Genomic DNA, 57,475 nt, shown 5'->3' with positions numbered 1-57,475 from the left:
CGAGCAAGCATTCGATGGCGCTTCAGCGTTTCCCGCTAGACTCTTGGCCGGAGCACGTCCGCACGGTTTTTTCCGAACTAGGGAAGGCCATCACGTCGGATCGGCTCTATCCAGAGACTCTGTTGCGCATGTCAAAAGCCGACGGCGCCGTTCTTCCCAATCACCGCGTCGAGGTCACTCATATCTCAGGCTCTCAACTTGGGAGGCGCAAGGGGCGATACATTATCCAAATTCAAGGCCCGCAATATGCTGGCAATTGGTCGTTCGCTTCCGGCGCGTTGGAAGAATTAGCGCTTCGATCGCGCGCGCGAGCTGAGCCCGCAGGTTCTGCCTAGGATCGAAACCGGCCCTCGCAATTGCCGGCTCCGACAGCCCGCCCCGCCCAAGACAGAGGAACTTTAGCGGCGCTGACCGGTTCACAATGCACAAGGCATCACTGGGCGGATCGACAATGAAAATGCGAATAAGATGTGCCGGAGCGCTGGCGGCGATGGTGGTCGCTGCGGGCTTGGCTGCTGGGGACCTGGCTCATGCGCAGGCTCAACGCCCGGCGGGGGAAGACACGCGGGTGTCCGTCGTCCTCGGCGAAAAGCCAGAGATCGATCTGCTTCTCGCCAGGCCTCTCGACCAGGCCTCACCGCAAGCCGTCGAAACGAAAACCGTGATCGCCCCTGTCCGTAAGATACGTGTGATCGTTCCGTCACCCTACGCGCCATGACCGACTCTCGCCGCACCGGCATGATCCGAGCAGGAGACGCATCGATGGCTGCGGAGAGCGCGCACGCCATGGCGCCCGATCGCCATGCCGGGCAGCTGCCTTCGCGCCGCACGGCCCTGGCCATGCTCGCATCGACAGGCCTGTTCGCCACAGCCCAGCCCGGCGCGGCGGCGACGCCGGCCTCGCCGCGCGGCAGTCCGTTCAGCTATGACGACGTCGTCGAACAGGCGCGGGCGCTGGGCGAGCGCGCCTTCGATGCCGAGGGGCTGACGATACCGCCGGAGCTGTCGAAGCTGACCTATGACAGCTACCGGGAAATCCGCTTCCGCAGGGAAAAGGCGTTCTGGCGGGACAGCGGCTCCGACTTCCGGCTCCATCCCTTCCATCTCGGGTTTCTTCACGACAAGCCGGTGCAATTGCACGTCATCAAGGATGGCAGCGCCATCCCGCTCGCCTTCACCACGAGCCTGTTCGAATACGGCAAGGTTCCCGTTCCCAAGCAGCTCTCACCTGCGCTGGGCTTCGCCGGCTTTGCCGTGACGACGACGCTGAACGCCCTGAACGTGCAGGACGAGCTGATCGCCTTTCTCGGCGCGAGCTATTTTCGACTGATCGGGCGCGGCCATCGCTATGGTTTGTCGGCGCGTGCCCTGGCGCTGGATGTCGGTGGCGAGCAGCCGGAAGAGTTTCCGTTCTTCAGGGCGCTCTGGCTGGAGGAGCCGACGCGCGACAGCACCGACCTCGTGATCTACGCCCTGCTGGACTCGCCCTCCGTCGCCGGCGCGTATCGGTTCGTCGTCACGCCGGGACAGCAGACCAGCGTTGCCGTGACGGCGACGATCATCCCGCGCGTAAAGCTCCCCCGCATCGGCATCGCCCCCCTCACCTCGATGTTCCTCGCCGGCGAGGGCGACCTCGGCCAGCGCACCGATTTCCGGCCTGAAATCCATGATTCCGACGGGCTGATGCTTAAAACCGGTGGCGGCGAATGGGTCTGGCGGCCGATCCGGAACCCGAAATCGCTGCGGATCTCGAGCTTCGGCGACACCAATCCGCGCGGCTTCGGCCTGATGCAGCGCGACCGTGAGTTCGGCCATTACCAGGATCTCGAAGCGCAGTACCATGCGCGACCGGGATACTGGGTCGAGCCCGCCGGCGACTGGGGCGAAGGGCGCGTCGACCTGATCGAGATTCCGACGACCGGCGAAGCCTTCGACAACATCGTCGCCTGCTGGACGCCGAGCACCCCGCTCGAACCCAGGAAAGTCAGCCAGTTCAGCTATCGCATCTCGGCTCTCTCGACGACGAAGGCTCTGCACCCTTACGGGCAGGTCCGGAACAGCTTCGACGGCTCGAACACCGAGGATAGCGGAGCCAAGGACGTCGGCAAGAAGCGGTTCATCGTCGATTTCAGCGATGGCGATCTCGAATACTACCTGTCCGACCCCAAGCGCGTCGAAATCGTCGCATCGACCACGGCCGGAGCCATCGCCGCGACGATCGTCGATGCGAACCCGGCGGCGAAGGGCTTCCGCGCCATCGTCGACGCGACATTGCCCGCCGGCGAAACCGCCGAACTGCGCCTCTTCCTGAAATCGCGATCCCGCACCCTGACGGAGACCTGGACGAGTTCCTGGTCGATGCCGAAGGTCGCGGCTCCACCTTCAAGCCCAACGGTCGTCAGCAAGGATTGATTGTGCTGGTGCCGCCGTCATTCCGGGGCGATCCGAAGGATCGAGCCTGGAACCCAGAGCCGATGCGGGATCTCCATGAGGCGCTCGCATGGCGAGCCTCAAATGTCGGGCGCATCGGTTCTGGGTTCCGGGCTCAGGCCTGCGGCCTGCCCCGGAATGACGGTGTGGTTCCAGTGCGTCCTTACCAGCCCCAGCTCGCCCACCGGTCCCGCTGCCTCACTCCGCCAATTCGCGCATGACCTTGATCAGGTCGGACTTGCCCTCGAAGCCGATGCCCGGAAGCTCCGGCATCACGATATGGCCGTTCTCGACGCGAACGCTGTCGGGAAACCCGCCATAGGGCTGGAACAGGTCGGGATAGCTCTCATTGCCGCCGAGCCCGAGGCCGGCCGCGATGTTGAGCGACATCTGGTGGCCGCCATGCGGGATGCAGCGCGACGGCGACCAGCCGAACTGCGCGAGCACATCGAGCGTCCGCAGGTACTCGACCAGGCCATAGGACAGGGCGCAGTCGAATTGCAGCCAGTCCCGGTCGGGCCGCATCCCGCCATAGCGCAGGAGATTGCGCGCATCCTGATGCGAGAACAGGTTCTCGCCCGTCGCCATCGGGCCGGGATAGAACTCCGAGAGGGCCGCCTGCAGGGCATAGTCGAGGGGATCGCCGACCTCCTCGTACCAGAACAGCGGATAGTGGCGCAGCATCTTGGCATAGGCGATCCCGGTCTCCAGGTCGAAGCGCCCATTCGCATCGACGGCAAGCTGAGCCTGCGAGCCGATCTCGGCCAGCACCGCCTCGATGCGGCGCTGATCCTCACCGAGGCCGGCGCCGCCGATCTTCATCTTCACGACGGTGTAGCCGCGGTCGAGATAGCCGCGCATCTCGGCTCGCAGGGCGCTGTCGTCCTTGCCGGGATAATAGTAGCCGCCCGCCGCGTAGACGAAGACCCGGGGATCGGCCTCTCGGCCCTTCTGTTCTGCCAGCAGGCGGAACAGCGGCTTGCCCGCGATCTTGGCGACAGCGTCCCAGACGGCCATGTCGAGCGTGCCGACCGCCACCGAACGCTCGCCATGGCCGCCCGGCTTCTCATTCGTCATCATCGTCGCCCAGATCTTGTGGGGATCGAGATTGTCGCCGCTCTCGTCGACAAGGCTCTCGGGAGCCGCTTCGAGGATGCGGCCGCGAAAACGCTCGCGGATGAGGCCGCCCTGGCCGTAGCGGCCGTTTGAGTTGAAGCCGTAGCCGACCACGCGCCGACCCTCGCGGACCACATCGGTCACCACCGCCACGAGGCTCGCCGTCATCCTGGAGAAGTCGATATAGGCATTGCGGATCGGCGAGGCGATCGGCTTGGTGATCTCGCGGACATCGACGATGCGCATGGCGGTCTCCCTCGGGGCTGGCAATGCGCCGTCCTCTAAATCTGGACCCTGCCGGTCGGCCAATGCCAAGATCGGTTCACCCCATGCGCGAGCGGCATCATGGATCTGGATTGGCTGAAGGATTTCCTGGCGCTGGCCGAGCAGAAGAGTTTTTCGCGCGCGGCCGAGATTCGAAACGTCACGCAGCCGGCCTTCAGCCGGCGCATCCGCGCGCTCGAGGACTGGATCGGCGTGCCGCTGTTCCTGCGCAGCGCCCAGGGCGCGACGCTGACCCCGGCCGGCGCCTATTTCCAGCCCCTCGCCCAGGACCTGCTGCGCAACCTGCAGCAGCTGCAGCGCGAGACCAGGGCCGTCGGCGAGCGCGAGAAGGGAGCCCTGTCGATCGCGGCAACGCATGCGCTCTCCTTCACCTTCTTCCCCGGCTGGATTCGCCGGCACATGCGCTTCGAGGCGCTCGGCACGCTCAACCTGATCTCGGACAGCCTGGAAGCCTGCGAGCAGATCATGCTGGGCGGCGAGGTGCATTTCCTGCTCTGCCACCATCATGCGCAGGCGCCGACGCGTTTCGAGGCCGAGCGCTTCCCGAGCATCCGGGTGGGGGACGACGTGCTGGTACCGCTCTGCGCGCCGAATGCAGAAGAGCGCCCCCTCTGGCCGCTCCCGGGAACGAGCGAGCGGCCGGCGCGGCTCCTCGCCTACAGCCAGGCCTCCGGGCTCGGCCGCATCCTCTCGGCCCAGATGGCGCTGGCGCAGGACACGGCCCTGGCGCGGGACGCCGCCGGGATGGCGACCGTCTTCACCTCGCACCTGGCCGCGACCTTGCTGACCATGGCGCGGGACGGGCACGGCATCGCCTGGCTGCCGCTCACCCTGGCGGAAGAGGACCTCGCCCGCGCCCGCCTGGTTCGGGCCGGGCCGGAGCGCTTCGACATCCCCATCGAGATCCGGCTCTTCCGCAGCCCCGACTGCCGCAACGGGGCTGCAGACGCATTATGGGCGAGCCTGCAGGGGGAGTGAGTGGGGGTTGCGCATAATTCGTCGGCGGCCCGTGCCTCCTTCGGTTAAGAGAAAGCGCCCTCCCCGCCCCTCAAGCAGCCTGCTTCGGCTCGGGGCCGATATAGCTCGATTTCGGGCGGATGAGCCGTCCTCCCGCGAGCTGCTCCTGCGCATGGGCGATCCAGCCGATGACGCGGCCCATGGCGAAGACGCAGGTGAAACTCTCCGGGGGAAAGGCCAGGGCCTCCAGCAGGAGCGCCGTGTAGAACTCGACATTGGTCTGCAGCGAGCGGGCGGGCTTGCGTTCGCGCAGGATCGCGAGCGCCGCGGTCTCGACCGCCTCGGCATAAGCGAGGCGGCCGGAGTTCGGATCGAGCCTGCGGATCGCCCGCTTCAGCGCATCGGCACGCGGGTCGCGCACGCGATAGATACGATGGCCGAAGCCCATCAAGCGGTCGCCGCTCTGCAACGCCGCCTCCAACCAGGCCCGGGCGTTGGCAGCCTCGCCGATCTCGTCGAGCATCTCGATGACCGGCCCCGGCGCCCCGCCATGCAGCGGCCCCTTCAGGGCGCTCACTCCCGCCAGGACGGCGGAGGTCAAACCGGCCCGCGTCGAGGCGACGACACGGGCCGCGAAGGTCGAGGCGTTGAGGCCATGATCGCACACCGTCACGAGATAGGTATCGAGCGCGGCGGCCTGCGACGGATCGACGGCCTCGCCGCGCATCATCCGCAGGATATCGGCGGCATGGGGCAGCGCCGGATCGGGTGCGACCGGCGCCAGGTGGCGCTGCATCCGGATGACAGCGGGCGTGAAGACCGCCGGCGCCGCCATCAGCCGCAGCGCGGTCGCGACATCATCGCCATCCGCCAGTCGTGCCGTCAGCGCGCGCATCGCTTCGACAGGGCTTAGCCGCACGAGCCCGGCATCGAGACCCGCCACCTCGTTGAAGACCTCCAGCCTGCTCCGGCCGAGCGCCGCAGCAAAAGCCGCGCCGCGTGGCAAATCGTCGAAGAAGCCGTCCAGCAGAAGCTCGGCGGCCTCGGCGAAGCTGGTGCGGCCGGCAAGGTCGTCGAGGAGATGGCCGCGAATGATCAGGCGGCCGGCAGCCCCATCGACATCCGACAGGATCGTCTCCGCAGCGACAACATCATCAAGTCCATCCGACATCGGATCCTCCATCAACAAGGCCTTGAGGATCGCGCTGCGATGCAGCATAATCAATCTTGAACAATATAATCAACATATCGAGATGCAATGTATCGCGATGAATGACTGGCTGACGGCGCAGGAGGTGATGACCCGTCTACGGCTCAAACCGCAGACGCTCTATGCCTATGTCAGCCGCGGCCGCATCGAGGCGAAAGCGGACCCCGAAGAGCCGCGACGCAGCCTCTATCGGGCGGCGGATGTCTCCCGGCTGGAGCATCGCAAGGCGCGCGGGAGGCGCAATGCCGCGATCGCCGAGGACACGATCGCCTGGGGCGAGCCCGTCCTGGCCTCGAGCATCACGACGATCGCCCATGGCCGCCTCTGGTATCGCGGGCGGGACGCCGAGGCCCTGGCGCAAACGGCGCGGCTCGAGGATGTCGCGCGCCTGCTCTGGGCCTGCGGCGATGCGCGTTTCCCGACGCAATGCAACGCGATCGCGCCCGGCAGCGGCAATCAGCGCATGTTCGCCGCGATCGCAGCCCGCGCCGCCACCGACCCGGTCATTGGCGGGCGAAGCTCCAGATCGCTCTATTTCGAGGCGGCGGCCGTGCTCGATGCGCTCGTCGACGCCGTCGCCGGCAGCTCGGGCAATGGCCCGATCCATGAGCGCCTCGCGGCGGCCTGGGCCTGCGACGCGACCGGCGCCGATCTCATCCGCCGCAGCCTCGTCCTGCTCGCCGACCATGAATTGAACGCCTCGACCTTCGCCGTCCGCGTCACCGCCTCGACCCATGCCTCGCTCGCCGCCTGCGCCCTGGCCGGTTTGTCGGCACTGTCGGGCCCCCTGCATGGCGGCATGGCGCCGCGTGTGCGCGCCTTGCTCGGGGAATGCCGGCGCGACGGCATCGAGCCCGCGATCCGCGCGCGCCTGAGGCTCGGCATGCCGATCCCAGGCTTCGGGCATCCGATCTATCCGGAGGGCGACCCGCGGGCGCGGGCGCTGATGGCGGCGTTCGCCCTGCCGGCCGATTATGAGGAGGTCCGCCTCGCGATCGAGGCGATCACCGGCGCGCTGCCGAACATCGACTTCGCGCTCACGGCCCTGGCCTCCGTGCTGGCGCTTCCCGAGGACGCGCCTTTCCAGATCTTCGCGACGGCGCGCTGCACCGGCTGGATCGCCCATGCGCTCGAACAATTCCAGACCGGACGCCTGATCCGCCCCCGCGCCCGCTATGTCGGCCCGGAACCGGGATGAGAGGAGTGCTCGATGATGACCACGTCATGCTCGGGTTTGACCCGAGCATCTTGGAAACCAGTGCCTTCTCGTCATGAGATTCTCGGATCTTCGCTTCGCTACATCCGAGAATGACGGAAAGCCGGCGCCCCCGTCTCAGCGCCGGCGCTGCGCCAGCTGCGCGTATTGTCGCCTTGCGCGCTTGTGGCCGAACCACGAGGCCTCGCGATCCCCGACATCGACATGCACGAGTCCGCCCGGATAGGAGCCGACACCGCCGGTGCTCTCCAGCGCCTTGGCTGCCGCGACCGCAGCCCGTGTCGAGGTCGCCAGCGGCCTGAAATCGACGGCCTTGCCGCCGTAATGCTGGGAGTGGCGGGCATGACGGCCGCCACAGGTCGAGGTGATCTGAATCGGGCCGATCTTGGCCACGAGTTCGCTGATCATCGCCAGCGTTTCGGGCTTGAGACAGCCCAGCCCCTTGACCTGCGGCTGGAAGGAAATTTTCTCGATGGGAAGGTTGGCCCAGGCGGCCACAGGTACGCAAGCTGTGAGAGACACAGCCAAGATCAAACGACGCATAATCTACCAGGTACAATTGGGGATGATAGGAAGGCTCAAGCCACCAAATTCTGGTCTGGCAGAGCATGTGATTGCGGACCTATTCTACCGATAAGGCCAAATCATGGCTGAGCCCCCAAGGCTCATCTTAACAGATCGTTCCAGTGGCCTTCCGGCGGATTGCGTCTCGCTCGGAAATAGCCATGACGGCGCTACGGGCAGCGGGATTTCGACTTCAGAATCCGGGCGGCGGGGCTATGGCAGGAGCCGGCATCCAGCTCGCGCATTCACCATGCCGCCACCTCCGCCCCCTCATGCCGCAAACGGCTTGGACGGGGCAGGCGAGCCGCGCTAGCTTGCGCGCCTGGGCCACCCGTTTCCTGCGAAGCGCCCCGCAACCCTTTCGAGGATATGATGCCGAAATCCGAACTCATCGCCGCGCTCACCCCCGAGATCAGTGCGATCCGTCGCGATTTCCACCGTCATCCCGAGCTGCAATACGACGTCCACCGCACCGCCGGCATCGTCGCCGAAAAGCTCAAGGCCTGGGGAGCCGACGAAGTCGTGACCGGCGTCGGCCAGACCGGCGTCGTCGGCGTGATCAAGGGCAAGGGCCAGAATTCGGGCAAGGTCATCGCGATGCGCGCCGACATGGACGCGCTGCCGATCCATGAGGAGACCAATCTCGAGCACCGCTCGACCGTACCGGGCAAGATGCATGCCTGCGGCCATGACGGGCACACTGCCATGCTGCTCGGCGCCGCGAAATATCTCGCCGCCACCCGCGATTTCGACGGCACCGCCGTGCTGATCTTCCAGCCGGCCGAAGAGGGCGGCGCCGGCGCCAAGGCGATGATCGACGACGGCATGATGGACCGTTTCGGCATCCAGGAAGTCTACGGCATGCACAACAAGCCGGGGCTGGCGATCGGACAATTCGAGATCCGCAAGGGGCCGACCATGGCCGCCGCCGACCGCATCCACATCAAGATCGAGGGCAAGGGCGGACACGCTGCTGCGCCGCACCGCGTCAATGATCCGATCGTGGCCGCCTGCCAGTTGGTGACCGCGCTGCAGACGATCTCCTCGCGCAATGCCGACCCGCTCGACTCCGTCGTCGTCTCGGTGACGGCGGTAAATGCCGGCGAGGCCTTCAACGTCATCCCGCAGACGGTCGAGATCAAGGGCTCGATCCGGACACTGACGCGCGAGATGCGCGAGCTGGCGCAGAAGCGGGTCACCGAGATCACCGATGGGCTGATGAAGGCCTTCGGCATGAAATACGACCTCGAATACCATCTCGGCTATCCCGTCACCGTCAACCATCCCGGCCAGACCGATTTCGTCACCAGCGTGACCAAGAACGTCTTCGGCAAGGATGCGATCGACACCGAAGTGCCGCCGACGATGGGCTCCGAGGATTTCTCCTACATGCTGGAGGCGCGCCCGGGTGCCTTCATCAATATCGGCAACGGCGATTCCGCCGGGCTGCATCACCCCGCCTATGAGTTCAACGACACGGCGATCCCGGTCGGCGTCACCTATTGGGCGAGCCTGATCGAAATCTCGATGCCGCAGCGGGCCGCCTGAGCCTGCGATGAGCGACATCGATTGCCTGGTGATCGGGGCCGGCGTCGTCGGCCTCGCCGCCGCGCGGGCGCTTGCGCTCGCCGGTCGCGAGGTCGTGATCGCGGAGGCGGCTGAGGGCATCGGCACCCAGACCTCGGCGCGCAACAGCGAGGTCATCCATGCCGGGATCTATTACCCGCCGGGCTCGCTGAAAGCGCGCGTCTGCGTCGAGGGCCGCAAGCGCCTCTACGCCTATCTCGCGGAGCGCGGCCTGCCGCACAAGGCCTGCGGCAAGCTGATCGTCGCGACCTCGGCCAGCCAGCGCCCCGCGCTCGAGACGATCCTGGCGCGGGCCAAGGCCTCGGGCGTCGAGACCGTGCGCTGGGTCGATGCGAGCGAGGCCAGGGCGCTGGAGCCGGAGGTCACCTGCGAGATCGCCCTGCTCTCGCCCGAGACCGGCGTCGTCGACAGCCACGCCCTGATGCTGTCCTTGCTCGGAGAATGCGAAGCGGCCGGCGGCTCGCTGGCGCTCAACACGCCGATTCTGGGCTGGCGGCGCGAGGCGGAAGGCTTCAGCGTCGATTTCGGCGGCGACGATCCCGCGACCTATACGGCCCGCACGATCGTCAACTCGGCCGGGCACGGCGCGCCGCGCCTGCTCGGCAAGCTCGAGGGCTTTCCCGCCGAACATGTGCCGGTCCAGCACTTCGCCAAGGGCAATTATTTCTCGCTCACGGGAAAGCAGCCCTTCTCGCATCTGGTCTATCCGGTGCCGGAGGCGGCCGGCCTCGGCATCCACGCCACGATCGACATGGCCGGGCGGGTCAAGTTCGGGCCCGATGTCGAATGGGTCGCGGATGATCAAGACCTGGTGGTCGACCCGGCGCGTGCCGAAAAATTCTATGCCGCGATCCGGACCTATTGGCCAGGCCTGGCGGACGGCGCGCTCGTCGCCGACTATGCCGGCATCCGGCCCAAACTGCATTCGGCGAGCGAACCGATGCCGGATTTCCGCATCGACGGGCCGCAGGTCCATGGCGTCGACAATCTGGTCAACCTGCTCGGTATCGAGAGCCCGGGGCTGACGAGCTCGCTGGCGATCGCGGAGATGGTGGTGGAGAGGCTGGCGGCATGAGCCAGGTCGCGTCCTCCTATGTCGGGCGGATCATCGGCGCCGGGCGAACGGCTGACGGAAACCTCACCGTCGCCTACCGCGTATCCAGCCGCTCCTTCCCGAACCGAAACGCGGAGCGTATCGGCGACACGGTCCGAATCGTGCCGCGCGCGGGCTCGGCCGATGCAACCTCGGACAGCCCCTACATCGCCTATGAATGCCTGCTCTGGAACGAGCATCATATCGTGGCGAGCAACGGCACGCAGACAAGGCCGATTTTCGAGCGTCTCAAGGCAGGCAACACGGTCAGGGATGCGCTCGCCGCTGTCCTCGCCGGCCTCGACAGGGAGTTCGACGCTCATGACACGCCACGAATCTGCGCCGTTCTGGATCGAAGCAGCGATGTGGCCTATCTCGCCAGCGTCACCGCAGACGCCCTCTCCGTCATGCCGGTCGTCCTGCGCCCGGGGACGATGGCCTATATCTCGACCTATGGCAGCCCGTTGCCGGCCTCAGACCGGACCGACCCCGCCTTCGCGGCAACGACGGCGGCACAAGCCTGCCGGCATATGATCGACGGCTCGGTCTTCTCGCGCTTCGACAACCCTGTCTGCTCGACCGCGTGCGTCGCCGGCAAAGCCGGCGTCGATATTGCCGTCCTCAACCCTTGAGCACGTAAGTCCGCGTCAGCCCCGCAGCGCCTTGACGCGCTCGCGCGCCTCTTTGGCGAGCTGCGTCACCCGCGCCCAGTCGCGATTGACGATCGCGTCCGCCGGCACGAGCCAGGAGCCGCCGACGCAGATGACCTGCTTCAGCGCCAGGTAATCGGCGAGATTGTTCAAGCCGACGCCGCCGGTCGGGCAGAATTTCATCTGCGGGAACGGCCCCGACAACGCCTTGAGCGCCGAGGTGCCGCCGGCCTGCTCGGCCGGGAAGAACTTGCAGGTCAATCGCCCGGCTGCAACCGCGCGCATGCAGTCGGAAGCCGTTGCGACGCCGGGCAGCCAGGGCAGGCCGGCCGCGCGCATGGCGTCATCCACCGCCTCGCTGAAGCCGGGGCTGACCACGGCCTGGGCGCCGGCTTCCTTGACGTCGGTGACCTGGGCCGGCGTCACCACCGTGCCGGCAACGCCCAGGATTTCGGGCACCTCGCGCGCGATCGTCTCGAGCGCGGCCAGGGCGGCTGGACGACGCAAAGTGACCTCGATCACGTCGATGCCGCCCGCCAGCAGCGCGCGCGCCAAGGGCACGGCGAGATGCGCGTCCTCGATCACCACGACCGGCACGACGCCGCAGGCGGCGAGCCGCGCGATTTCGGGTTCATTCGACATGGGTGGCACTCCGTGAAGCTCGGGCTCGCTCAGAAGCCCTCTAGGCCTTCGCCCAGTAGACGTCGAGCCCCTGCGGCCGGCCAAGCAGCAATCCGACCGGATAAGCGCCGGGCAGAGCCTGCGCCGTGGTCAGGACCTGCGCCTTCTCCGCACCGGAGACGAGAAGCGACGCCCAGGCAGCGCCTGCAAGCCGCGCCGGCGAGAGCGAGATGCGCGCCGGCAGGCCGGCGGGATGGGCCGCGACCGCATGCAGACCACGCCCGGTCATCGCGGCCGCCGGCTCGCCTGGAAAGAGCGAGGCGACATGGCCGTCCGCTCCCATGCCGCTGACCAGGATGTCGAGCGCCGGCAGGCGTGCAAGCTCCGCTGATACGGCGCCCGCCGCGGCGTCGAGGTCGCCGGCGGAGCGATGAAAGGAGAGGAAGCGCGCCCTGCCCTCGCCCAGCGGAGCGAAGGCTGCGCGGATCATGCGCTCGTTCGAGGCGGGATCGTCGGCGGAGACGAAGCGCTCATCGGTCGGCAGCAGCGTGACCTTGTCCCAGGCGAGGTCATGCGCGCCGAGCGCCGTCAGGAAACGCGCCGGCGTGGTGCCGCCCGGTACGGCGAGAAGCGCGGAACCGCGTGTGGCAATGACGGCGCGCAGCCTCACCGCAACCGCTTCCGCCAGCGCCTCGGAGGCGTCGGCCAGCGTCTCGAAGCGATGCCAGATCAACGGCCCGGAGGTGATCATCAGATCAGGTCCGGATCGGCCCAGGAGCGGCCTTCGCGCTCGATCAGGCCGATCGCCTGCGAGGGGCCCCAGGAGCCGGCGGTATAGCGATGCGGATGCAGGCTGTAATCCTGCCAGCCGGCGATGATCGGATCGACCCAGGCCCAGGCCTGCTCGACCTCGTCGCGATGCATGAACAGGGTCTGGTCGCCGCGGATGACATCGGTCAGCAGGCGCTCATAGGCATCGGGCGTGCGCTCGTCGAAGGCGGTGGAATAGCGCAGGTCGAGTTGGCGCGGTACGACCTTGAGGCGGCCCGAGCCCGGCACCTTCATCATCAGCTGAAGCTGGACGCCGTCATTGGGCTGGAGCCTGATGACGAGCCGGTTGGCATCAAGCCGGTCGCAGCTGCCGCCGCCGAAGATGGAATGCGGCACGGGCTTGAAGGTGACGGCGATCTCGGAATAGCGCTGCGCCATGCGCTTGCCCGTGCGCAGATAGATCGGCACGCCGGCCCAGCGCCAATTGTCGATCTCGCAGCGGATCGCCACGAAGGTCTCGGTGTTGCTGGCGTAGCCGAGCTCGTCGGTATAGCCGCGCACGCGCTGGCCATCCATCTGGCCCGGGCCGTATTGGCCGCGCACGGTGTAGCGCTGGACGTCGGGGCCGACGATCGGGCGCAGCGCCTTCAGCACCTTGATCTTCTCGTCGCGGACCGCTCCGGCCTCCAGCATGTTGGGCGGCTCGATGGCGAAGAGGGTGAGCAGCTGCATGAGATGGTTCTGGACCATGTCGCGCATATGCCCGGCCTTGTCGTAATAGCCGGCACGGCTTTCGAGGCCCACGGTCTCGGCCACCGTGATCTGGACGTTGTCGATGTCGCGGCTCGACCAGGAGCGCTCGAACAGCGTGTTGGCGAAGCGCAGCACCAGGAGGTTCTGCACCGTCTCCTTGCCGAGATAATGGTCGATCCGGTAGGTCCGGCTTTCCGGCAGGATCGCCGCCACGGCGTCGTTGATCTCGCGGGCCGAGGCGAGATCGTGCCCCAGCGGCTTCTCCAGGATCACGCGCGAGGTCGGGGTGAGGATATCGGCCTTGGCGAGATTCTGGCAGATCGGGATGAAGAGCTCCGGCGGCGTCGAGAGATAGAAGGAGCGCACGCGATCGGTCTCGCCGAGCGCCGTCTTCAGCGCGCCGAAGGTCTCGGGCTTGAGCGCATCGGCCTGGACCACGGTCAGACGGCGCAGGAAGGCCGCGACCTGCTCGGCCGCGAGGCCTTCCTCGTTGAGGCGGTTGGCGACCTGCTTGGGCAGTCCCTCGAGATCCTCCGGCTTGCGGACGATGGCGAGGATGCGGCTCTCTTCCGGCAACACGCCTTCCCGGTTGCGCTGCGCCAGCGCGGGAAAGAGCTTGCGCAGGGCGAGATCGCCGCCGGCTCCGAAGATCACCAGATCGAAGGGCGGCACCGGGGTGCGCTCGGGCGCAGCCTCGGGCCTCAGCGCGCGATCGGCGATGGCATCCATGGGGGTCGACTCCGTCTTGGCCTGTTAACCGGCTCCACGCTGTTTAGAGCATGCGGGCTGCGACAAGAATGAGGCGTCGGCGTCGCTTTGCCAAACGCGATCCGCGCGCCGCCGCCCCGCCAGGACCGCTAGAGCAGGATGCGAAAAGTGGGAACCGGTTTTTCGCACCGATCCAGCTCTAACTCTGTGATGAGAGCCCTCAGGCGGGGATGGTCGCGACCTGGCGCTTGAAGCCTTCGCTGGCGGTGAGGAGCTGCTGGGCATAAGCCGTCTGGGGCGCACGCGCGGCGAGCGTTGCGGCCGTCATCTCCTCGACGCCTCGGCCGAACTGCATGACGAGCAGGCGCTCGCACATATGGGCGACGACGGCGAGGTCGTGGCTGACCAGGATATAGGTAAGCTTGCGCTCCTGCCGCAGCGCCTGGAGCAGATTCAAGACCTCGGCCTGGATCGAGACATCGAGCGCCGAGGTCGGCTCGTCGAGCAGCAGGATCGTCGGCTCCAGTACGAGCGCGCGCGCGATCGCGACACGCTGGCGCTGCCCGCCGGAAAGCTGGTGCGGATAGCGGAAGCGGAAGGAGGGCGGCAGGCCGACATCGGCCATGGCGCGGCCGATCCTGGCCTCGGCGTCGCGGATGCCGTGGATGGTCAGCGGCTCGGCCAGCGCATCATCAACCGTCTTCTTGGGATGCAGCGAGCCGTAGGGATCCTGGAAGACCATCTGGACCTGGCGATGGAAGGCCTTGTCGCGGATCTTCGGCTGCGCCTTGCCGAGGATGGCGATCTCGCCGCTCCAGTCGCGGTTCAGCCCGGCGAGAACGCGCAGCACGGTCGATTTGCCGGAGCCGGATTCACCGACGATGCCGTAGCTCTCGCCGGGTTGGACCGTGAAGCTGAGATCCTTCACGACATGGGCGTCGCCGAAGGAGACATTGAGCTTGTCGAGGGCGATGGCAGGTTGTGTGGTCATCGCGATACTCCTGCCCCCACACGAGCCCTCATCCTGAGGAGGCCCAAAGGGCCGTCTCGAAGGATGCTCCAGTGGTCTCCGGCGCCTCCTGAAACATCCTTCGAGACGCGCTCCCGCGGAGCGCTCCTCAGGATGAGGGCTGAAGGGGACATGATGTCGATCAGCGCTCTCATGCCAGCCATGCCGGGTCACGAGTGAGAGTTGCGAGCTTCGCCTTGGGATGGTCAAGGTCCGGCAGGCAGCCGAGCAGGCCGAGCGTATAGGGATGGCGCTGCGACCTTGCAGCTTCGTCAGCGAGTTCGGCAGCCGGCAGCGTCTCCATCGCCTTGCCGCCATACATCACGATGACGCGGTCGCAGAAGGACTGCACCAGATGCAGATCATGGCTGATGAAGATCAGCCCCATGCCGCGCTCGGTGACGAGATCGTCGAGGATCTTGAGGATCTGGAGCTGGACGGTGACGTCGAGGGCCGAGGTCGGCTCGTCGGCGATCAGGATGTCGGGCTCGGCGATCAGCATCATCGCGATCATCACGCGCTGCCCCATGCCGCCGGAGACCTCATGCGGGTAGAGCTCGTAGACGCGCCCCGGCTCGCGGATCTGCACGGCCTCCAGCATGGCGATGCTGCGCTCCCTGGCCTCACGCGCGCTCGCCTTGTGATGGACGCGATAGGCCTCGGCGATCTGCTCGCCTACTGTCTGGACCGGGTTGAGCGAGAATTTCGGATCCTGCATCACCATCGAGATATGGCGGCCGCGCAGCTTGCGCCGCGTGCGCTTGTCCATGGTGAGCAGGTCCTGGCCGCGATAGACCAAGCGGTCGGCCAGGACCTCGCCGGGATAGGGGATGAGGTCGAGGATGGCGCGCCCGGTCATCGACTTGCCGGAGCCGGATTCGCCGACGATGCCGAGCCGCTCGCGGCCGAGCGTGAAGGAGAGGCCGCGCACGGCGCGCACGATCCCGGTCGGCGTGTGGAAATTGACCCGGAGATTGTCGAGTTCGAGCAGCGGCTGTTCGGTGGGCGTGGTCAAGGCGCGCATCATCTCACCTCTGGTCCATGACGTCGCGCAGGCCGTCGCCAAGCAGGTTGAAGCCGAGCGCGACGACGCAGATGGCAAGACCCGGGAAGGTCGCGACCCACCATTGGTCGAAGATCTGCTCGCGGCCGGCCGAGATCATCGCGCCCCATTCCGGGATCGGCGGCTGCGCGCCCAAGCCCAGGAAGCCGAGGCCGGCCGCGGTCAGAATGATGCCGGCCATGTCGAGCGTGGTGCGCACGATCAATGAGGGCAGGCAGAGCGGCACGACATGCTTCCAGACGATGCGCCATTGCGAGGCGCCCTGCAGGCGCACGGCGGCGATATAATCCTGCTGGCGGATGATCAGCGTCTCGGCGCGGGCGACGCGGGCATAGGGCGGCCAGGCGGTGATGGCGATGGCGATGACGGCATTCTCCAGGCCCGGCCCGAGCGCGGCGACGAAGGCCAGCGCCAGCACGAGGCGCGGGAAGGCCAGGAAGACGTCGGTGATGCGCATCAGCAGGCGGTCGACCCAGCCGCCGAGATAGCCCGAGGTCGCACCGATCAGGAGGCCGACCGGTCCGACCGAGATGACGACCAGCAGCACGATCACCAGCGTGACGCGCGCGCCATAGACGATGCGGCTGAAGATGTCGCGACCGAGCGAATCCGTGCCGAAAAAATTGACGGCCGAGGGCGGCAGCAGGCGCTTGTCGAGATTTTGCGCGAGCGGGTTATGCGGCGCGATCAACGGCGCGAAGGCGGCGATCAGCAGCAAGGCCACGACGATGACCAGACCGGCGATCGCGAGCGGGTTGCGCTTGAAGGCAAGCCATTGCCGGTAGAGCTGGCCAAGCCTGGCCTGGCGGCGGGAGGTCGGGGAATCGGTGGTGAGATAGTCGGTCCAGGTCGTCATGGCGCGCCCTCACCGCGTCCTGGGGTCGACCAGCCGGCCGAGGATGTCGGACAGCAGGTTGACGCCGATGAAAACCGCGCCGACCACCAAGGTGCCGCCCAGCACGGCGTTCATGTCGGCGTTCAGCAGGGAGTTGGTGATGTAGCGGCCGAGCCCCGGCCAGGCGAAGATCGTCTCGGTCAGCACCGAGCCTTCGAGCAGCTGCGCATAGGAGAGCGCGATCACGGTAATAAGCGGCACGAAGGCGTTGCGCAGCGCGTGGCGCCAGATCACGCGGAACTCCGACATGCCCTTCACCCGGGCGGCGATGACATATTGCTGCTGCAGCTCGGTGATCATGAAGCTGCGCGCCATGCGGCTGATATAGGCAACGCTGAGCAGGCCGAGCACGGCCGCGGGCAGGATGAGATGGGACCAGGCATCGCGGAACGCCTCCCATTCCCCCTGCAGGGCAGCGTCGATGACGAGGACGCCGGTGATCGGGTCGACGAAGTCCTGATAGGCGACGCTGATGCGGCCAGGCCCGGCGACCCAGCCGAGCTTGGCGTAGAACAGGAGCAGGCCCATCAGACCGAACCAGAACACCGGGACGGAATAGCCGAACAGGCCGATCAGGCGCGCAAGCTGGTCGGGCCAGCGGCCCTGATAGACCGCTGCGAGCACGCCAAGGGGCACACCGAGCGAGACGCCGATCAGCGTGCCGAGCGTCGCCAGTTCCAGGGTCGCGGGGAAGACGCGCTTGATGTCGTCGGTGACGAGATTCGAGGTCAGCACCGACTTGCCGAGATCGCCGGTGAAAACCTTGCCGACATAGGTGGCAAATTGCTGCCAGAGGGGTTTGTCGAGGCCGAGCGCGGCGCGGGCTGCGTCATAGACGTCGGCTTTTGCGTTGTCTCCGACGACCGCCAGCACCGGGTCGATCGGGATCACGCGGGCAATCAGGAACGTGACGAGCAGCAGGCCGAAAAAGGTGATCGCCACCGTGCTGAGCTCGCGCCCGGCGATGCGACCCCAGACTGCGCTCCGTCCACCCCAACCTATGTTTGAAATCGCCATTCACCCGACCAATTCTACGAAACCGCGGCAACGCGGGCGCGTCGTCGAGCAGAATGCGAAAAAGTGGGAACCGGCTTTTCGCATTGATCCTGCTCTCACTCTGAGATGAGCGACGGATTCAGATGTCAGATCGGATCACTCTGTGACCGCATCCGACATCATCCGGCTCTCGTGCCACGCCGTGGAAGGAAGCCCGCAGGACAATCCCACCCACTGGAAGACCAAGTCCAAGCAAGAACCCCGCCGCGGCTTTGAAAGCCGCGGCGGTTCGATCGGAGGTCCGATCTCAGTTCTTGCTGAGCGTCGAGTAGAGGTTGCTGGCCGAGCCCGGCCCCAGGATCAGCCCATCGACATTCTTGCGGTGGGCGGCGACTTCGACCTGCTGGAACATGATGACGAAGGGCGAGACCTTCTGGTGCTCGCGCTCAATGGCCTCATAGCCGGCCTTGCGCTTGTCGCTGTCGGTCTCGAAGACCAGCGCGCCGGTCTTCTTGCTCATCTCCGGAATGTCCCAGGCGTTGCGCCAGGCGAGCGTCTTGGAGCGGGCGTCCTCGGCATTGTTCTCGTTGATGGCGAAGGTCTCGGCGTTGGTGTGCGGGTCCTGATAATCGGGACCCCACTGGCCGATATAGATGTCGTGCGTGCGTGCACGATATTTGGTCAGCGTCTGCTTGCCGTCGCCGGGGATCAGTTCGAGCTTGATGCCGGCCTGGGCCCAGTTCGCCTGGACCGCCTGGGCGATGTCGGTGATTGGGTTGACCGAGCGGGTGTCCATGGTGACGGAGAAGCCGTTCGGCAGGCCGGCTTTGGCGAGCAGCTCCTTGGCCTTGGCCGGGTCGAACTTGTAGGGCCGGTCGTCGATGGCGCCGAGGAAGCCCTTGGGCAGGAAGGCCTGGTGCGGCTTGTAGGTGCCGGCCACGATGTTGCGCTCGATCGAATCGTAGTCGACCAGGTATTTCAGCGCCTCGCGCACCTCGGGCTTGGCGAGATTGGGGTTCTTCTGGTTGAGGCCGAGATAGAGGATGTAGCCCTTGTCGCCGACCTGCTGGACGATGTCGGCATTGCTCTTGATCGAATCAAGCTGGTCCTTCGACAGGTTGCGGGCGTAGTCCACATCGCCCTTCTCCAGCAGCAGCCGCTGCGAGGCGGGCTCGGCGACATGGCGCACGACGACGCGCTTCACCTTCGGCGCGCCCATAAACCAGTCGGGGTTGGCCTCGAGCGTGTATTGCTCGTTGGCGCGCCAGGCGCGCAGCTTGTAGGCGCCCGAGCCGGCGGAGTTCTGCTTGAGCCACTCATAGCCGAAATCGCCGGCCTTCTCGTTCGCCTTGACCAGCTTGGAATCGACGATCACCGCGACGTTGGCGGTCAGGCAGTTCAGGAAGAAGCTCGGTGCATAGGGCTTGTCGACCGTGATGGTGACGGTCTTGTCGTCGACCGCCTTCACCATCTGGGTGACGTTGTCCTTGGTCAGGCCGAACTGGGTCAGGATGAAGCCCGGCGACTTGTTGAGCACGACAGCACGCTGGAAGGAGTAGACCACATCGGCGGCCGTCAGCGGGTTGCCCGAGTGGAACTTGACGTTGGGCTTGAGCTTGAAGGTGTAGGTCTTGCTGTCGGGGCTGATGCTCCAGCTCTCGGCGAGATCGCCATAGAGCTTGGAGGGATCGGCCAGATCGAACCGCACCAGCTTGTCGTAGACATTGCCGACGACCTCGCCGCCGGAAAATTCGAACACTTCGGCGGGATCGAGCGAGATGATATCGTCGATCTGCTTGGCCATCACGACCGTGTCCTTCGGCGTCTGCGCCATGGCGGTGGTCGCCATCAACGCCGTAAAGGCCGATACCGTCAGCAATCTCGCAACATGACGCATGGAAATCCCCATCGTTTGATTTCGCCGGCCTTTCAGTGGCCGTTCAGTCCAATGTGGAACCAGTTGCCCGGCGATGTCCAGCGGCTCCGCAAGGAGGCCCGAGGCAAGCGCTGTGGAGAACTGCCTAATTCTTGCGCAGTCGCCGCGATTGCCGGCGTGCCCTTGCGCAAGTTGCGCCTTTGCGGGTTTTGCCGGCATCGCTAACGTGTCATGGCCCGGCGCCCCGCCGGGCGACGACAAGCAGGTGCCAAGCCTTGGCCATCATCGCCGCGCTGAACCACGTTACCCATTACAGCTATGACCGGCCGGTCACGCTGGGGCCGCAGATCATCCGCCTGAGGCCGGCGCCGCATTGCCGGGCCGCGATCAACAGCTATTCGCTGAAGGTCACGCCGGCCGAGCATTTCGTGAACTGGCAGCAGGATCCCAGCGGCAACTGGCTGGCGCGCTTCGTCTTTCCCGAGCCGGTGAAGGAATTCCGCATCGAGGTCGACCTCGTCACCGAGCTCTCGATCATCAATCCGTTCGACTTCTTCGTCGAGACCGACGCCGAGATCTTCCCCTTCGCCTATCCCGAGGAGTTGCGCGCGGAGCTTGCGCCCTATCTCGTCACCGAGCCGGCAGGTCCGCTTCTGGCGGCCTATCTCGCGACGATCCCGCGCGAGCCGACGAACACGGTAAACTTCATCGTCGATCTCAATGCCCGGCTGGCGCAAGGCATCGCCTATGGCATCCGCATGGAGCCCGGAGTCCAGGAGCCCGAGCACACGCTCGACATCAAATCCGGCTCCTGCCGCGATACGAGCTGGCTGCTCGTCCAGATCATGCGCCATCTCGGCTTCGCCGCGCGCTTCGTCTCCGGCTACCTGATCCAGATGAAGGCGGATATCCACCCGCTGGAAGGCCCGCGCGGCACCGACAAGGATTTTACCGACCTGCACGCCTGGGCGGAAATCTACATCCCCGGCGCCGGCTGGATCGGGCTCGACCCGACCTCGGGCCTGCTCACCGGCGAAGGGCATCTGCCGCTGGCGGCGACGCCGCATTACCGCTCCGCCGCGCCGGTCTCAGGCGTCGCGAGCTATGCCGAGACGACCTTCGATTTCTCGATGAGCGTGGCGCGCGTGCATGAGGTGCCGCGCATCACCCTGCCCTTCTCGGACACGTCCTGGGGCGAGCTCGACGCACTCGGCGAAAAGGTCGAGGCCGATCTGAAGGCCGGCGACGTCCGCCTGACCATGGGCGGCGAGCCGACCTTCGTCTCGATCGACGACCAGATCGGCGAGGAATGGAACATCGCCGCCGTCGGCCCGACCAAGCGCCAGCGTGCCGATGTGATGATCCGGCGCCTGCGCGAGCGCTTCGCGCCCGGCGGCATGCTGCATTACGGCCAGGGCAAATGGTATCCGGGCGAGAGCCTGCCGCGCTGGGCCTTCGCACTCTATTGGCGCACTGACGGCGAACCGATCTGGCGCGACGCGGCGCTGATCGCACGCGAACCCGGCGCGCCGACCGGCGCCGACCGCGAATTGGAGGCCGCCGCCTCGATCCGCGACGCCGAGGCGCTGGCGGCCGGCCTCTCGGAGAGGCTGGGGCTGGGCGCCGATTATGTGCTGCCGGCCTATGAGGATACCGGCCACTGGCTGCTGAAGGAGGCGCAGCTTCCCGACAATGTCGACCCGCTCGACCCGCGCCTCGCCGACCCGGAGGAGCGTGCGCGCATGGCGCAGGTCTTCCAGCTCGGGCTGGGCAAGCCGCGCGGCTATGTCATTCCGGTGCAGCGCTGGCAGTCCCAGGCCGGCGACCGGCGCTGGCGCTCCGAGAAGTGGAAGCTCCGGCGCGGCAAGCTCTTCCTGGTGCCGGGCGACTCGCCCGTGGGCTACCGCCTGCCGCTCGGCTCGCTGCCGGTCGTGCCGAAGGACGAGTTTCCCCATATCCACCCGCAGGATCCGATGGAGCCGCGCGGGCCGCTGCCGCCGGCCGCCAGCCTGGGCGGCGGCGGGACGGCGCCCGCGGCCATGAACGGCGCGCAAGCCGCGCCCGCGGTCGCCGCGCCCGCGCATCACCAGATGTCGCGCCCGGTCGAGACACAGGGCGAAGGCCACGCGCAGGACCGCACCGAGCAGGAGATCGGCGGCGAGCATGTTCGTACGGCGCTGAGCCTCGAGGTCCGCGACAACATCCTGTGCGTCTTCCTGCCGCCGGTCGAGAAGCTGGAGGATTATCTGGAGCTGATCGCCAGCGTCGAGGCCGTGGCGCAGGAGCTGAACCTGCCCGTCCATATCGAGGGCTATTCGCCCCCAAACGACCCGCGCCTCAACGTCATCAAGGTCACGCCCGACCCCGGCGTGATCGAGGTCAACATCCACCCGGCCAAGACCTGGCGCGAAGCGGTGGAGATCACGCGCGGCGTCTATGAGGAGGCGCGGCAGTCGCGGCTCTGCGCCGAGAAGTTCATGGTCGATGGCCGCCATACCGGCACCGGCGGCGGCAATCATGTCGTGCTCGGCGGCGTGACGCCGCCCGATAGCCCGTTCCTGCGCCGGCCGGACCTGCTCAAGAGCATCATCCTGTACTGGAACAGGCACCCCTCCCTGTCCTTCCTGTTCTCAGGCCTCTTCATCGGCCCGACGAGCCAGGCCCCGCGCATCGACGAGGCGCGTTTCGACCAGCTCTACGAGCTGGAGATCGCCTTGGCGCAAGTGCCGGGACCGGGCGCGCCAAGCATTCCGCTCTGGCTGGTCGACCGGCTGTTCCGCAACCTCCTGGTCGACGTCTCCGGCAACACGCACCGCACCGAGATCTGCATCGACAAGCTCTATTCGCCGGATGGACCGACCGGCCGCCTCGGGCTGATCGAGTTCCGCTCGTTCGAGATGCCGCCGGATGCGCGCATGAGCCTGGCGCAGCAGCTCCTGATCCGGGCTCTGGTCGCCTGGTTCTGGCGCGAACCGCAGAGCGGCAGCCTGGTGCGCTGGGGCACGACACTGCATGACCGCTTCATGCTGCCCGAGCTGGTCTGGCAGGATTTCAAGGACGTGCTCGCCGATCTCGGCCGCGCCGGCTACGCCTTCGATCCGGTCTGGTTCGAGGCGCAGGCCGAATTCCGCTTCCCGTTCTACGGCAAGGTCGAGCATGGCGGGGTCGAACTCGAACTGCGCCAGGCGCTCGAGCCCTGGCATGTCATGGGCGAGGAAGGCGCGATCGGCGGCACAGTGCGCTATGTCGACAGCTCGGTGGAGCGGCTGCAGGTCAAGGCCAAGGGGCTCGTGCCCGGTCGCCATCTCATCACCTGCAATGGCCGCCGCATGCCGATGACGCCGAGCGGCAGTGCCGGCGAGGCGATCGCCGCCGTGCGCTTCAAGGCCTGGCAGCCGAGTTCGGGCCTGCACCCGACGATTCCGGTGCATGCACCGCTGACCTTCGACATCGTCGACAGCTGGGTCGGGCGCTCGCTCGGAGGTTGCGTCTATCATGTCGCCCACCCCGGAGGGCGCAATTATGAAACTCCTCCCGTGAATTCCTACGAAGCGGAGGCGCGGCGGCTCGCGCGTTTCGAAGCGATCGGGCATAGTCCCGGCGCGCTGGCGATTCCGCCGGAAGAGCGCAGCGTCGAATTCCCGCTCACCCTGGATTTGCGACGCCCCACAGGAGTGTAGACGCAAACGATGGCGTTGCAGGGCCGATCACCGTCGACGCGCGTGAAAGCGGAGCGGCGCAACGCCCTGCTGGCCGGCTATCGCCCGCTGCCGGGCGCCTATGACGAGTTCATGGCGCAGGATGGCAGCATCCGCCCGCATTGGGAGCCGTTCCTGACGGAATGGAGCGCGCTCTCGCAGGACGAGCTCAACCAGCGCTTCGGCCTCGCCGACCGCCATGTCCACGACACCGGCGTCTCCTACCGCGTCCATGGCGATGTCGACGAGCGCGATCCGCAGGCCGGCGAACGCGCCTGGCCGCTGAGCCATGTGCCATTGGTGATGACCGGCGCGGAGTGGCAGACCATCGCGGCCGGCGTGGCGCAGCGCGCGCAATTGCTGGCCTCGTTGCTCGAGGACATCTACGGCCCCGGCGAGATGGTCGCGAAGGGCCTGCTGCCGGCAGCCGTCGTCACGGGGAGCCCGGACTATCTGCGCCCGCTCCACGGCGCGCCGGATGGCGGCTCCCTGCAGCTCTACGCCGCCGATCTCGGCCGCGGGCCGGACGGGCGCTGGTGGGTACTGGGCGACCGGACCCAGGCGCCGTCGGGCGCCGGCTACGCGCTGGAGAACCGGCTGGCCCTGGCGCGCGCCTTTCCCGACCTGTTCCGGACGATGAACATCGAGCGGCTCGCCACCTTTTTCCAGGGCTTCCGCGCCGGGCTCGTCGCCAAGTCCAGGCGCGTCGAGCCGCGCATCTGCCTGCTGACCCCGGGCCCGCTGAACGAGAGTTATTTCGAGCAGGCCTATCTTGCGCGCTATCTCGGTTTCCTGCTCGTCGAAGGCGGCGACCTGGTGATGCGCGACGGCCGCATCCATGTCCGCACCATCGCCGGGCCCAAGCGCGCCGACGTGATCTGGCGGCGCATCGACGGCGATTTCTCCGACCCGCTCGAACTGAATGCGCGCTCGGCGCTGGGCGTGGCCGGGCTGGTGCAGGCGGTGCGCCAGGGCCATGTCCATGTCGCCAACGGGCTCGGTTCCGGGGTCGTCGAGGCACGCGCGCTGATGGGCTTCCTGCCCAAGCTGGGCAAGCAGCTTCTCGGCGAGGAGATGATTCTGCCCAATGTCGCGACCTGGTGGTGCGGCCAGCCGCGCGAGCGCGCCGCCGTGCTCGACCGTTTGGACGAGATGAGCATCGCGCCGGCCTTCCGCTCCGCCGGGAGCGGGCTCGACAGTGATCCGATCCTGGCGGGAGAACTGCCGGCGGCCGAGCGCGCCGCCTTGCGGGCACGGATCGAGGCGCGCGGGATGGATTATGTCGGCCAGGAGGTGGTGCGGCTCTCGACCATGCCGGTCTTCCAGAACGGCCGTTTGCAGCCGCACCCGGTCACCTTGCGCGTCTTCGCTGCCGCCACGCCCGACGGCTGGAAGGTCATGCCCGGCGGCTTCTGCCGCATCTCTGACGAGCCTGATGCCCGCGCCGTCAGCATGCGCAGCGGCGTGCGCTCCAGCGATGTCTGGGTCACCTCGGATACGCCTGTCGAGCAAGTCAGCCTGCTGCCCACCAGCGACCGCATCGCGATCCGCCGCGTCGTCGGGACCTTGCCGAGCCGCGCCGCCGACAACCTGTTCTGGCTCGGACGCTATCTCGAGCGAACGGAGGCGACGCTGCGGCTCGTGCGCGCCTTGCTCGGCCGCCTGATCGATGCCGACACGACCAATCCCGCCCGGCCCGACACGGTGCGCCGCCTCGCCAATCTCCTGGTCGCCTGGGGCGCGGCGCCTGCGGCCAAAGCTGCGACGGGGAGAGGCGCGGCAGCCCGCAATCTCGCCGGAGACAAGGGCTCGGCGGTTCTGGTGCAGGCGACCTCAGCGCTCTATGACGCGGCCGAATACGGCTCGGCCCGCGCCAATGTCGGCGAGGCGCGGCGCACCGCCTCCGTCATCCGCGAGCGGCTTTCGATCGATGCCTGGCGGCTGTTCGGCGATCTGCAGCGTCAGTTGACACTCGAGCCCGGACGGCAGCCCAGCGAGGGCGAAGTCTACGAGGTTGCGGACCGCGCCTTGAAGACGCTCGCCGCCTTCTCCGGCCTGAGCCAGGAGAACATGGTGCGCGGCGCGGGCTGGCGCTTCCTCGACATCGGCCGGCGACTGGAGCGCGGCATCGCGACCTGCCGCTTCGCCCGCCATTTCGCCGAGACGACGGCCCCGAGCGACGGCCTCGACGCCCTGCTCGACCTGACCGATTCGCAGATCACCTACCGCTCGCGCTACATGCTCGGCGCGAGCCTGCAGCCGGTGCTCGATCTGGTCATGCTCGACCCCTATAATCCCCGCTCCGTCGCCTTCCAGGTCGATCGTCTCGACATCGAGATCGCGCATCTTCCGTCGCTGACGGAGGACGGCATGCTGGAAGCGCCGCGCCGGCTCGTGCTGAAGCTCGCGGCCGAATGCCGGACATCGGAGGCTAGCCGGCTCGACCGCACCAGCATCCTGCTGTTCGAGCAATTGCTGATGGGGCTGTCGAGCGCGATCGCCGACCGCTACTTCCTCCAGAACAGCGGGCCGGAAGGCTCGAGGCTGACAGGCATCGCGTGATCTACGACGTTCGTCACCTGACCACCTACGGCTATAGCCGTCCGGTGCCGTTCGCGCGCTGCATCCTGCGCCTCCTGCCACGCAACGATGGCGGCCAGACGGTGCGGAAGAGCGACCTCGTCGTGACGCCGCGCCCGGCCGACCGCATCGACGGGATCTGCTTCTTCGGCAACCAGATGACGACGCTGACGATCTCCAAGGCGCATCGCGAATTGAAGGTCGAAATGCGCGCCCGCGTCGAGGTCAACCGGCCCGCGCCGCCCTTTCCGGGCCTGACCCGGCATTGGGAGGAGGTCGGCGCGCTGGCCCTGGCCTCGACGAGCCTCGCGCCCGATTCGCCGACGCACCACCTCTATCCGAGCCGACTGGTGCCTGCGGTCAGCGAGGTCGTCGACTATGCCCGCAAGAGCTTTTCGCCGCTGCGACCGGTGCTGGAGGCGGCCTGCGAACTGATGGCGCGCATCCGTGCCGACTTCACCTACGATCCCGATGCAACCGAGGTTACGACGCCGCTGGCCGAGGCCTTCCACCAGCGCCACGGCGTGTGCCAGGATTTTGCGCATATCATGATCGCCGGCCTGCGCGGGCTCGGCCTGCCCGCCGCCTATGTCAGCGGCTATATCCGCACGATCCCGCCGCCGGGCCAGAAGCGTCTCGAGGGCTCGGATGCGAGCCATGCCTGGGTCATGCTCTGGTGCGGGCCGGAGACCGGCTGGGTCGGGCTCGACCCGACCAATGACCTGATCGTCGCCGACGACCATATCGTCACCGCCTTCGGCCGCGATTATGCCGATGTCTCGCCGCTCGACGGCGTGCTGATCGGCCCCGGCTCGCAGAAGGTCGGCGTCGCTGTCGACGTCATCCCCATCGGATGATCCGGCTCGCCGTCATGCACGGCCTCAAGGAGGCTCTTTCCAGAAGTTAGTTGCTATGGCAACTTATCTCCTGCCGCGCCGCCGGCCATTCGCAACGCACCCCGTTCCAGAGGGCGCACGCGCCGGGCAGCGCCATGAGGAGACGCCGGCTTGCGCACACAGGTCGCCATCATCGGATCGGGCCCGGCCGGGCTGCTGCTCGGCCAATTGCTGCATCAGGCCGGCATCGACAGCGTCATCCTCGAGCGCAGGGGCCGCGACTATGTGCTAGCCCGCATCCGCGCCGGCGTTCTGGAGCAAGGCACGGTCGGGCTGATCGACAAGATCGGCGCAGGCGCGCGCCTCCAGGCCGAAGGGCTGAAGCATGACGGCTTCGACCTGCTCTTCGGCGGCCTGCGCCACCGCATCGCGCTCGACCGCGCGACGGGAGGCGGGCATGTCACCGTCTACGGCCAGACCGAGGTGACGCGCGATCTGATGGACCAGCGCGCCACCCAGAACGGGCAGACCGTGTTCGCGGCCGAAGACGTCGCGCTGCACGATTTCGACCGCGACAAGCCCTTCGTCAGCTATGTCGTGAACGGCGTTCCCAAGCGCCTCGACTGCGATGTCATCGCCGGTTGCGACGGCTATCACGGCGTCTCGCGTGCCAGCGTGGCGGAGAGCGCGATCACGAGCTTCGAGCGCATCTACCCGTTCGGCTGGCTCGGCCTCCTCGCCGATGTGCCGCCGGTTTCGCATGAACTGATCTATGCCGGCGGCGAGCGCGGCTTCGCGCTCTGCTCGATGCGCTCGGCCACACGCAGCCGCTATTATGTGCAATGCGCACTCGATCAGCGGGTCGAGGACTGGTCGGACGAGCGCTTCTGGGACGAGTTGCGCCGGCGGCTCGACCCGGCCACGGCGGAAGCGCTGGTGACGGGTCCCTCGATCGAGAAATCGATCGCGCCATTACGCTCCTTCGTAGCGGAGCCAATGCGGTTCGGACGCCTGTTCCTGGCCGGCGACGCCGCCCATATCGTGCCGCCGACAGGGGCCAAGGGGCTGAACCTCGCCGCCAGCGACGTGCATTACCTGTCGCAGGCGCTGATCGAGTTCTTCGTCGAGCGTTCCGGCGCAGGCATCGACGCCTATTCGGCCAAGGCGCTGGCGCGCATCTGGAAGGCCGAGCGCTTCTCCTGGTGGCTGACCTCGCTGATGCACCATTTCCCGGAGAACGGCGCCTTTGCCCAGCGCATGCAGCGCGCCGAACTCGACTATCTCGTCTCCTCCGACCACGCCATGGCGGCGCTGGCGGAGAACTATGTCGGTCTCCCCTACTGACCCTCAGGCCGCCCCACTGACCCTCAGGCGGCAGCCTCCGCATCATTCGACGGCATCACATGCTCCTCGCCCCAGGCCCTGAGCGCCATGATGACCGGCTCCAGCGTTCGGCCCTTGTCCGACAGGCTGTATTCGACGCGCGGCGGCACCTCGGCATAGACGACGCGGACGATGAGACCGTCCGCCTCCAGCTCGCGCAGCTGGGCAGTCAGCATGCGCTGCGTCACGCCGGGAACGCTACGGCGAATAGCGTTGAAGCGCAGCGTGCCGCCGAGCAGATGGTAGAGCACGATCCCCTTCCACTTGCCGCCGATCAGGCCCAGGGCTGCCTCCACGGGGCAGGCCGGGGAGTTGAACGGCTTCTGGAAACGAGGCGGCATCACAGTATCCTTTTCGATACTATATGCGGAAATTGTGCGTTCTTGCACAGCCCGTTTGTAAGGCGCATCTCGCCTGCATCGCAACGCAGGAGACAAAAATTATGCGCGCTATCGGCTATCGTGAACCGCAGCCCATCAGCTCGGAAACCAGCCTGATCGATCTCGACCTGCCCGTGCCTGTCGCGACCGGGCGCGACCTGCTGGTCGAGGTGAAGGCGGTGTCGGTCAACCCAGTCGACACCAAGGTCCGCAGGAACGCCCGCCCGGCCGAGGGCGAGGTGCGCGTGCTGGGTTGGGACGCCGCCGGCGTCGTCAAGGCGGTCGGCCCCGAGGTGAAGGCGTTCAAGCCCGGCGACGCGGTGTTCTATGCCGGTGCGATCGACCGTCCGGGCTCCAATGCCGAGTTCCAGCTGATCGACGAGCGCATCGTCGGCGCCAAACCTGCCAGCCTGAGCTTTGCGGAAGCCGCGGCCCTGCCGCTGACCGCGATCACGGCCTGGGAGGCCCTGTTCGACCGGATCAGGATCGCGGATGCGGTTCCAGGCGCGGCGAAGGCGCTGCTGATCGTCGGCGGGGCCGGCGGCGTCGGCTCGATCGCGATCCAGCTGGCGCGGCAACTGACGGACCTCACCGTGATCGCTACCGCCTCGCGGCCGGAGACGCAGGCCTGGGCCCGCGAACTTGGCGCCCACCACGTCATCGACCATGGCAAGCCGCTTGCCGCCGAAGTCGAGGCGCTGCGCATCGGCGCGCCCGGCCTCGTCTTCGTCACCACCCATACGCTGGACCATCTGCCGGAGATCATCAAACTGATCGCGCCGCAGGGCCGGATCGCGGTGATCGACGACGCTCCGGCGCTGGATGTCATGCCGCTGAAGGGCAAGAGCCTGTCGCTGCATTGGGAAATGATGTTCGCCCGCTCGCTGCACCAGACCGCCGACATGCAGGCGCAGGGCGATCTGCTCAGCGAGGTCTCCCGGCTCGTCGATGCCGGCAAGATCCGCACCACGCTGAGCGAAACCTTCGGGACGATCAATGCGGGCAATCTCAAGCGGGCTCATGCGCTGATCGAGACCAACCGCGCCAAGGGCAAGATCGTGCTGGAAGGATTCTGACGCCTCAAGCGCCGGTCAAACGCCGGTCAGGTCGCGGCTCTGCCGATCGAGCTCGGCGTTGTAGCGTCGCAAGGCGAATTGCTCGGTGAGCAGGCCGAGGACCCGCAAGGTTTCGCGGCCGTCGACGACGACCAGTTCCTCGGTCTGCGAGGTCGCGAACAGGCTGGCGGCCTCGCGGATGTTCATATGGGGCAAGAGGACGTCCTTGCGATTGCGGGCAAGCTCCGCAATCGTCCCGACCGCGACATCGGCGCCGTGAGCGTCGGCGACGAGGACGATGCCGGCATAGCGCCCCAGTTCATCGACGAGCACGGCGCGCTGATTGGCGCCGAGCGGGAAATCGCGCCGGAACTGCTCCAGCGTCTGGGTTGCCGGCACGGTGCGCACATCCCGGCGCATCATCCGGCCGACGCTCAATTCCCGCATCCAGCCGATATCGGCGGCGCTGCGGATGGTTTCGCCGCGCAAATGGAAGCGCCAGGTGGCGAAGGAGTAGCCGAAGGTCCGGCGCACCGTCATCGAGGACAGGACGGACGCCGCCAGCACCGCGACCGTGAGCGGCAGGCTGCCCGTCGTCTCCAGCGCCAGGAACGACATCGTCAACGGCCCCCCGACGACCGCGGTGGCCATCGCGCTCATGCCGATGACGGCGATGACCACGGAGGGCGTCTGCAGGCCGAAGCCGGTGATCCAGATCACGGCGACGAGCTTGCCGAACATCGCGCCGATGAACAGCGAGGCGAAGAAGAGGCCGCCGCGAAAGCCGGAGCCGATCGAGATCGCCGATGCCAGCGATTTCAGCACGATCAGCAGGACGAGAAAGCCCGCCGGATAATAGGCATCGAAGCCGACATGCAGCGCCGAATGGCCCGACGAGAGGACGGCCGGAGTCACCAGCGCCATCAGGCCGACGAGCAGGCCGCCGACCGCAGGCCGCAGTGCCAGCGGAATCCGGCTGCGGCGGAACAGGCTCTCGGCGAGCGCGACGCCGCGCATCAGCACGATGCCGAGACCCGCGCAGAGGATGCCCATGAGCATCACAAGCACGTAATCGGAGCCCGAGAGCGGGCCGGAAAAGCCGAATTGCAATGTGACGGGTGTCAGGAACAGCCGCGTAACGCCGACCGCACAGATCGAGGCGACGACGACGGGCGCCAATGAGCCGACCGTATAGGTCACGATGATCAATTCGAAGGCATAGAAGGCCCCGGTCAAGGGCGCGTCGAAAGCGGCTGCGATCGCGCCCGCCGTGCCGCAGCCGACCAGCATGCGCAGATCCGCCCGCCGGACACGGAGAAGCCGCCCGAGGCCCGACGCGAAGGCCGCGCCGCCCTGGGTGTAGCCCGCCTCCATGCCGACAGAGGCGCCAAAGCCGTTGGAGACCATGGTCTGGACCACCAGGATCAGGCTGTCCTTCAGCGACAGGCGCCCGCCATGGAGCGCATTCGCCTCGACAGGATCGACCACCGTGCCGCGGCCGCGGCGGGCCAGGAGGATGCCGATCGCCCCCATCACCAGACCGCCCAGAACCGGCATGCCGACGGCCCGCAGCGGATCGACGAAGACCGCCCCGCTGACCTCGCCATGGCGCGTCGCGAAGAAGGCGGCATGCAGCGCCTTGGAGACGCCGACCATCACCGTGACGAGCCCCCCCGCCCCGGCCCCGATCAGCGCAGCCAGGAGCACGAGCGAGATGTCGTCGCTGCGCAGCAGGCGCGGCAAATTGCGGCGGAAGCGAAGATAGGCGGCGCGGCCATTGCGGCGGAGGCGCTGCGACCGGGTCCGGCTGACCGTCCTGGTACCAAGGGTTTCGGCAACGCACGTCATGAAAGCACGGCCCACAATCGAAGGGCGAGACTTCACGGACGAACCGGCGATCCTCAGCCTCGCCGCGCTGTAGGTTTGGCCTCAGGCCAAGTCAACCCGGCCAACACGGTCAGGCCGACAGCAAAAGGGCCGCGCCCGAAGGCGCGGCCCTTCAAAACGAAGCCGGGTGCGAGTGCTCAGGCCAGCGTGTAGGCCGTCTTGACCGTGGTATACATTTCCTTGGCGTAGGCGCCCTGCTCGCGCGGGCCGTAGCTCGAGCCTTTCCGGCCGCCGAAGGGCACGTGGTAGTCGACGCCGGCCGTGGCGAGATTGACCATCACCATGCCGGCCTCGCTGTTGCGCTTGAAATGCGTCGCATGCTTCAGCGAGGTGGTGCAGATGCCGGCCGAGAGGCCGAACTCGGTGTCGTTGGCCAAGGCCAGCGCCTCCTCGTAATCCTTGGCGCGGATGACGTTGGCGACGGGGCCGAAGACCTCCTCGCGCGAAATGCGCATGGCGTTGGTCGTCTCGGTGAAGAGGGCCGGCTGGAGATAGAAGCCAGGCGTCTCGCGCTTGAGCACCTCGCCGCCCCAGGCGAGCTTGCCGCCCTCGTCCTTGGCGATCTGGATGTATTTCAGGTCCTGGTCGAGCTGGCTCTGGTCGACGACCGGGCCGATATGGGTGCCGCTCTTAAGCGCATCGTCGACCACGACGCCCTTCAGGCGCTCGATGCAGGCTTCGACGAAGCGGTCATGGATGCCGGCCTGGACGATCAGGCGCGAGGACGCCGTGCAGCGCTGGCCAGTGGAGAAATAAGCGCCGGTGACGGCGGCCTCGACCGCAATCTTGAGGTCGGCGTCGTCCAGCACCACGAGCGGGTTCTTGCCGCCCATTTCGAGCTGGACCTTCTTCATCGGCGAGGAGGCGATGCAGGCCTCGGCGACCTTGCGGCCGGTCGAGACCGAGCCGGTGAAGGAGATCGCATGCACGTCCTTGTGCTGCAGCAGCGCCTGGCCGACGATCGAACCGCGCCCCATGACAAGATTGAGCACGCCCTTGGGCAGGCCGGCGCGCTGGATGATGTCGACCAGCGCCCAGGCCGAGCCCGGCACGAGATCGGCCGGCTTGATGACGACGCAATTGCCATAGGCCAGCGCCGGCGCGATCTTCCAGGCCGGGATCGCGATCGGGAAATTCCAGGGCGTGATCATGCCGATGATGCCGACCGGCTCGCGGGTGATCTCGACGCCGACGCCAGGGCGCACGGAGGGGATCGCCTCGCCCGACAAGCGCAGGCACTCGCCGGCGAAGAAGGCGAAGATCTGGCCGGCCCGGCCGGCCTCGCCGATGCCCTCGGCCAGGGTCTTGCCCTCTTCGCGCGAGAGCAGGCGGCCGAGCTCTTCCTTGCGGGCGAGGATCTCGTCGGAAGCCTTCTTCAGGATCTCGTAGCGTTCCTGCGGACCCGAGCGGCTCCAGGCCGGGAAAGCGGCCTTGGCGGCCGCGACCGCATCGTTCATCTGCTCGACGGAGCCCTGCGCATACTCGCCGACGACATCATTGGTGTTGGACGGGTTGATGTTGCGCGAGGCGTTGCCGGCACTGGCCCATTCGCCAGCGATCAGGTTCTTGAACATCTCGGTCATCTCAGGCCTCCCACGGCGATTATGGATTTCGTGGGTGGTGGTAACGCCTTTGAGCCGCGAAGGCCAATGCAGCAGTCGCTATCGCTTCAGTCCTTTTGCGCATCATGGACGATTCCGCTCAGAACTCGGCGTCGAGTTCCTCCAGCTCCTCCGGCTCGGATTTCGCCGCCTCGATCCAGTTTTTCAGCGCCGGCCATTGCGCGATCGCCTGGCAATAGGCCCGGCTGACGGAATCGAGCGGCACGTCATAGGTCAGGAAGCGCAGGCAGACGGGAGCGTACATCGCATCCGCCATGGTCAGCCTGTCCCCGAAGAGATAGGGACCGCCATAGGTCTCCAGGCAATCGCGCCAAATCTCGGTGACACGGTCGATATCGGCCTGCGCCCCAGCCCAGACCTTGAAGCCCGGATAATGCGCCTTCAGGTTCATCGGCAGGGCCGAGCGCAGATTGGCGAAACCCGAATGCATCTCGCCGCAGATGGCACGGCAATGGGCGCGCGCCTTGGCGTCCTTGGGCAAGAGGCCAGCTTGCGGATTGATCTCGTCGAGATAGGCGGCAATGGCGAGCGTGTCCCAGACCTTGATCTCGCCGTGCGTCAGGCACGGCACCAGGAAAGACGGCGACAGCAGCAGGAGTTCGGCGCGGGCTGAGGGATCATCGACCGAGAGCATGCGCTCCTCGACCGCGAGCCCGGCCATCTGGCAGAGCAGCCAGCCGCGCAGCGACCATGACGAATAGTTCTTGCTGCTGATGGTCAGGGTCGCGGCGGTCATGGCTGGCGTCCTCTTGGCAGGCGTCCTCTTCGGAGGAGGTGATGATCGTAGCAAGAGATGTTCCAAAGTGTGATTGCTTTAGAACAATCTTGCGAAAGAGCGCTTTTGCAGTGCAACATAGGGATGCGGGACCGGGCCGCGGGCGGCATCTCCGCCGGCCGCAGCCCCGGGTTCCGCTCGTTTCGAGGTCGCACGCTGATGCTCTATGCCGCCTACCAGGCCCAGTCCGACCTCATCAATCCCGCCCGCATGATGGCTCAGGCCGCCCTGACTGCGCTTGGCGCCAAGGCGATGACGGGCCAGCCGGTCGACATCCGCGCCGCGGCCGCCGCCTATGAGATGATCGCGCGGGCCGGGCTGACGCATGAGCGGCCGCCCTACGAGATCGACAGCGTACGCACCGGCAATCACGATGCGGCCGTGACCGAGGAGGTCGTGCTGTCGTTGCCCTTCGGCAGCCTGCTGCGCTTCCGCAAGGACACGAACGCCGTTCAGGCCAAAGTCCTGGTCGTCGCGCCGATGTCTGGTCATTTCGCCACCCTGCTGCGCAATACGGTGGCGACGCTGCTGCGCGACCATGACGTCTATATCACCGACTGGCACAATGCCCGCGACGTCAGTCTCGAGGCCGGCGCCTTCGGCTATGATGACTATGTCGACACGCTGATCAGCTTCATCGAAAAGCTGGGGCCAGACACCCATGTCGTCGCGGTGTGCCAACCTTGCGTGCAGGTGCTTACCGCGGCCGCCGTGATGGCGCAGGCGGGCAGCCCCGTCCAGCCACGCAGCATGACGCTGATGGCCGGGCCGGTCGACACCCGCATCAACCCGACCGCAGTCAACAAGCTCGCGAACGACAAGCCGATCGAGTGGTTCCGCAAGAACCTGATCGCGACCGTGCCGTCACGCTATGCCGGCGCGGGGCGGAAGGTCTATCCGGGTTTCATCCAGCTGGGCGCATTCCTGGCGATGAACATGCAGCGCCATGTCAACGCCCATATCGACCTCTTCACCCATCTCGCCACGGGCGAGACCGAAAGCGCCGCGACGATCAAGAAATTCTACGACGAGTATTTCGCCGTGCTCGACCTGCCCGCCGAGTTCTATCTGGAGACCGTGCAGTGGATCTTCCAGGAGGCCCGGCTGGCGGCGGGAACGCTGACCTATCGCGGTGAAAAGGTCGATTGCAGCGCCATCCGCAAGACCGCGCTCCTGACCGTCGAGGGCGAGCGCGACGATATCTGCGCGCTCGGCCAGACATCGGCGGCCCATGATCTCTGCAGCGGCCTGAAGCCCTTCCGCAAGCGCCACCACATGCAGGCCGGCGTCGGCCATTACGGCGTCTTCTCCGGCCGGAAATGGGACGGGCAGATCTACCCGATCGTCCGCAACATGATCCTCGCCAATAGCTGAGCGAGCCGGCCGCCTGCGACGGCCTTCGCTACCAGTCAGGCCCAGACTGCGGCTGCGCGATCAAGGCGCCATGCGCGGCGTGGAAGCCCAGGGCGCGGTAGCACTCGAATTGTTCCTCGGAAAACATCTGGTCGCCGGTCGTTTCGTGCGGAAAATCGGGATAGCGCGACTTGTAGTCCAAGATGTAGTCGTTCTCGTCGCCCGTGAGCGATGATTTGATGTAGATGATCTCGCCATAATCATCCGGCCCGTATTCGATCGTGCCCCTCGCCACATGGGTGCGCTCGCCGGCCTTTACCGGATCGTGCCCTTGGTCCTTTGCATATTCCTCGTTGACCGCGAGCGAACTGGCCTGAATGTCGCGCCAGGGCAAGGTAATGCGGATACCGAGGTCGATCCGGGCATAACGCTCCGCCTCGACGAGCGAGCGGAACGAAAGTTGTGGATCGGCCTCCGCATCGACGACGATGATCCGCGCGCAGCGCCGGCGCAGCAATTCGTAGAGACCGAGATTTTCGATGTGGCCACCATCGGTCAAATAGACTTGGGAGCTCTTCTCGGAGAGCAGGCTCAGCATCTCCTGGAGGAGGTAGGGCTTGAACCAGTCGTTCGCATCGCTGCTGGTGCCGGCCTGCAGCACGAAAGCCGGATTCGTCATCCAGTAGCCCAAGCGGATGTTGAGCAAGGCGAGCGTCGGGGAGAAGCCGCGCATCGTGTTCGTCCCCATATTGGAGGATGCCGCGGCGCCCGAAATCGCCATAGCGGTCGCGAGGTCGATCCCGGCGCAGTGGCCGACGAGCTTGTCGGTGCGGATGTAGCCGGTGCTGGCGCTGCCGCAATAGACCGGCGAGAACTGAAAGAAATCGGCGTTGCGGCCGCGCTGATTGACGTATTTCGAGCTCTGAATGTTCAAGGCCGCATTGACCAGATGCAACGGCCCATAGGCCGGATGCAGCCCGGTGAAACCGGCATTGTCGAGCCAGGGCGGATCCGTCGAAACGCTCCGGCCGGACTTCAACGTCCGTATCTTGCGAGGGTCGAACAGGAATGCCTTGCTCAGGCGGTCGCGGTAGAGCCGATGCAGCGAGTTTCCGTTGGGCGTCAGGAACAGCCAGGTCCCGGCTGTCAGGATGAGGCCGGTCGCCGTGTAGAACCAGGGGAAGAAATAGGTTGCGGCACAGGCATCCCTCGTATCCCCGCCCGACAGGGCGCCGACATCCGGCTTGCCGCAGAGTCCGCCGACGAGCCACTGCATCCAGTCCGGGCGGTACGAGAAGCCAATGTCCCCGGCGATGGTGATGTAGAGATAGGCCACCCACAGCGTCATCGGCAGCGCCAGCGCGATCAGGAACAGGATGATCTTCGACATCAGCCGGCTGAGCAGCGGCTTGAGGCCGCTCTCTCCCTCCTTCGTCTTCAGGATGCTCCCGAAGATGTTGCTCGCGAAGGCCGAGGCCGCCGCGACAGGCGCGAGATAAGGCGTGACGATCGCCACGATCTGCGAAATCCGGCCGAGCCAGCTGTCGGGCCCCTCCTGAACGTAGAGCAGGAACAGGCCGCGCAAGGCGAAGGGCTGCAGTTCGAACAGCGCCGCCAGTGCGGTCAATGCCATCAGCGCCTGCGAAATGCGCGCCGCCGCTCCGACGAATTCGGGTGCCGAATCGCCACGCCCGCTCCGTAGCAGCGCCCAGCCGACATGGAAGCAGACAGACACCAGCAGAAACAATTTGGTGAAGAAGAAATCGGCCGGTTCGGCTTTCTTGCGAAGATTGGCGAAGTCCTTCGTTCTCGATTGCAGCTGTGTGTGGAGATCGGCTTTCCGCTCCAACTCCATCAGCGTCGCATTCTTCGGGTTGAGTTCCTCGAACGGCGCGAGCTGGGATTTCAGGGCTGCGATCTCCTGCCCATTCCTCGCCAGGCTCGCCTTTTCAGGCTCCGTCAACGCGACGGGATGGCCGGGAAACTGCTCCCAGCCGAAGAAGTCCGGACGGGCCAGCGACTCCTGGTTGGGATTGAGCGCCAGCGTGAGACCGGCGCAGACCAGCAGGACACCGGCGACGATGGCCAGGTTGGCGCCCAGCCCCCGCAAGATCACGGAGCAGGATGCCAGGATATCGCGCCAGCCGCCGGGAATGAGGTAGTTGGAATAATTGCGCAGATGCGCGACGGCGAGATTGTCGCTTTTGTCCCCGTCATCGGTCGTGAACGGGAATTCGCCCTCGCCGATATCCAGACCCAATGTCAGGGATGTCCCGGCATAGCCGCCGCCGGAAACGGTCGAGAGATAGTCGATTTCGGCCAGAGCGCCATTCTGGTGCAGGGCCTGCAGGGCACCCAGGCTGAACGCGGCACTTCTGATGCCGCCGCCCGAGATGGCCAAGCCGCTGCAATCCCGGCTGATCCGCGTCCCGCCGGGTAATTTCAGTCTGGCGCGTTTCTGATGCCGCCGCCTGATATTGATGCATCGCGTTTCGAGCGCGATGACATCGTCGATAGAGGTCGTGAGCTCCTTGCCGTCGGGAGCGACGATGACGTCGCGATAGGTCTTTCTCGTCTCCGATGGCGTTGCGGGCGTTGGCTTTGCCATCTCACGTCGGTCCGGAGCCGATGTTTCCAGTCGAATGCGAAATGACGTTACGACAGCTCAACGAATGGCTGCAAGCTCAGAATGGTACCAGCGGGAGATGCAACGCCCGGTCGGCACTATCATTTCTCCTTGATCTGCAAGCCGTCCTTGCCGATCGAAATCTGCACGCCGTCGGGCTGCTTCTTCTCCTGATAGAGCGCGTATCCCGTGGCGGCGAGGCCGGCGACGAGAAGCACGACGAGAGCGAGCAGAAGGTTACGCGAAGCGAGCATGATGGATCCCGAATGAGCGTCGCGAACGGCGGCGACGGCCAGACAACCCCGCTTTCGCCGCAAAGTTCCGCTTCGCAGCGCTTTGCCATGCTGCGTCAGCGCGCCAGGCGCGCCCCGCGGGCGGCAGGCGCATCGACTGCCATGCCGCGCCCGAGCAGGGCGACGGCCACGCTCGACCAGGCAACGCCGAGGCACCAGCCGGCGAGGACGTCGGTGGGCCAATGCACGCCGAGATAGACCCGGCTGAAGCCGATCAGGATGATCAGCGCCCAGGCGAGCCCGACACAAAGCCGCGTAATGTCTTCGCGCCGCGCCGCCAGGCCGATGAAGCCCGCAATGCTGAGCAGCGTCACTGCGGAGAGGAAGGCATGACCGCTCGGAAAGCTCGCGGTGAAGGTCAGGGCCGTATGTGCGACGATATCGGGCCGCTCCCGGCCGATCATGATCTTCAGCCCGGTGCTGACGAGCGTCGCCAGGACCACGCTGGCGGCGAGCGCCACCGCCAGTCGGCGATAGCCGCACAGCCAGAGCGTCAGGCTCGCCGTGATCGTCATGAAGCCGAGGCCGACGAAGCTGCCGAGCCCGCTCAGGTCGCGCATCGCCTCGCCCAGCCAAAGCGGGCCGAGCGGGGTCGCGGGGTCGCCGGGCACGCGCAGCAGCAGCACGAGGCGACTGTCGAAGGCGAAGCTGTGACCGGAGACGATGAGCAGCGCCAGGCCGACGAAGGCAAAGCCTGCCGCGAGCGGAACCAGGAAGCGGGGATGAAGGAAGGACATCGGGTTCCGGCGGTTGACGGCTTGAGGGTGATGTAGGGTCGCCCCGGCCGTTCAGACAAGAGCGCGTGCGCCGATGAGCCGGATCGCCTTGGGCAGCAGCCGATAGACCAAGGCACCGGCCTTGCGCTCGACCTCGCCGTCGAAGGTGATATGCCCGCGCTTCTTGTCGCGCCGCGTCAGGGTGACCTCATCGGCGGTGAAGGAGGTCAGGTTGTGCGAGCGGCGCCAACCGCCGGTCACGACGGACAGCGCGGCCTTGCAGCGCGAATAGAGCCCACCGGCGTTGAGGATATGGACCTCGAAAACGCCGCCATCGAGCTTGGCGCGCCGCCATTCGGCCCCGTCGAAGCGGTTGATGGTCACCAGCACCGCGTCGGCCTCGACACGGCGGTCGCCTTCGGCGGTGCGGATCTCGACCGAAATCGAGCGCGTGAACAGGATCGAGCGCGTCGCCGCGACGGCAAAGGCGACGTGGCGGCTGAAGGGGAAGCGCCTTCGCGCATATTCGCGCTCGCGTGCCATCAGGCTGAAGAAGCCCATCCCGGAAATGGAATGGAACAGCCTGTCATTGACCCGGCCGATGTCGAGGGTGACGGGCTCGCCCTTGCAGAGCGCCTCGATCTGATGCTCGAGCGTGCCGTATAGGCCGAGATCGCGACCGAGCACGTTGACGGTGCCCAGCGGCAGCACACCGACCGGCCGGCCGGCCTCGAGCAGGACCGGCAGCACGCCGTTGATCGTGCCGTCGCCGCCGGCGACGACGGGAATGCAGGTTTCGTCCCTGATCGCCATGGCAAGCGCGTCGCCGAGATCGCGCGGATGCACGAGCTTGACCGCGACCGAACAGTCATGAATGGCGAAGGCAGCGTGAAGGCGCTGTGCGAACGCCTCCGGACCGGCAGCCAGGACCGTGCCTGCCTTGGCGTTGACCACGACGGTATGGTGCATCGACGTTTCATCCCGGAGCCGCTGCGGTTCGGTCGGGAATGCCAGACCCGCCAGGGTCATGACAAGGCGGGCTGGTGCCAATGGTGACGGCCAGCCCCTGGCAGCATGTGAACGGGCTGGGCCTCCTCGACCTCTTCGGTCACAACCTCGAAGCGCTGCAGGATATGCGGGCCGAAGGAGTTGAGCATCGCGACGTCGGTGGCGTCGCGGCCGCGCGCGATCACGACGCGCCCGATCCGGGGCATGTTGTGACGGGCATCGAATGTGTACCAGCGGCCGCCGAGGAACACCTCGAACCAGGCGTTGAAATCCATCGGGGCCGGGTCCTTCGGCACGCCGATGTCACCGAGATAGCCATTGCAGTAACGCGCCGGGATGTTCAGGCAACGACACAGGGCGACCGCCAGATGCGCGAAATCGCGACAGACGCCGATGCGCTCCTCGAAAGCCTCGAAGGCGGTGCGGGTGTTGCGAGCGAAATGGTAGCCGAAAGTAAGGTGATTGTGGACGAAATCGACCACCGCCTGAACGCGCTGCCAGCCGGGCTCGATCTGGCCGAACAGGCTCCAGGCCTGGGCCGCGAGCTTGTCGGTCTCGCAATAGCGGCTGCCCATCAGATAGACGAGCGCCTCGTCGGGAAGCCGCGAGGGCGGGACTTCGCGAGCCGCGAGGTTGACCGGATCGGGCTCGCCGGAATCATGCACGACGCCTTCGGAGTAAAGCGCGACGCCGCCGGTCGGGGCGACGATGCGGCGGCAGATATTGCCGAATTGATCGAGATATTGCGAAATCGGCACCGGCCGGTGCGGATCGCTGAGCGCGGTCACCATCATCTCGTCGGGCCGCATCAGGTCATGGCGACGCGAGGGATGAATGTCGAGCAGGGTGATCAGCGGCAAGTCCTGCTGGCAGACGAGTTCGATACGATAGCCGTAGCGAATCTGCATGGCGCTCTCCTGGGTTCACCGTGAGGGCAATCGTCGCTCGATCATCAAGCGATCGCGCGTGTCGAATTCAAGACGAGCCACGCCCTGATTGCGCTCCCCAAAAAATGGGCGGGATGCGGGTCATAAAGACCCGCATCCCGCCGCCACGGCGATTCGGCTGGGGGGATAGCAACCGCCGCGACCTGCTTAAGGCCGGCCCTACATCATCCAGTAGGGCATCGTGCCGTAATAATCGTGGACGCGCTTGCCATAGGCTTTGTCGTCCCAGTCGGGCTCGCCCTCGCTGTCATACATGGGCGCCGCTTGAAGCTTGTCCTTGGTCAGCGGAACGACGTAGCCACCGCGATTGGTGTCGTAGTCGAGCACGCTCCAGGGAATCGGGTGATATTTCTCGCCGAGTCCGAGGAACCCGCCGAAGGACATGATGGCGTAAGCGACCTTGCCGGTCTGCTTGTCCAGCATGACGTCATAGATCTCGCCGAGATGCTCCCCGGCCGCATTGTAAACGTCGGTACCGGCGACGCGTGCTCCCGCGATCAGCGGATTCTTCGTTGAGACGGCCATGGTTTCAGCTGTCATCAGTTGCTCCTCCGGTTCGAGCGGCTTGTCTCGCCGCAGGCTGACTGGAAAACGTCGCTTCCCGGGAAAAGGTTCCGGCCAAAAATTCATCTGCCGTTCAAATCGAGGGAGCCAATGATATCGCCTGCGCACCGCGTGGGCCCTCATGTGGGGAACTTTCCCCGCCATCCCTCGTTATGGGCGCAAGGCATCGGCCGATGCCCGGACGCCAAGGAGAAATCTGATGAAGAAGCTCGTAATCCTCGCCGCATTGGCCGCCTCCCTCGGGGCTTGCACGCAGCGCGAGCAGAATACGGGGGCTGGCGCCCTGATCGGCGCAGGTACAGGCGCTGTCATCGGTGGGCTCGCGACAGGACGCGCTGGCGGCGCGCTGGCGGGCGCTGCGATCGGCGGTGCAGGCGGCGCGATCATCGGCAACGCATCGACGCCTGACACCTGCTACGGCCGCGACGAATATGGCCGTCGCTACCGCTACGCCTGCTGATCGATCTCAGCTTTCAGAGAAAGGGCCCGCCTCCTCTTGGGAAGGCGGGCCCTTTTTGTTTCGCGTCGCCGACGGTTTGCTCAGACCGATCCATTTGTTCAAACCTGCCCATAAGGCCCGAAGCGGCCGACGAAGCGGTGGCGCGTGCCGGGATAGAGCAGCCGCACTGCCGTGACCGGGGCGCCCTGGTTCCAGGTCCGGCGCTCGACCAGCAGGCAGGCCGTGCCGGCCTCGATGGCGAGCAGGCGAGCCTCCTCAGCCTCGGCGGCGATGGCGCTGATCGCGTGCTCGGCCTGCGACCAGAGGCTGTGCTGCAAGAGCCAGTCGCCCGGCGGCGTCTCCTTGAAATCCTCATCAGTGGCGGCAGGCACCGTGGCGAGATGGATCACCCGCTCCTCCAGCACATGGGGCTGGCCGCCGCTGAAATGCCGGGTGACGAGATGCGCTACTCTCTCGCTGCGCTTCAGCCCGAATTGCGAGGCGAGCTCGACTGAGGGACGGCCATCGCGCCGCGACAGGACTTCATAGGCATAGGCCTGGCCGAGCCCCCTGACCTCGTCGGGAATCGAGAGGATGTCGAGCATGGCGTGGCTTGCCGGCGGGCTCGCCACGATCGTCCCCGACCGCCGCCGCCGCGTGATCAGGCCCTCGCGCGCGAGCTGGACGAGGGCACGGTGCACGGTCATCCGCGAGGCGCCGAGCTGCTCCATCAGCGCGTGTTCGGGCGGGACCGAAGTGCCCGGCGACCAGACGCCATTCAGGATCAGATCGCGGATCGCCCGCCTGATCTGGTCATAGACCGGGCCGGCCCCATCGAGCTTGACCGCCTCCAGCCTGGTTTCCGCCGTCGTCATGGTCGTCACGCCGCCTTCAGAGCGTTTTCGAGCGAAGTGGATACCGGTTCGCATGAAGAAAACGCGTAAAAAGAAAGTGCTAGAGCCATTTGCGATCCAATTGGATCGCAAATGGCTCTAGCCGAGCAGTTTGCGCATCGTCGCGGCAAAGCGCGCCTTGACCGGCTCGCGTGCGAGATGGCGCCCCTCCGCGACCACCCTGCGACCGCCGACGAAGACATCGCGCAACGGCAGGGCGTTGGCGGCGAAGATCGCGCTGTCGAGTGCCATCTCTCCGGCCTTGCCAAGCAGCGCCGGATGGTCTGCGGCCAGCGTCACGAGATCGGCCCGGCAGCCCGGCGCGAGCCGCCCGATGGCACGACCGCAGGCCTGCGCGCCACCCGCGCAAGCCGCCTGCCACAAAGCCGCTCCGGTCGAGGCGCCGGCATCCGCCATCAAGGCGCGGCCGCGATCGCGCAGGCGCTGGGAGTATTCGAGCTGGCGCAGCTCGGCCCCGGCATCGATCTGGATGTTGGAATCGCTGCCGACGCCGAAAGCTCCACCGGCCGCGCGATAGCGCACGCCGTCGAAGATGCCGTCGCCCAGGCTGGATTCGGTGATGGGGCATAGGCCGGCGATCGCGCCGCTGCGCGCGATGCCGTCGCGCTCGGCTTCGGTCAGATGCGTCGCATGGACCAGACACCAGCGCCGATCGAGCGTCGTATTCTCCATCAGCAATTCGACCGGGCGGCGGCCGGTGATCCTGAGGCTGTCCTCCACCTCGCGCATCTGCTCGGCGACATGGATGTGCAGCGGGCCGTCCGGCCGCAAGCCCGCCAGCCAGTCGAGATCGTCGAGCGCGACCGCGCGCAGCGAATGCGGGGCGAGGCCCAGCCGTGCATCCGGCAGCGGGCGGATCGCCGCCGCGCTCGCCTCGATCAGGCGCAGATAGGCGTCGCGCTCATTGACGAAGCGGCGCTGGCCGTGGACGGAGGGCGCGCCGCCGAAATTGCCGAAACGGTAGAGCACCGGCAGCAAGGTCAGCCCGAGCCCCGTCTCCTGCGCCGCCGCAGCGACCGCGCCCGCCATCGCGGCGATGTCGGCATAGGCGCGCCCGTCCTTGTCGTGATGCAGATAGTGGAACTCGGCGAGCGCGGTGAAGCCGCCCTCCAGCATCTCGACGAAAGCCTGGGCGGCGATGGCCTGGACGTCGTCGGGATCGAGCCTGTCGAGGAAGCGGTACATCACCTCGCGCCAAGTCCAGAAGGAATCGTCGCTCGCACCGCGCCGCTCCGACAGGCCGGCCATGCCGCGCTGGAAGGCGTGGCTGTGCAGGTTCGGCATGCCGGGCAAGGCGAGGCCGGGCAAACGCTCCGCATCCACGGCGGGGGCAACGCCGGCGTCGACGCGCGTGATGACGCCATCCGCGATCGTCAGCGCCACGTCATCGGCAAATCCGTCCGGCAGGAGGGCCTGCGCGAGATGCAGGGTCTGATTCACGCGATCGCTCCAGCAGTCATTTGCGGTCCGCTTGCCAATTGCATATGCAATTAGCTAGCATAGTCCCGGGACGGCGATTGTCGAGAGGAAACGCGAGTGGCGCAACGGCCGGATGAGTTTCTGATCTGCGACCGGGTTTGGACGAATGCCCGGCTCGCCACGATGGCCGCGGGTTCCGGCACGCCCTATGGCGCGATCGAAGACGGCGTCATCGCGGCGCGCGACGGGCGCATCGTCTTCGCCGGAGCGAAAGGCGAGGCGCCTGCCTTCGATGCGGTGGAGACGATCGATTGCCGCAGTCGCTGGATCACGCCCGGCCTGATCGATTGCCACAGCCATCTCGTTTATGGCGGCGACCGCGCCCATGAATTCGAATTGCGCCTGCAGGGCGCGAGCTATGAGGAGATCGCGCGCGCCGGCGGCGGCATCCTCTCCACCGTCAAGGCGACGCGGGCCGCAAGCGAGGCCGAACTCTTCGCCAGCGCCGACAGGCGGCTTGCCGCCTTGATCGCGGAAGGCGTCACCACCGTCGAAATCAAATCCGGCTATGGGCTGGAGACGGAAACCGAGCTGAAGCAGCTTTCGGTCGCGCGCCGGCTCGGGCGCGAGCGGCCGGTTGGCGTGCGCACGACCTTTCTGGGCGCACATGCAGTGCCCCCCGAATATAAGGGCCGCTCCAGCGACTATGCCGAGCTCGTCGCCGGGCCGATGCTGGACGCCGTCGCGGCACGGGGACTGGCGGATGCCGTCGACGTCTTCTGCGAGGGCATTGCCTTCTCGCGGGAGGAGACGGCGCGCATCTTCACTGCGGCCAAGGCCAAGGGTCTCGCGATCAAGATCCACGCCGAGCAACTCTCCAATCTCGGCGGAGCCGCCCTGGCCGCCGAATATGGCGCGCTCTCGGCCGACCATCTCGAATATCTCGACGAGGCCGGCGTCATCGCCATGGCTGGGGCCGGAACGGTCGCGGTGATCCTGCCCGGGGCCTTCTATTTCCTGCGCGAGACGCAAAAGCCGCCGATCGCGCTGCTGCGTCAGCATGGCGTGCCGATCGCGCTCGCAACCGACGCCAATCCCGGTTCCTCGCCGCTGACCTCGCCGCTGCTGGTCTTGAACATGGCCTGCACATTGTTCCGGTTGACGCCGGAGGAGGCGCTGGCCGGCCTGACCCGCAACGCCGCTCAGGCGCTCGGCCTGGCCGGCGAGATCGGCACGCTGGAAGCCGGCAAGCGCTGCGACCTCGCGATCTGGGAGATCGAGCGCCCGGCCGAACTCGCCTATCGCATCGGCTTCAACCCGCTTCACGCCCGCATCTGGAACGGACAATGACCTCGCCTCTCCTGCTCACGCCCGGCCACGCCCCACTGACGCATTGGCGCGACGTGCTCGCCGGCGCCTCGCTTACGCTCGATGCGGCAAGCGCAGGCGCCATCGCCGCAGCCCAGGCGATCGTCGACGACATCGTCGCCGCCGGCACCGTGACCTATGGCGTCAATACCGGCTTCGGCAAGCTCGCCAGCGTGCGCATCGCCGATGCGGACCTCGCGACGCTGCAGCGCAACCTCATCCTGTCGCATGCGGTGGGCACCGGCCCGGCCCTGCCCGACAGCGCGGTGCGCCTGATCCTCGCCATGAAGGCGGCGAGCCTGGCGCGCGGCGCCTCGGGTGTGCGCCCTGTCGTGGTCGAGGCGCTGCTCGGCGCGCTCGCGGCCGATGCCTTGCCGGTGGTTCCGGCGAAGGGCTCGGTCGGCGCGTCGGGCGATCTCGCCCCGCTGGCGCATCTGACAGCCGCCCTGATGGGGGTCGGCGAAATCAGGCTGAAGGGCATGGCCCTGCCGGCGGCAGAAGCGCTGTCGCGCATCGGCCAGGCCCCGCTCGCACTCGGCGCCAAGGAAGGGCTCGCGCTGATCAACGGCACGCAGGTCTCGACCGCGATCGCGATCACGGCGCTGTCCGAGATCGCGCGCGTCTTCGACGCCGCGCTCATTGCCGGCGCGCTCTCGGTCGACGCGCTGAAGGGCTCGGATACGCCGTTCGATCCCCGCATCCAGGCGCTGCGCGGCCAACCCGGCCAGATCAAGGTCGCCGCCACCTTGCTGACGCTGATTGCGGGCAGCGAGATCCGCGACAGCCACCGTTTCGGCGATTCGAAGGTGCAGGACCCCTATTCGCTGCGCTGCCAGCCGCAGGTGATGGGCGCGGTGCGCGACCTCCTCGCCAATGCCGCCGCGACGCTCGGTATCGAGGCCAATGCCGTCACCGACAACCCCTTGGTGCTCGGGCCGGGCGAGATCGTCTCGGGCGGCAATTTCCACGCCGAGCCTGTCGCCTTCGCCGCCGACATCCTCGCCATGGGACTGTGCGAGATCGGCAATCTCTCGGAGCGGCGCATGGCGCTCCTGGTCGACCCGGTGATGAGCGGCCTGCCACCCTTCCTGGCGCGCGACGCCGGGCTCAACTCCGGCTTCATGATCGCGCAGGTGACGGCCGCCGCCTTGGCGTCGGAGAACAAGCAGAAGGCCTATCCGGCTTCCGTCGACACCATCCCGACCTCCGCCAACCAGGAGGACCATGTCTCGATGGCGACGCATGGCGCCTATCGCCTGCTCGACATGGCCGGGAACGCCGCCAGCGTCATCGGCATCGAATTGATGGCGGCAGCCGAGGCGATCGAGCATCACCGGCCGATGAAGACGAGCCCACGGCTGGAGCCGGTTCTGGCCCTGCTGCGCGGCCGGATCGCGCCGCTCACCGCCGACCGCTATCTCGCCCCGGATCTCGCGGCGGCGACGGACCTCGTGCTGTCAGGCGCGGTCGGTCAGGCGGCGGGGTTGGATAGTTTTGCGGAGTTTTCGGCGTGAGCCTTCGCAACAACAAGCGCGGGGAACCCTCTCCAATCCAAGTCGGATGTTTCCGACTTGGATCACGATGGATGCCGATCTCGGGCAAGCCCGAGATTGGTGGGAGAGGGCAGGGTGAGGGGGCGGCCGTTGGACGCTTTGGCCATGGCCCGACCGCCGCTCCATCGTCATTGCGAGCGCAGCGAAGCAATCCAGGAGGGCTCGCTCGACGGCCCCTGGATTGCTTCGCTGCGCTCGCAATGACGGCAAGGTCGTCACACAACTGGTCAAACGGCCTACACCTTACCCCTGCCCCTCTCACTGAACTCGGGCCTGCCCGAGTTCAGCACTTCAGAGTGTCGAAGTCGGGTAGACCCGACTTCGATGCAGGACAGGGGTTCCCCGCGCCTTTTCCCATTGGGATGTCGCTCGGCTCCAAGGTCCGGCGGCGGTGTGAAGGACTGCGAGCATGACCGACATCGTCACCGTCACCCCGGGCCCCTCGCCTTTCATCCTTTCGATGCCGCATCCCGGCACCGGCCTGCCGGACGAGGTGCGCGCCGCTCTCAACGAGACCGGACGCACAGTGCCCGACACCGACTGGCACATGCGCCAGCTCTACGGCTTCACCGAGCGCTTCCAGCCGACGATCGTCGAGGCAGGGCTCTCGCGCTATGTCATCGACGTCAATCGCGACCCCTCCGGCGTCTCGCTCTATCCCGGGCAGGCGACGACGGAGCTCGTCCCGACCACGCGCTTCGACGGCGAGCCGATCTGGGCTCGGCCGCCGGATGCAGCCGAGATCGAGCGGCGACGACAGGCCTATTTCCAGCCCTATCATGTGGCGCTCTCGGCCGAGATCGCGCGGGTGAAGGCGCTTCACGGCTGGTGCCTGCTCTGGGACTGCCACTCGATCAAATCGGTGATCCCGCGGCTGTTTCCCGGCACGCTGCCGATATTGAACCTCGGCACGAATTCGGGCGCGAGCTGCGCGGCGCCCATCGAGGCGGCGGCTGTCGCCGCGATGGCGGGCCAGCCCTTCACGCAGATCGTCAATGGCCGCTTCAAGGGCGGCTGGATCACGCGCCATTACGGCAAGCCGGCCGAACATGTGCATGCGATCCAGATGGAGATCGCACTCTGCGCCTATCTCACCGACGAGGCGCCGCCCTGGACCTTCGACGAGGCCAAGGCCGCCAAGTTCCAAGCCGCCCTCTCCAGCATCATCGCCGCCGCGCTGGACGCGGCCGCCAGCTTCGAAAAGGCCCAGCCATGACCCGTATCGACAACAGCCGCGTCATCCGTAGCCCGCGCGGCAGCGAGCTCTCGGCCAAGAGCTGGCTGACCGAGGCGCCTTTGCGCATGCTGATGAACAATCTCGACCCCGATGTCGCGGAGAAGCCGGGCGAGCTCGTGGTCTATGGCGGCATCGGCCGCGCGGCGCGGACCTGGGAGGATTTCGACCGGATCTGCGCCTCGCTGCGCTCGCTCGAGGCCGACGAGACCTTGCTTGTGCAATCGGGCAAGCCGGTCGGCATCTTTCGGACCCATGCGGACGCGCCGCGCGTGCTGATCGCCAATTCCAACCTCGTCCCGGCCTATGCAAATTGGGAGCATTTCCACGAGCTCGATAAGCTCGGGCTGATGATGTACGGCCAGATGACGGCCGGCTCCTGGATCTATATCGGCACGCAAGGCATCGTTCAGGGCACTTACGAGACCTTCGTCGAGGTCGGCCGCCAGCACTATGGCGGCTCGCTCAAGGGCAAGTGGATCCTGACCGGAGGCCTGGGCGGCATGGGCGGGGCGCAGCCGCTCGCCGCCACCATGGCCGGCGCCTCGATGATCGCGGTCGAATGCAAGCCCTCCTCGATCGATTTCCGTCTGCGCACCCGCTATCTCGACGAGAAGGCGGCCAGCATCGACGAAGCGCTGGAGATCGTCGAGCGCGCCCATAAGCAAGGCAAGGCGGTCTCGGTCGGCGTGCTCGGCAATGCGGCCGAAGTCTTCCCCGACATGGTCCGCCGCGGCATCCGCCCCGATGTCGTCACCGACCAGACCTCGGCGCATGACCCGCTCAACGGCTATCTGCCGGCCGGCTGGACGCTGCAGGAATGGGAGGAACGTCGGGAGCGCGACCCTGCCGGGACGATCCAGGCGGCGAAGGCCTCGATGGCGACGCATGTGCGTGCCATGCTCGACTTCCAGAAGATGGGCGTGCCGACGCTCGATTACGGCAACAATATCCGCCAGATGGCGAAGGATATGGGCGTCGCCGACGCCTTCGATTTCCCCGGCTTCGTGCCGGCCTATATCCGGCCGCTGTTCTGCCGCGGCATCGGGCCGTTCCGCTGGGCCGCGCTCTCGGGCGACCCGGAGGACATCTACCGCACCGACCAGCGCGTCAAAGAGCTGATGCCGGACGACACCCACCTGCACAACTGGCTCGACATGGCGCGCGAGCGCATCCAGTTCCAGGGCCTGCCCGCCCGCATCTGCTGGGTCGGGCTGGGCGACCGGCACCGGCTCGGCCTCGCCTTCAACGAGATGGTGGCCAAGGGCGAGCTCAAGGCCCCGGTCGTGATCGGCCGCGACCATCTCGATTCAGGCTCCGTCGCCTCGCCCAACCGCGAGACCGAAGCGATGAAGGACGGCTCGGATGCGGTCTCCGACTGGCCGCTGCTGAATGCCCTGCTGAACACGGCGGGCGGCGCGACCTGGGTCTCGCTGCATCATGGCGGCGGCGTCGGCATGGGCTATTCGCAGCATTCGGGCGTGGTCATCGTCGCCGACGGCACGCCGGAAGCCGCAAAGAGGCTGGAGCGCGTGCTCTGGAACGACCCGGCGACCGGCGTGATGCGCCATGCCGATGCGGGCTACGAGATCGCGATCGACTGCGCCAAGGCGAAGGGGCTGAAGCTGCCGGGCATCTTGCGCTGACCATGCGCCTGATCCGAGCCAGCGAATGCCGCGCCATGCCGTGGAAGAATGGCGGCGGCACCACGACCGAAATCGCCCTGCATCCGCAAGGTGCTTCGCTCGATGCCTTCGACTGGCGCATCTCCATGGCGCATGTCGGCGGCGACGGGCCGTTCTCCAGCTTCCCCGGCATCGACAGGACCCTTGCGGTGCTGCGCGGCGACGGCATCCGCCTCGCCCTCAGTGACGGCGAGACCGTCATGCTCGACCGGCAGACAGAGCCCTTCGCCTTCGCGGCCGACCGTGCTGTCGCAGGCCAGCTCGTCGCCGGGCCGATCGACGACCTCAACGTGATGAGCCGGCGTGGCGGCTGGACTCACGCGATGCGGCGCATCATCGGAGCGAGCTCGCACGCCGTCGGGATCGATGCCGGGCTGCTCGTCCTCGTCGCGCCCGCCGGCGATTGGACCGTCACATGGTCACGCGGAGCCGAAATACTCGCGCCTGGCGACAGCGCGCTTCTGGATGGCCCGGCGCAGGTGGAACTCAGCGCCAATAATCCCGAAAACGAGATCTTCGCGATCACGCTGGTGCCGACGAGCTGACTGCGTCAGGCTCGCCCGTCTGGCGATCTTCGGCGAACAGCCCTCGCCCGCGCGGGCCCTTGGCGGCGTCGCGATCCTGGGAACGGTGCTGCTGCGGCGGCGGGAATAGGGCCGCGACGCAGACCCCTCTCCTGTAAGGAGAGGGTAGGGTGAGGTGTCGGCCGTTCGACGCTTTGGCCGTACCCTCACCGCAGTCTCGCTGCGAGGTTTTTACGCAACTGGTTCAGGGGCCTATACCTCACCCCTGCCCCTCTCCTTACAGGAGAGGGGTTCCCCGCGCCTTTTCGCCACTGCCGCGCCGCCCCCTTCCATTCTCCCCATTAAAGTCGGCTGTCGCCGACTTTAACACTTAGGGTTGCCCATCTCGGGCACGCCCGAGATGGCTGGGAGAAGGGTTTCCAGCGCCCTTCCGCTAGCCGCAGCCGCTATTGCGGCTGCTCCATGTAGCCGCGTGTCATCGGCAGCGTATCGAGGCGCTTGGTGAGCTGGAACTGGAAGACGACGAGGTCGTCATGCCGGAAGCTCGCCTCCGAGGCTGCGAGATAGAACTCCCACATCCGGGCGAAGCGCTCGTCATACATCGCAACCGCCTCAGCGCGGCGGGCCAGGAAGCGCTCGCGCCAGGCCTTCAGCGTCTCGGCATAATGCAGGCGGAGCACCTCGACATCGGAGATGATCAGGCCTTCACGCTCGACGGCCGCCGTTACCTCCGACATCGCCGGGATGTAGCCGCCCGGGAAGATGTATTTGGCGATGAAGGGGTTGGTCGCGCCGGGCGGCGAGCTGCGGCCAATCGTGTGGATCAGCGCGACGCCGTCTTCCTTCAAAAGCTCCGCAATCTTGCGGAAGAAGGTACGGTAATAGCCGACGCCGACATGCTCGAACATGCCGACCGAGACGATCCGGTCGAAGCGTTCGGGGACGTCGCGGTAATCCTGCAGGCGGAAATCGACCGGCAGGCCTGCCGCGGTCGCGCGCTCCCTGGCGACGGCGAGCTGCTCCTGCGAGAGCGTGACCCCGGTCACCTTCGCGCCTGCCTCGCGCGCGATCGTCAGGCCGAGCCCTCCCCAGCCCGAGCCGATATCAAGCACGCTCTGGCCCGGCCTGATCGCGAGCTTGGCCAGGATGTGCCGCTTCTTGGCGATCTGGGCCTCGGCGAGCGAGGTCTGCGGCGTCGGGAAATAAGCGCAGGAATACTGCATGTCCTCATCGAGGAAGAGCCGGAAGAACTCCGATTTGAGATCATAGTGATGGGCGACGTTGCGCCGTGCCAAGCCAAGCGTGTTGTGCTGGTGGAAGCGCCGGACGCTGGTCCTCAGCTGCGCCAGCGCCCTGGCCCAGGCTGTCGGAGGGTTACGGTGAACACCTGCGACCAGCACGTCCAGCAGATCGTAGAGGCTGCCGCGCTCGACCACGACGCGCCCCTCCATCACCGCCTCGCCGAGAGCCAGCTCCGGGTCCAGCGCGAGCTGGAGCTCGGTCGGCCGGTCGGCGATGCGCATCCTGAATGCGGGCGTACTTCCCTTCCCGACGGATTGCAGAGATCCATCGGCGAACACAACATCGATCCGCGGCTCCTTCACCAGCCGGGACAACATCCTTGCGATAAGCGCGTGCATCGGCCCCACCTCATGGCAGCACCCCTTTGGAGATAAGATGGCAAGCGGCTATTGCAACAAAATAGCCCTTTTCCTGCAATTCAGACCATCACCTGCCGCATATCGGGCGAGCTGCGGGGCGATGGTTGCGCGGGCAGGTTCTAGTGGACCTCCGCCGCCAGCACGGCCTCGACGCGGATCTCCTCGACCAGCCGCTCCTTCAACGCCACGAACTCCGGGCTCGTCTTGATGGTGTAGGGACGCGGATGGGGCAGATCGACCGTGATATCGGCCTTGATCCGGCCGGGCCGGGCGCTCATCACCACGACGCGCGAACCGACGAAGATCGCCTCCTCGATATCGTGGGTGACGAAGAGCACGGTCTTCTGCTCGCGCTCCCAGATGCCGAGCAGCATCTCCTGCATCAGGGCGCGGGTCTGGTTGTCGAGCGCCCCAAAAGGCTCGTCGAGCAGCAGGATCTTGGGGTCGTTGGCGAGCGCACGCGCGATCGCGGTGCGCTGCTGCATGCCGCCCGAGAGCTGTTTGGGGAAATGATCGACGAAGGCGGAGAGCCCGACGCGGCCGGCCCAGTCGCGGGCGAGATCGAGCCGCTCGCGCTCGGGCACGCCCTTCTCGCGCAGGCCGAAGGCGATGTTCTCGATCACCGTCAACCAGGGAAACAGCGTGTAGCTCTGGAAGACGAAACCACGATCGGCACCGGGCCCGGAGACAGGCGCACCGTCGAGCAGGATGCGGCCCTCGCTTGCCGTCTCGAGCCCGCCGATGATGCGCAGCAGCGTGGATTTTCCGCAGCCCGACGGGCCGAGAATCGTGATGAAGTCGTTATCCGCGACGCTGAGCGTCGTCGGCGTCAGGGCGCGCGTCGGTTGACCGCCGCGCTGGGCCGGAAAGACCTTGCCGACATTCTCGATGATCAGCTTGCTCACGCCTTAGCCCATGGAAACAGGCGCTGGTTGACCGCCTTGAACAGGAAATCCGAGACCAGGCCGATCAGCCCGATGACGATGATGCCGAAGATGATCTGGCCGGTATTGAGCAGCGCCTGGCTGTCGGTGATCATGTGGCCGATGCCCGATGACGAGCCGATCAGTTCGGCGACGATGACATAGGTCCAGGCCCAGCCGAGCACGAGGCGGAAGATCTCGGCGATCTCGGGGGCGGCATTGGGCAGGAGCACGCGCCTGACCACCGAGCTGTCGCTGGCGCCCAGCGTATAGGCGGCATCGACGAGATCGCGCCGGACGCCGCCGACCGCGACCGCGATCATCAAGATGAGCTGGAAGACCGAGCCGATGAAGATGACGAGCAGCTTCTGCGCCTCGCCGATGCCGGCCCAGAGGATCAGGAGCGGAATGAAGGCCGAGGCCGGCAGATAACGCGCGAAGGAGACGAAGGGTTCGAGGAAGGCCTCGACCGGCTTGTAGGCGCCCATCAGGATGCCGAGCGGCAACGCGACGATGACCGCCAGCACGAAGCCGCCGACGACCCGCCAGATCGTCATGCCGATATCGAAGGCGAAGCCGTACTGGACCAGCAGGCTGTAGCCTTCCCGCAGCATGGTGAGCGGGTCGGCCAGGAACAGCCGCTGCACATAGCCGCCGAAGGTCGCGGCGGACCAGGCCAGGACGAACACCGCGAAGAAGGCGACGCCATAGCCGATCCTTGCGCCGCCCGAGACCGGCTGAAGCGGTTTCATGCGGCGGCTCCCCTGGTCCCTGCGAGCGAGGCCAGTTCCCGCCAGGGCTCGATCGACCAGAAGCCAGCCGCCGCGCCCGAGGTCGAAGGCAGGACGAAGGCTGCGGTTTCCGCGATCTTCACCGCTTGCAGGCCATAGGACATCGCCGGGCCGGGGAGACCGAGAGCCACTTGTGCCGCCCGCTTGCCGTTGAAGGCGACGATGGCTGGGGCATGCGCCCTGATCTTGCTCATGAAGCTCTCGACATCGAAATGGGATCGCAGCAAGGCGGCGTCCGGCCCCGAAGTCGCCTTGGCGATGTCGGTCAAGCCAATGCCGTATCGCGGCAGATCGTGGAAATCCATCGGACCGAGCCGCTCGGTGATCAGCCCAACCTCATGCAGGGTTTTCCAGAATTTGTTGCCCGGCCCGGCATAATAGGCCCCGCGACGCGCCGAGGCCGCCCCGGCCTGCGTGCCGCAAAACACGATACGCAAGCCGGGACGCAGGACATCGGGCAGGATCACCCGGTTCAGCCGCCGATGACGTATTTCGTCTCGATCAGCGTGCCGAGATCCGGCTTCGCCTTGATCAGCCCGATCTCGAGCAGGAGGTCGGCGGCCTTGGCGGAAAAGGCCTGCCATTCCCCGGAGAAGAACGTCTTGTTGCCCGCGGCATCGGACCAGCGCAGGTAGGCGGCCGACTTGCCGAACTGCTCGCCGCTCTGCTTCACATCCGCGCCCATGATGCCATAGGCCTTGTCCTTGTCGGCCTTGATCAGGTCGAGAGCCTCGAAATAGCTCTTGGTCAGCGCCTTGGCGGCATCGTCATTGGCGGCGAGGAAGGCGGGCGTGCAGCCCAGCGTGTCCATCACCATCGGGTAGTCGAGCGTGGTGGCGATGATCTTGCCGGCCTCGGGCTTCTCGCGCACGGCGGAGAGATAGGGCTCATAGGTCAGGGCCGCGTCGTTCTGGCCGGCGATGAAGGCCTGCGCCGCCGGGCCGGGCTCCATATTGACCACGGTCACGTCCTTCACGGACATGCCGTTCTCCTTGAGCATCCAGGCCAGCGCGAAATAGGGCGAGGTGCCAGGTGCCGAGGCCGCCACGGTCTTGCCCTTGAGGTCCTTGATCGAGCCGATCGCGCTGCGCGTCACCATGCCGTCGGCGCCGTAGCTCTTGTCGAGCTGGAAGATCTGCTTGCTCTTCACGCCCGCGCCGTCCCAGACGATCCAGGTCTCGACGGTGGTCGCGGCGCACTGGATGTCGCCCGAGGCCATGGCGAGGTGACGGTCCTTCTGCGGGATCTTCTTGATGGTGACGTCGAGGCCGTTCTTGGCGAAGATCCCGGCCTCCTTGGCCAGCACCAGCGGGGCAAAGCCGGTCCAGCCTGAGATGCCGATGGCGACCTTGGTCTGCGCCTGCGCGGCGCCCGCCGCGATGAGGCCGGTGAGGCCGATGCCGGCCAATGCCGCGATGCGCTTCAAACCTGTCATGACGTGAGCCTTCCCCTGTTGTCGTCGGATGATCCGGGCGGCGAGACGCCACCGCACCCTGAAGCGGGCGAGATGCAACCTTCGTTCCAAGGAAGGTTAAATGCATATGCAAATCCGTCAAGCCGTGCTCTCGAGCGGTGCCCTTGGCACCCATCACTCGATCTCGACCCCGCCATGAATTTCTCGCGTTTGACAGTGCGCCCAACATCTTTTCCCCTGAGGCCTCCTTTCGCGCTCAGCGCGTTCTCCACCAACCCTGTCCGGGATGATCCGAATGAACGGCGCCGACCGCCTCTGCGACACGCTCCTCGTCAACGACGTGGATGTCTGCTTCGCCAATCCCGGCACCTCCGAGATGCATTTCGTCGCGGCGCTCGACCGCAAGCCGCAGATGCGCTGCGTGCTCGGCCTGTTCGAGGGCGTGGTGACCGGCGCGGCCGACGGCTATGCCCGCATGGCCGACAAGCCGGCTGCGACCCTGCTGCATTGCGGGCCGGGCATGGCGAACGCGCTCGCCAACATGCACAATGCAAGGCGCGCCTGGACGCCGATGATCAACGTCGTCGGCGACCACGCGACCTATCACCTCCAGCATGACGCGCCGCTGACCAGCGACATCGAGAGCCTGGCCAGGCCGATGTCGCATTTCGTCCGCCGCATCGCCTCGGCCGAGGATGTCGGCCCGGCGATCGAGGAAGCCTATGTCGCCTCGCTGACATTGCCGGGCGTCACCACCGTCATCCTGCCGGCCGATTGCGCCTGGAACGGCGTCGAGCCGGCCGAGCTGAAGCCGGTGAAGCTGCCGGCGCTGAAAAGCGTCGACGCCGCCACGATCCGCGACGTCGCCGCCGGGCTGCGCAAGCATGGCGCGCGCGCCGCGATCATGCTGACCGGGCTCGCGCTGCGCGAGACTCCGATGGAGATGGCGGCGCGTGCCTGCGCCGCGACGGGGGCGAAGATCTTCAGCCAGATGTCGAACGGGCGCGTTCAGCGCGGCGCCGGTCGCGTCGCCATGCCCAAGATCCACTATCCCGTCGACAAGGCGCTCGATCAGCTCAAGGACGTCGACTATCTCGTCCTCATCGGCGCGCAGATCCCGGTCGGCTTCTTCGCCTATCCCGGCAAGCCCGGCCGGCTGGTCCATGAGGGCTGTGAGATCGTGACCCTGGCTCGGCCCGGCGACGATCTGCCCGGCACCGTCGCCGCCCTCACCGACGAGCTCGGCGCGACGAAGACGGCGCCTGCCTTCATCGCCCCGCCGCGCCGGGAGCAGCCGGCGCTGCCGACGGGAACGCTCGACGCCGACAAGGTTTGCAGCATCGTCTCGACCCTGCTGCCGGAGAACTGCATCGTCTGCGACGAATCCGTCTCCTCCGGCCGGATGTTCTATTTCGACTGCCACAGCGCGCCGCAGCACGACTATATCCAGCTCACCGGCGGGGCGATCGGCGAAGGCATCCCGCTCGCGGTGGGCGCGGCTGTCGCCTGCCCCGACCGTAAGGTCGTCGCCATGCAGGCGGACGGCTCGGGCATGTATACGGTGCAGGGGCTCTGGACGCAGGCGCGTGAGAATCTCGATGTCGTCACGGTGATCTTCGCCAACCGGACCTATGCGATCCTGCATGGCGAGATGCGCGCCGTCGGCGTCAATGATTTCGGCCGCAACGCCAAGCTGATGCTGAACCTCGACGAGCCGGCGCTGGACTGGGTCTCGATGGCGCGCGGCATGGGCGTCGAAGCCGCCCGCGCCACGACGGCGGAGGAGTTCACCAAGCTATTCAAGGGCGCGCTCGGCAGGAAGGGGCCGTTCCTGATCGAGGCGGTGATCTGAGCCCCGTCCTTGCGTAGATAAGGCGCGGGGAACCCTCCGAAGGGAGCCGGGCACATGCCCGCCTCTCCCCTTCTCCCCTGGCGGGAGAAGGTGGCGCGCAGCGCCGGATGAGCGGCTGTGTTGTTGGTCAAGGGTTTTGTGTTCGCCAGGGTGTGTTGTCTCTGACGATTGCGTT

General features: G+C 66.6%; 47 protein-coding genes. 19 read left to right on the top strand and 28 right to left on the bottom strand.

Annotated features, from left to right (window positions below):
- Positions 1–762 precede the first annotated feature (762 nt).
- A complete protein-coding gene (locus tag CYD53_RS18330; RefSeq protein ID WP_245928310.1) occupies positions 763–2,412 on the top strand; it encodes an OpgD/OpgG family glucan biosynthesis protein in 1,650 nt (549 codons plus the stop codon).
- A gap of 216 nt (positions 2,413–2,628) precedes the next feature.
- Here the strand turns inward: CYD53_RS18330 and CYD53_RS18325 are convergent, their stop codons facing one another.
- Positions 2,629–3,792, bottom strand: a complete 1,164-nt coding sequence (locus CYD53_RS18325) for a mandelate racemase/muconate lactonizing enzyme family protein (protein ID WP_103719528.1) — start codon at positions 3,790–3,792, stop codon at positions 2,629–2,631.
- Between the two features lie 99 nt (positions 3,793–3,891).
- Here CYD53_RS18325 and CYD53_RS18320 point away from each other — a divergent pair, with 99 nt between their 5' ends.
- Positions 3,892–4,809: a LysR family transcriptional regulator gene (locus CYD53_RS18320; RefSeq protein ID WP_103719527.1), complete on the top strand. Its 918-nt coding sequence runs from the start codon at positions 3,892–3,894 to the stop codon at positions 4,807–4,809.
- Between the two features lie 70 nt (positions 4,810–4,879).
- Here the strand turns inward: CYD53_RS18320 and CYD53_RS18315 are convergent, their stop codons facing one another.
- Entirely contained in the window at positions 4,880–5,959 is a 1,080-nt protein-coding gene (locus CYD53_RS18315) for a citrate synthase/methylcitrate synthase (protein ID WP_103719648.1), read from the bottom strand.
- A 127-nt stretch (positions 5,960–6,086) separates the two neighbouring features.
- On the opposite strand from CYD53_RS18315, the gene CYD53_RS18310 reads away from it, so the two are divergent.
- Complete coding sequence (locus tag CYD53_RS18310) at positions 6,087–7,196, top strand: citrate synthase (protein ID WP_245928309.1); 1,110 nt, start codon at positions 6,087–6,089, stop codon at positions 7,194–7,196.
- 135 nt (positions 7,197–7,331) lie between these two features.
- Here the strand turns inward: CYD53_RS18310 and CYD53_RS18305 are convergent, their stop codons facing one another.
- Positions 7,332–7,736 (bottom strand): peptidoglycan L,D-endopeptidase MepK, encoded by a 405-nt coding sequence (locus CYD53_RS18305; protein ID WP_181011928.1) that lies wholly within the window; start codon positions 7,734–7,736, stop codon positions 7,332–7,334.
- 414 nt (positions 7,737–8,150) lie between these two features.
- Here CYD53_RS18305 and CYD53_RS18300 point away from each other — a divergent pair, with 414 nt between their 5' ends.
- From CYD53_RS18300 to CYD53_RS18290, 3 genes are read left to right on the top strand one after another with little or no spacing between them, the layout of a single operon-like run.
- Positions 8,151–9,326, top strand: coding sequence for a M20 aminoacylase family protein (locus CYD53_RS18300; protein ID WP_103719646.1), 1,176 nt, complete (start codon positions 8,151–8,153; stop codon positions 9,324–9,326).
- Between the two features lie 7 nt (positions 9,327–9,333).
- Complete coding sequence (locus CYD53_RS18295) at positions 9,334–10,440, top strand: NAD(P)/FAD-dependent oxidoreductase (RefSeq protein WP_103719525.1); 1,107 nt, start codon at positions 9,334–9,336, stop codon at positions 10,438–10,440.
- The gene (locus CYD53_RS18290; protein ID WP_103719524.1) at positions 10,437–11,090 is read left to right on the top strand and encodes an IMP cyclohydrolase; all 654 of its coding nucleotides are present in this window, start codon (positions 10,437–10,439) and stop codon (positions 11,088–11,090) included. The genes CYD53_RS18295 and CYD53_RS18290 overlap by 4 nt, the downstream gene beginning before the upstream one ends.
- 15 nt (positions 11,091–11,105) lie before the next feature.
- Here CYD53_RS18290 and eda read toward each other — a convergent pair whose 3' ends face one another.
- The 8 genes from eda to CYD53_RS18250 all read right to left on the bottom strand — a co-directional run bounded on the left by eda (position 11,106) and on the right by CYD53_RS18250 (position 19,821).
- Positions 11,106–11,750 (bottom strand): bifunctional 4-hydroxy-2-oxoglutarate aldolase/2-dehydro-3-deoxy-phosphogluconate aldolase, encoded by a 645-nt coding sequence (gene eda, locus CYD53_RS18285; RefSeq protein WP_103719523.1) that lies wholly within the window; start codon positions 11,748–11,750, stop codon positions 11,106–11,108.
- A 40-nt stretch (positions 11,751–11,790) separates the two neighbouring features.
- Positions 11,791–12,480, bottom strand: coding sequence for a 6-phosphogluconolactonase (locus CYD53_RS18280; protein ID WP_103719522.1), 690 nt, complete (start codon positions 12,478–12,480; stop codon positions 11,791–11,793).
- Positions 12,480–13,982, bottom strand: a complete 1,503-nt coding sequence (gene zwf, locus CYD53_RS18275; protein ID WP_103719521.1) for a glucose-6-phosphate dehydrogenase — start codon at positions 13,980–13,982, stop codon at positions 12,480–12,482. Before zwf ends, CYD53_RS18280 begins: the two co-directional genes overlap by 1 nt.
- Before the next feature lie 199 nt (positions 13,983–14,181).
- The gene (locus CYD53_RS18270; protein ID WP_103719520.1) at positions 14,182–14,952 is read right to left on the bottom strand and encodes an ABC transporter ATP-binding protein; all 771 of its coding nucleotides are present in this window, start codon (positions 14,950–14,952) and stop codon (positions 14,182–14,184) included.
- Positions 14,953–15,121: 169 nt separating this feature from the next.
- Complete coding sequence (locus tag CYD53_RS18265; RefSeq protein WP_245928308.1) at positions 15,122–15,985, bottom strand: ABC transporter ATP-binding protein; 864 nt, start codon at positions 15,983–15,985, stop codon at positions 15,122–15,124.
- Positions 15,986–15,998: 13 nt separating this feature from the next.
- Complete coding sequence (gene nikC / locus CYD53_RS18260; protein WP_103719519.1) at positions 15,999–16,889, bottom strand: nickel transporter permease; 891 nt, start codon at positions 16,887–16,889, stop codon at positions 15,999–16,001.
- 9 nt (positions 16,890–16,898) lie between these two features.
- The gene (locus tag CYD53_RS18255; RefSeq protein WP_103719518.1) at positions 16,899–17,945 is read right to left on the bottom strand and encodes an ABC transporter permease; all 1,047 of its coding nucleotides are present in this window, start codon (positions 17,943–17,945) and stop codon (positions 16,899–16,901) included.
- A 286-nt stretch (positions 17,946–18,231) separates the two neighbouring features.
- Positions 18,232–19,821, bottom strand: coding sequence for an ABC transporter substrate-binding protein (locus CYD53_RS18250; protein WP_103719517.1), 1,590 nt, complete (start codon positions 19,819–19,821; stop codon positions 18,232–18,234).
- Between the two features lie 254 nt (positions 19,822–20,075).
- Here CYD53_RS18250 and CYD53_RS18245 point away from each other — a divergent pair, with 254 nt between their 5' ends.
- From CYD53_RS18245 to pobA, 4 genes are all read left to right on the top strand, one after another.
- On the top strand, positions 20,076–23,480 hold the full coding sequence (locus CYD53_RS18245) for a transglutaminase family protein (protein WP_103719516.1): 3,405 nt from the start codon (positions 20,076–20,078) through the stop codon (positions 23,478–23,480).
- A gap of 9 nt (positions 23,481–23,489) precedes the next feature.
- Entirely contained in the window at positions 23,490–26,060 is a 2,571-nt protein-coding gene (locus CYD53_RS18240) for a circularly permuted type 2 ATP-grasp protein (protein WP_103719515.1), read from the top strand.
- Complete coding sequence (locus CYD53_RS18235) at positions 26,057–26,935, top strand: transglutaminase family protein (protein WP_103719514.1); 879 nt, start codon at positions 26,057–26,059, stop codon at positions 26,933–26,935. Before CYD53_RS18240 ends, CYD53_RS18235 begins: the two co-directional genes overlap by 4 nt.
- A 150-nt stretch (positions 26,936–27,085) precedes the next feature.
- A complete protein-coding gene (gene pobA, locus CYD53_RS18230; RefSeq protein WP_103719513.1) occupies positions 27,086–28,258 on the top strand; it encodes a 4-hydroxybenzoate 3-monooxygenase in 1,173 nt (390 codons plus the stop codon).
- Positions 28,259–28,281: 23 nt separating this feature from the next.
- Here pobA and CYD53_RS18225 read toward each other — a convergent pair whose 3' ends face one another.
- Positions 28,282–28,638 (bottom strand): winged helix-turn-helix transcriptional regulator, encoded by a 357-nt coding sequence (locus CYD53_RS18225; RefSeq protein ID WP_103719512.1) that lies wholly within the window; start codon positions 28,636–28,638, stop codon positions 28,282–28,284.
- A gap of 101 nt (positions 28,639–28,739) precedes the next feature.
- On the opposite strand from CYD53_RS18225, the gene CYD53_RS18220 reads away from it, so the two are divergent.
- The gene (locus tag CYD53_RS18220) at positions 28,740–29,753 is read left to right on the top strand and encodes a zinc-binding alcohol dehydrogenase family protein (protein WP_103719511.1); all 1,014 of its coding nucleotides are present in this window, start codon (positions 28,740–28,742) and stop codon (positions 29,751–29,753) included.
- 15 nt (positions 29,754–29,768) lie between these two features.
- On the opposite strand, the gene CYD53_RS18215 is transcribed toward CYD53_RS18220, so the two are convergent.
- From CYD53_RS18215 to CYD53_RS18205, 3 genes are all read right to left on the bottom strand, one after another.
- Positions 29,769–31,580 carry a chloride channel protein gene (locus CYD53_RS18215; RefSeq protein ID WP_103719510.1) on the bottom strand — a complete coding sequence of 604 codons (1,812 nt, stop codon included), beginning with the start codon at positions 31,578–31,580 and terminating at the stop codon, positions 29,769–29,771.
- Positions 31,581–31,756: 176 nt separating this feature from the next.
- On the bottom strand, positions 31,757–33,202 hold the full coding sequence (locus tag CYD53_RS18210; protein ID WP_103719509.1) for an aldehyde dehydrogenase family protein: 1,446 nt from the start codon (positions 33,200–33,202) through the stop codon (positions 31,757–31,759).
- 118 nt (positions 33,203–33,320) lie between these two features.
- Positions 33,321–33,977 carry a glutathione S-transferase family protein gene (locus tag CYD53_RS18205; RefSeq protein ID WP_103719508.1) on the bottom strand — a complete coding sequence of 219 codons (657 nt, stop codon included), beginning with the start codon at positions 33,975–33,977 and terminating at the stop codon, positions 33,321–33,323.
- A gap of 198 nt (positions 33,978–34,175) precedes the next feature.
- Between CYD53_RS18205 and CYD53_RS18200 the strand changes: the two genes are divergently transcribed.
- Complete coding sequence (locus CYD53_RS18200; protein ID WP_103719644.1) at positions 34,176–35,390, top strand: polyhydroxyalkanoate depolymerase; 1,215 nt, start codon at positions 34,176–34,178, stop codon at positions 35,388–35,390.
- A gap of 28 nt (positions 35,391–35,418) precedes the next feature.
- Here CYD53_RS18200 and CYD53_RS30750 read toward each other — a convergent pair whose 3' ends face one another.
- The 6 genes from CYD53_RS30750 to CYD53_RS18175 form a co-directional block, all read right to left on the bottom strand.
- Entirely contained in the window at positions 35,419–37,977 is a 2,559-nt protein-coding gene (locus CYD53_RS30750) for a patatin-like phospholipase family protein (RefSeq protein WP_245928307.1), read from the bottom strand.
- A 119-nt stretch (positions 37,978–38,096) separates the two neighbouring features.
- A complete protein-coding gene (locus CYD53_RS30365; RefSeq protein WP_181011927.1) occupies positions 38,097–38,249 on the bottom strand; it encodes a hypothetical protein in 153 nt (50 codons plus the stop codon).
- A gap of 95 nt (positions 38,250–38,344) precedes the next feature.
- Complete coding sequence (locus CYD53_RS18190) at positions 38,345–39,025, bottom strand: phosphatase PAP2 family protein (protein ID WP_103719507.1); 681 nt, start codon at positions 39,023–39,025, stop codon at positions 38,345–38,347.
- Between the two features lie 51 nt (positions 39,026–39,076).
- Positions 39,077–39,973, bottom strand: a complete 897-nt coding sequence (locus CYD53_RS18185; protein WP_181011926.1) for a diacylglycerol/lipid kinase family protein — start codon at positions 39,971–39,973, stop codon at positions 39,077–39,079.
- Positions 39,974–40,029: 56 nt separating this feature from the next.
- On the bottom strand, positions 40,030–40,920 hold the full coding sequence (locus tag CYD53_RS18180) for a transglutaminase-like domain-containing protein (RefSeq protein WP_103719505.1): 891 nt from the start codon (positions 40,918–40,920) through the stop codon (positions 40,030–40,032).
- A gap of 198 nt (positions 40,921–41,118) precedes the next feature.
- On the bottom strand, positions 41,119–41,499 hold the full coding sequence (locus tag CYD53_RS18175; RefSeq protein ID WP_245928306.1) for a PRC-barrel domain-containing protein: 381 nt from the start codon (positions 41,497–41,499) through the stop codon (positions 41,119–41,121).
- A 223-nt stretch (positions 41,500–41,722) separates the two neighbouring features.
- On the opposite strand from CYD53_RS18175, the gene CYD53_RS18170 reads away from it, so the two are divergent.
- Positions 41,723–41,983 (top strand): glycine zipper domain-containing protein, encoded by a 261-nt coding sequence (locus tag CYD53_RS18170; RefSeq protein WP_069690024.1) that lies wholly within the window; start codon positions 41,723–41,725, stop codon positions 41,981–41,983.
- Between the two features lie 98 nt (positions 41,984–42,081).
- On the opposite strand, the gene hutC is transcribed toward CYD53_RS18170, so the two are convergent.
- Both hutC and CYD53_RS18160 read right to left on the bottom strand, forming a co-directional pair.
- Positions 42,082–42,837, bottom strand: coding sequence for a histidine utilization repressor (gene hutC / locus CYD53_RS18165; protein WP_245928326.1), 756 nt, complete (start codon positions 42,835–42,837; stop codon positions 42,082–42,084).
- A 117-nt stretch (positions 42,838–42,954) separates the two neighbouring features.
- Positions 42,955–44,316, bottom strand: a complete 1,362-nt coding sequence (locus CYD53_RS18160; protein ID WP_103719503.1) for a formimidoylglutamate deiminase — start codon at positions 44,314–44,316, stop codon at positions 42,955–42,957.
- 162 nt (positions 44,317–44,478) lie between these two features.
- On the opposite strand from CYD53_RS18160, the gene hutI reads away from it, so the two are divergent.
- From hutI to CYD53_RS18135, 5 genes are all read left to right on the top strand, one after another.
- Complete coding sequence (gene hutI / locus CYD53_RS18155; protein WP_211200701.1) at positions 44,479–45,645, top strand: imidazolonepropionase; 1,167 nt, start codon at positions 44,479–44,481, stop codon at positions 45,643–45,645.
- Complete coding sequence (gene hutH / locus CYD53_RS18150) at positions 45,642–47,177, top strand: histidine ammonia-lyase (RefSeq protein WP_103719502.1); 1,536 nt, start codon at positions 45,642–45,644, stop codon at positions 47,175–47,177. Before hutI ends, hutH begins: the two co-directional genes overlap by 4 nt.
- 448 nt (positions 47,178–47,625) lie before the next feature.
- Positions 47,626–48,432 carry an N-formylglutamate deformylase gene (gene hutG, locus CYD53_RS18145; RefSeq protein ID WP_103719501.1) on the top strand — a complete coding sequence of 269 codons (807 nt, stop codon included), beginning with the start codon at positions 47,626–47,628 and terminating at the stop codon, positions 48,430–48,432.
- Positions 48,429–50,096 (top strand): urocanate hydratase, encoded by a 1,668-nt coding sequence (gene hutU, locus CYD53_RS18140; protein WP_103719500.1) that lies wholly within the window; start codon positions 48,429–48,431, stop codon positions 50,094–50,096. The genes hutG and hutU overlap by 4 nt, the downstream gene beginning before the upstream one ends.
- A 2-nt stretch (positions 50,097–50,098) precedes the next feature.
- On the top strand, positions 50,099–50,680 hold the full coding sequence (locus CYD53_RS18135; RefSeq protein ID WP_103719499.1) for a HutD/Ves family protein: 582 nt from the start codon (positions 50,099–50,101) through the stop codon (positions 50,678–50,680).
- Between the two features lie 425 nt (positions 50,681–51,105).
- Here CYD53_RS18135 and CYD53_RS18130 read toward each other — a convergent pair whose 3' ends face one another.
- From CYD53_RS18130 to CYD53_RS18110, 5 genes are all read right to left on the bottom strand, one after another.
- Positions 51,106–52,278: a class I SAM-dependent methyltransferase gene (locus CYD53_RS18130; RefSeq protein WP_465247919.1), complete on the bottom strand. Its 1,173-nt coding sequence runs from the start codon at positions 52,276–52,278 to the stop codon at positions 51,106–51,108.
- Between the two features lie 161 nt (positions 52,279–52,439).
- Positions 52,440–53,225 (bottom strand): ABC transporter ATP-binding protein, encoded by a 786-nt coding sequence (locus tag CYD53_RS18125; RefSeq protein ID WP_103719497.1) that lies wholly within the window; start codon positions 53,223–53,225, stop codon positions 52,440–52,442.
- A complete protein-coding gene (locus CYD53_RS18120) occupies positions 53,222–53,995 on the bottom strand; it encodes an ABC transporter permease (RefSeq protein WP_103719496.1) in 774 nt (257 codons plus the stop codon). Before CYD53_RS18120 ends, CYD53_RS18125 begins: the two co-directional genes overlap by 4 nt.
- Entirely contained in the window at positions 53,992–54,501 is a 510-nt protein-coding gene (locus CYD53_RS18115) for a mismatch-specific DNA-glycosylase (RefSeq protein ID WP_245928304.1), read from the bottom strand. Before CYD53_RS18115 ends, CYD53_RS18120 begins: the two co-directional genes overlap by 4 nt.
- Positions 54,502–54,506: 5 nt before the next feature.
- Complete coding sequence (locus CYD53_RS18110; protein WP_103719495.1) at positions 54,507–55,469, bottom strand: ABC transporter substrate-binding protein; 963 nt, start codon at positions 55,467–55,469, stop codon at positions 54,507–54,509.
- A 274-nt stretch (positions 55,470–55,743) separates the two neighbouring features.
- On the opposite strand from CYD53_RS18110, the gene CYD53_RS18105 reads away from it, so the two are divergent.
- The gene (locus CYD53_RS18105) at positions 55,744–57,300 is read left to right on the top strand and encodes an acetolactate synthase large subunit (protein ID WP_103719494.1); all 1,557 of its coding nucleotides are present in this window, start codon (positions 55,744–55,746) and stop codon (positions 57,298–57,300) included.
- Positions 57,301–57,475 lie beyond the last annotated feature (175 nt).

The sequence above is a fragment of the Allobosea psychrotolerans genome, assembly GCF_002917105.1.
Classification (GTDB): Bacteria; Pseudomonadota; Alphaproteobacteria; order Rhizobiales; family Beijerinckiaceae; genus Allobosea; species Allobosea psychrotolerans.
The sequence above is the reverse complement of the archived record's forward strand: the minus strand, read 5'-3'. Positions and strand labels throughout refer to the sequence as shown.

Bases quoted from the DNA above. Each gene is read 5' to 3' on its own strand.
- CYD53_RS18330 (WP_245928310.1), top strand. From the start codon at position 763: ATGGCTGCGGAGAGCGCGCACGCCATGGCGCCCGATCGCCATGCCGGG.
- CYD53_RS18325 (WP_103719528.1), bottom strand. From the start codon at position 3,792: ATGCGCATCGTCGATGTCCGCGAGATCACCAAGCCGATCGCCTCGCCG.
- CYD53_RS18320 (WP_103719527.1), top strand. From the start codon at position 3,892: ATGGATCTGGATTGGCTGAAGGATTTCCTGGCGCTGGCCGAGCAGAAG.
- CYD53_RS18315 (WP_103719648.1), bottom strand. From the start codon at position 5,959: ATGTCGGATGGACTTGATGATGTTGTCGCTGCGGAGACGATCCTGTCG.
- CYD53_RS18310 (WP_245928309.1), top strand. From the start codon at position 6,087: ATGACCCGTCTACGGCTCAAACCGCAGACGCTCTATGCCTATGTCAGC.
- CYD53_RS18300 (WP_103719646.1), top strand. From the start codon at position 8,151: ATGCCGAAATCCGAACTCATCGCCGCGCTCACCCCCGAGATCAGTGCG.
- CYD53_RS18295 (WP_103719525.1), top strand. From the start codon at position 9,334: ATGAGCGACATCGATTGCCTGGTGATCGGGGCCGGCGTCGTCGGCCTC.
- CYD53_RS18290 (WP_103719524.1), top strand. From the start codon at position 10,437: ATGAGCCAGGTCGCGTCCTCCTATGTCGGGCGGATCATCGGCGCCGGG.
- eda (WP_103719523.1), bottom strand. From the start codon at position 11,750: ATGTCGAATGAACCCGAAATCGCGCGGCTCGCCGCCTGCGGCGTCGTG.
- CYD53_RS18280 (WP_103719522.1), bottom strand. From the start codon at position 12,480: ATGATCACCTCCGGGCCGTTGATCTGGCATCGCTTCGAGACGCTGGCC.
- zwf (WP_103719521.1), bottom strand. From the start codon at position 13,982: ATGGATGCCATCGCCGATCGCGCGCTGAGGCCCGAGGCTGCGCCCGAG.
- CYD53_RS18270 (WP_103719520.1), bottom strand. From the start codon at position 14,952: ATGACCACACAACCTGCCATCGCCCTCGACAAGCTCAATGTCTCCTTC.
- nikC (WP_103719519.1), bottom strand. From the start codon at position 16,889: ATGACGACCTGGACCGACTATCTCACCACCGATTCCCCGACCTCCCGC.
- CYD53_RS18255 (WP_103719518.1), bottom strand. From the start codon at position 17,945: ATGGCGATTTCAAACATAGGTTGGGGTGGACGGAGCGCAGTCTGGGGT.
- CYD53_RS18250 (WP_103719517.1), bottom strand. From the start codon at position 19,821: ATGCGTCATGTTGCGAGATTGCTGACGGTATCGGCCTTTACGGCGTTG.
- CYD53_RS18240 (WP_103719515.1), top strand. From the start codon at position 23,490: ATGGCGTTGCAGGGCCGATCACCGTCGACGCGCGTGAAAGCGGAGCGG.
- CYD53_RS18225 (WP_103719512.1), bottom strand. From the start codon at position 28,638: ATGCCGCCTCGTTTCCAGAAGCCGTTCAACTCCCCGGCCTGCCCCGTG.
- CYD53_RS18220 (WP_103719511.1), top strand. From the start codon at position 28,740: ATGCGCGCTATCGGCTATCGTGAACCGCAGCCCATCAGCTCGGAAACC.
- CYD53_RS18215 (WP_103719510.1), bottom strand. From the start codon at position 31,580: ATGACGTGCGTTGCCGAAACCCTTGGTACCAGGACGGTCAGCCGGACC.
- CYD53_RS18210 (WP_103719509.1), bottom strand. From the start codon at position 33,202: ATGACCGAGATGTTCAAGAACCTGATCGCTGGCGAATGGGCCAGTGCC.
- CYD53_RS18205 (WP_103719508.1), bottom strand. From the start codon at position 33,977: ATGACCGCCGCGACCCTGACCATCAGCAGCAAGAACTATTCGTCATGG.
- CYD53_RS18200 (WP_103719644.1), top strand. From the start codon at position 34,176: ATGCTCTATGCCGCCTACCAGGCCCAGTCCGACCTCATCAATCCCGCC.
- CYD53_RS30750 (WP_245928307.1), bottom strand. From the start codon at position 37,977: ATGGCAAAGCCAACGCCCGCAACGCCATCGGAGACGAGAAAGACCTAT.
- CYD53_RS30365 (WP_181011927.1), bottom strand. From the start codon at position 38,249: ATGCTCGCTTCGCGTAACCTTCTGCTCGCTCTCGTCGTGCTTCTCGTC.
- CYD53_RS18190 (WP_103719507.1), bottom strand. From the start codon at position 39,025: ATGTCCTTCCTTCATCCCCGCTTCCTGGTTCCGCTCGCGGCAGGCTTT.
- CYD53_RS18185 (WP_181011926.1), bottom strand. From the start codon at position 39,973: ATGCACCATACCGTCGTGGTCAACGCCAAGGCAGGCACGGTCCTGGCT.
- CYD53_RS18180 (WP_103719505.1), bottom strand. From the start codon at position 40,920: ATGCAGATTCGCTACGGCTATCGTATCGAACTCGTCTGCCAGCAGGAC.
- CYD53_RS18175 (WP_245928306.1), bottom strand. From the start codon at position 41,499: ATGACAGCTGAAACCATGGCCGTCTCAACGAAGAATCCGCTGATCGCG.
- CYD53_RS18170 (WP_069690024.1), top strand. From the start codon at position 41,723: ATGAAGAAGCTCGTAATCCTCGCCGCATTGGCCGCCTCCCTCGGGGCT.
- hutC (WP_245928326.1), bottom strand. From the start codon at position 42,837: ATGACGACGGCGGAAACCAGGCTGGAGGCGGTCAAGCTCGATGGGGCC.
- hutI (WP_211200701.1), top strand. From the start codon at position 44,479: ATGGCCGCGGGTTCCGGCACGCCCTATGGCGCGATCGAAGACGGCGTC.
- hutH (WP_103719502.1), top strand. From the start codon at position 45,642: ATGACCTCGCCTCTCCTGCTCACGCCCGGCCACGCCCCACTGACGCAT.
- hutG (WP_103719501.1), top strand. From the start codon at position 47,626: ATGACCGACATCGTCACCGTCACCCCGGGCCCCTCGCCTTTCATCCTT.
- hutU (WP_103719500.1), top strand. From the start codon at position 48,429: ATGACCCGTATCGACAACAGCCGCGTCATCCGTAGCCCGCGCGGCAGC.
- CYD53_RS18135 (WP_103719499.1), top strand. From the start codon at position 50,099: ATGCGCCTGATCCGAGCCAGCGAATGCCGCGCCATGCCGTGGAAGAAT.
- CYD53_RS18130 (WP_465247919.1), bottom strand. From the start codon at position 52,278: ATGTTGTCCCGGCTGGTGAAGGAGCCGCGGATCGATGTTGTGTTCGCC.
- CYD53_RS18120 (WP_103719496.1), bottom strand. From the start codon at position 53,995: ATGAAACCGCTTCAGCCGGTCTCGGGCGGCGCAAGGATCGGCTATGGC.
- CYD53_RS18110 (WP_103719495.1), bottom strand. From the start codon at position 55,469: ATGACAGGTTTGAAGCGCATCGCGGCATTGGCCGGCATCGGCCTCACC.
- CYD53_RS18105 (WP_103719494.1), top strand. From the start codon at position 55,744: ATGAACGGCGCCGACCGCCTCTGCGACACGCTCCTCGTCAACGACGTG.